This window comes from Streptomyces sp. P9-2 (assembly GCF_051903975.1).
Classification (GTDB): domain Bacteria; phylum Actinomycetota; class Actinomycetes; order Streptomycetales; family Streptomycetaceae; genus Streptomyces; species Streptomyces cellulosae.
Genome location: NZ_CP192634.1, coordinates 338,431 through 394,137, shown reverse-complemented (window position 1 = coordinate 394,137; position 55,707 = coordinate 338,431). Strand labels below are relative to the sequence as shown.

Sequence of the window (55,707 nt, the reverse complement as noted above, 5' to 3'; positions counted from 1 at the left end):
ACCGTCACGCTCACCTTCCCGGCCCGCGACGTACGCCATCTCCGCGTCCGCGTCACCGCCAACACCGGCTGGAACGCCGCCCAGCTGTCCGCGCTCGAGGTGTACGGCGAGGACGGAGGAGGGGGACCGGAGCAGCCGCCGGCCGACGGAACCAATCTGGCCCTCGGCAAACCCGCCGAGGCGACCTCCACGATTCACTCCTTCGTGGCAGCCAACGCCACCGACGGGCGCGTCGACACCTACTGGGAGTCGGCCGGTCACCCCGCCACGCTCACCGTCCACCTCGGCGCCGAGGCCGACGTCACCGCCGTCGTGGTGAAGCTGTACCCGGACGCGGCATGGGAGCGGCGCACCCAGAGCATCGAGGTCCTCGGACGTGACGGCTCGTCCAGCGCCTACACCACGCTCAAGGCCCGCGCCGACCACACCTTCGACCCGGCGGGCAACGGCAACAGCGTCACCATCCCCGTCACCGGACGTGCCGCCGACGTCCAGCTCAAGTTCGCGCACAATACGGCCGGTTACGGCGCCCAGGTCGCCGAGCTGGAGGTCCGGGGCACGGCCGCGCCCAACCCCGACCTGACCGTCACCGCCCTCGACTGGACCCCCGCCGCACCCACGGAGACGGACCCGGTCACCGTCCGCGCCACCGTGCGCAACGCCGGCACCGCCCAGTCCGCCGCCGCGACCGTGAACGTCAGCCTGGAGGGCACCGTCGTGGGCAGCGCACCCGTCGCCGGGCTCGCCCCGGGCGCCACCGCCACGGTGTCGGTGGACGCGGGCGCCCGCGCGAGGGGCAGTTACACCGTGTCCGCCGTGGTCGACCCCACGGACACCGTCCCCGAACTGGACGAGACCAACAACAGCCGTACCGCTTCCCAGAAGCTGACCGTCGCGCAGAGCCCCGGCCCCGACCTGGAGGTGACCGGCATCCGCACCAGCCCGGCCACCCCCGCCGTCGGCGCTTCGGTGTCGTTCACCGTCTCCGTGCACAACCGGGGTACCTCACCCGCCCCCGCCGGTTCGGTCACCCGGCTCACCGTCGCCGGGCGCACCCTCGACGGGGTCACGGGGGCGGTCGCCGCCGGCGCCACCGCCGAGATCGCCGTCGCCGGCACCTGGACCGCCACGGCGGGCCCCGCCGTCCTCACCGCCACCGCGGACGCCACCGGCACCGTCACCGAGACCGACGAGCACAACAACGTCCTCAGCCGGTCGATCGTCGTCGGCCGTGGCGCAGCCGTCCCGTACACCGAGTACGAGGCGGAGGACGGCGCCTACCGGGGTACCCTGCTGACCGCCGACGCCCGACGCACCTTCGGCCACACCAACTTCGCCACCGAGTCCTCCGGCCGTCAGTCCGTCAGGCTCGACTCCACCGGCCAGTACGTCGAGTTCACCTCCACCGACGCCACCAACTCGATCGTCGTGCGCAACTCCATCCCCGACGCCCCGGGCGGCGGAGGCACCGAGGCCACGCTCAGCCTCTACGCCGACGGGCAGTTCGTGCAGAAGCTGGGCCTCAGCTCCAAGCACAGCTGGCTGTACGGCAGGACCGACGATCCCGAAGGACTCACCAACACGCCCCGGACCGACGCGCGCCGCCTCTTCGACGAGTCCCACGCGCTGCTCGCCGACACCTACCCGGCCGGCACTGTGTTCCGGCTCCAGCGCGACGCCGACGACAGCGCCGCCTTCTACGTCGTCGACCTGATCGACCTGGAGCAGGTGGCCCCGCCCGCCGAGAAGCCCGCGGGATGCGTCTCGATCACCGAGTACGGCGCCGTCCCCAACGACGGCATCGACGACACCGCCGCGATCCAGCGCGCCGTCACCGCCGACCAGCGGGGCGAGATCGACTGCGTGTGGATCCCGGCCGGGCAGTGGCGGCAGGAGAGGAAGATCCTCACCGACGACCCGCTGGACCGCGGACAGTTCAACCAGGTCGGCATCCGCGACGTCACCATCCGCGGCGCCGGCATGTGGCACTCCCAGCTGTACACGCTGACGCCCCCGCACCAGGCGGGCGGCATCAACCACCCGCACGAGGGCAACTTCGGCTTCGACATCGACGACAACACGAAGATCTCCGACCTCGCCATCTTCGGCTCCGGCACCATCCGGGGCGGCGACGGGGGCGCCGAGGGCGGAGTCGGCCTCAACGGGCGCTTCGGCAGGAACACCCGCATCAGCAACGTGTGGATCGAACACGCCAACGTCGGCGTCTGGGCCGGCCGCGACTACTCCGACATCCCCGAGCTGTGGAACCCCGCCGACGGACTGGAGTTCACCGGCATGCGGATCCGCAACACCTACGCGGACGGCATCAACCTCACCAACGGCAGCCACGACTCCACCGTGACCAACTCGTCGTTCCGCAACACCGGCGACGACGCCCTCGCCGTGTGGTCCAGCAAGTACGTCAAGAACCCGGCGACCGACACCGGCCACGACAACCACTTCCGCAACAACACCGTGCAACTGCCCTGGCGCGCCAACGGCATCGCGATCTACGGAGGCCACGGCAACACGGTCGAGAACAACCTCGTGTACGACACCATGAACTACCCGGGCATCATGCTGGCCACCGACCACGACCCCACGCCGTTCTCCGGGCAGACCCTGATCGCCGGCAACGGGCTGTACCGCACCGGCGGGGCCTTCTGGAACGAGGACCAGGAGTTCGGCGCCATCACCCTGTTCGCCCAGGGACCCGACATCCCCGGCGTGGTCATCCGCGACACCGACATCCACGACTCGACGTACGACGGCATCCAGTTCAAGACCGGTGGCGGCGCCATGCCGGACGTGCGGATCTCGGACGTCACCATCAGCAAGTCGAACAACGGCTCCGGCATCCTCGCCATGAGCGGGGCACGGGGCAGCGCCACCCTGACGAACGTCACCATCACCGGATCGGCCGAAGGGGACGTGCTGATCGAACCCGGTTCCACCTTCGTGATCAACCGGTAGGCGTTCACACGCCGATTGCTCCGTCCGGCGGGCCCGCACCCCACGCGAGGGTGCGGGCCCGTCACCCGTGCGGCCCCTTGCCGGAAGGCGCCCCGCCGCGGGCGGCACCGGTTGCGGACGGCGCAGACGGGGGACTTCGCGCGGACGCGCGCGAGGAGCCGAGGCGATCCCGGCGGGACGAGGCCAGGCTGAGTCCATGGCTTCATCGATCGACTGCCCGGACCGTGCGCCCCGCGCCGTGTCCGGCGCCGCCCGGCGACCGTCCGCCGGACCCGTCCGCCTCCGTACCGGGGTGCGGCCGCGGGCCGTCGTGCTCATCGTCGTCGCCGTCCTCGCCGCCCTCACCGGGTGCGGGCCGGGCGGCACCTTCGGCGCGCGGGACGACCCCGCCGCCACCGGCACCACGGCGCGCGAGCACCCGTCCGCGACCGCCCCCGCGGCCGGCGCGCCCGGAGCGGCCGGCACCGCGCAGGGCCGCCCGGCCACCGAGGCGCCCGCGGTGATCCCCGGCCTCGGCCCCCGCACCCGGGCCTGGATCCCGGACGACGCCCGCCAGGTGGTCGTGGTCACCGGACGCGACCGGAACGCCAACCAGTCCCGGGCCGTGCTGTACCGCCACACCGGCACCGGCTGGCAGGCAGGCCCGGTGTGGCCCGCCCGCAACGCGCTGCGCGGCTGGACCGACGACCACTGGGCCGGCGACCTGCGCTCGCCCATCGGCGTCCACAGCCTCTCCGACGCCGGCGGACTGCTCCCCGACCCCGGCACCCGGCTGCCCTACGACCGGTCCGACGGCTTCGCCGTCAGCGGCACCGGGTTCGAAGGTGAGCCGCTGGAAGGGTCGTTCGACTACGTCGTCGCCATCGACTACAACCGCGTACCCGGCACCTCCCCGCTGGACCTGACCCGGCCGCTGGGCGCCGACCGGGGCGGCGGCATCTGGCTGCACGTCGACCACGACGGCCCCACCCAGGGCTGCGTGAGCCTCAAGAAGCAGCACATGCGGGCCCTCCTGCTCGCCCTCGACCCCGCGCTGCACCCGGTGGTCGTCATGGGCGACGCCGCGTCCCTGCGTGAATGACCGCCGCCCCGCCGGGTCAGGGCGCGATGCCGACCCCGGGGACGCGGCTCCACGCCTTCTCCCGCGCGGCCGTCATCGCCGGCCAGGACGTGCCGCCCGGCCGCGGAAGCACCCGCGAGGCGTACGGCGCGGGGCGGAACGCGGGGTCGTAGAAACAGCCGGTGGCGTACACCTGGTCGAACGCGGGGCAGGACGCGGCGACCGAACGCGGCGTCGGCCGCTGCCCGGTGCGCACCCAGCGGTCCAGCGCCGCCAGCGAGGTGGCGTACTCGGCGTCGCTCAGCGCGGAGTGCTCGTGCTCACCGGTGAACGTCCGCACCAGCCACCGGTCGCGGTGCGCGCCCCGCAGCGTGTCCCGGTAGGCCGCCTCGTGCTCGACGAACGCGGTCGGGTCGTCCTTGGCGTGCAACGTCAGCACGGGAATCTCCACCCGCCCGGTGAGGTCGCTGTCGTACGACAGGTCGCGCACCGCCGCCGGGTCGGCGGAGAACCGCTCCACGCCCGCGTTGAGCGCCTTGTCGTCGTGCGAACCGGAGTAACGCACCCCGCGGTTGGAGAACGGGTTACGGCCGCCCAGCCGCTCGTGCACGATGTCGCGGAAGGTGAACACCGAGAAACGCAGATGCGACTCCAGCGTCCGCTCCGGGATGCCGGTGACGTTCAGGATGTCGTCCAGGTTCCGCTGCTGGAGGGCGGTGCGCTCCCCGGGCGGCGAGGCGTACCCGGTGCACTCCTGGAGCCGGGCGCGCAGCCCGGCCGTGGTCAGCGTCGAGCCGTGGCGCAAGCCTTGCCACAGCGGGTACTGCGGCTCCTCGGGGCGGGGCAGGTTGGCGCAGTAGTACTGGTAGACCACGCGCAGGTCGACGCGGTGGTCGTAGCCGCGGGAGCCGCCCCCCAGCACCCCGTTGGTGAGCAGCGCCCCGTCGTACGGGCCGCCCTTCCCGGCGTACGTCTCGACGACCTTCGCGGCCACGTTCCCGCCCCACGACTGGCCGTGCACATACGTCCGCCGGGGTTCGCCGAACTCCTCGACGAAGAGCCGCCGTACGTTCTCGGTGTCGGCGGCGGCCATCCGGGTGCCGTAGCCGCCCCTGCGGTACGACGAGCCTGCCCAGGCGTACCCCTGGTCCACCACCACCCGCCAGCGCCCGAGGTCCTCGACGCTGCGCCCCGGGTCCGAGGCGTCGCCCAGGTCGGGGCCGCCGTGGGCGTGCACGACGAGCGCGCCGTTCCACCGCCCGGGAACCGCGATCGCGTAGTGGGCGCCGTTCGCGTCCGTGCCGGTGTAGCAGGCGGTGCCGTCCGGCAGCCCCTCGGGACAGGCGGCCGGCCGGGGCCCGGTGTCCCGGGCCTGCGCGGCCGGCGCCGGGGCGAGGACGCCGGCCAGCGTCCCGGCGAGCAGCAGGCCCGCCACGCGTCGGCGGGAGCGGGGGAGACGGAGGGCATGACGGAATCTGTTCACGGTGCGGCTCCTGTTCGGCGGCGCGTTGCTGCGCACGGGCGGCGATGCTAGGAACGCCGGCCGCCGGACACCATGGACGGAGCGTTTGCGTTCATACTGTTCTGCCGCCGGTTCGCCGCCGTTCCGCCTCAACGGGCCCGTGCCCGCCGCCGGTTCGCCTTCGCCGCTCAGGCCGCGCCGGTGCCCTCCTCCCGCTGCGGCCGTCCGTGCGGGAGGGCCTCGCCCGCCGTCAGATGCTCCAGCACCTCCACCAGTTCCTGGCACGCCTGTTCCACCGAGCGGCGGGTGTTGTGCTGCTCGGTGACGACCGCCGACAGCAGAAGGGCCGTCAGGGCCGCCGCGGCGTTGAACGCATGCAGATTGATCATGATCTGCATGTCCGGCACATGCGCGAACGGCCCCGAGTGCTCGGTCGCCGCGGCCGTCGCCAGCACGGACGAGAACAGGGCGCACAACGCGCTGCCGGGCAGTTCGAAACGCAGCGCCGACCAGATCAGCAGCGGGTAGACGATGAACAGCAGACTGCCCGTGCTCTGCGTGGCGAACGGCACCACGGCGCCCGCGACGGCCATCAGGGCCAGCGCCTCCTTCCAGCGCGTCCAGTGCGCGGGGGAGCGCACCCGGGGCAGGACCAGCAGCACCGGGGCGATCAGCAGCACTCCCATCGCGTCCCCCACCCACCAGGGCAGCCACACCGACCAGAAGCGCCCGGCCGGCAGGTCGCCGGAGACGACGAGCAGCGCTGCGGCGATCGTGGAGCTGACCAGCATCGCGGCGAAACCGCCGAGGAACACCAGGCTGAGGCAGTCGCGTAATCGGCCGAGGTCGGTGCGGAACCCGGCCCTGCGCAGCAGCCAGTAGGCGCACAGCGGCGCGGCGGTGTTGGCGAACAGCAGGCCGAGCGACGTCGGCCCCAGGGAGGTGAGATGGGCGATCACCAGCAACGTGCCGAGGGCGATGCCCGGCCAGATGCGCGGCCCGAGGATCAGCAGGGACGCGACGGCGATCCCGGTCGGCGGCCAGATGGGGGACACGACCGAGCCGTCGACCCGCAGCTCGTACAGCAGTCCGAGCCGGCCCCCGGCGTAGTAGCAGGCGGCGACGACCAGCGTCTGCAGTACGTAGACGGCCGGTGCACGAAGATCCTGGCGAGCCACCACACCTGTCATCAGACACCGAGCCAGCCCTCACGGCGAGGTGAGAGGCGCGGTGCTGTCGGCCCTATGGCTGACCGGCGGGCTCGTCGTGCCCGATCACCAGGACCGCCGCGTCGTCGTCGTGTCCCACCTCGGCCGCCCCCTTGATCACGGCGGCGGCGAGCGCGTCCACGTCCATGCGCGCGACCGCCGCGATGCCCGCGAGCCGCGACACCTGTTCGAGCCCTTCGTCCAGACGCATCGACGGGCCCTCCACGACCCCGTCGGTGACCATCACGAACACCCCGCCGGAGGCCAGCCGGTACCGCGTCACCGGGTACTCCGCACCGCACTGCACGCCCAGCGGCGGACCGCCCTCGTCGTCCGTGACGCCCGACCGTCCGTCCGCCGTGGCCCACACGCACGGCAGATGACCGGCGCGGGCGCTCTCCAGCAGCCGGGTCTCCGGATCGAGCCGCATGAAGGTGCACGTCGCGAACAGGTCCCCGCCCAGCGTCAGCAGCAGCTCGTTGGTCCGGGCCAGCAGCTCACCCGGGTCGCTGTTCACGGAGGCGAGCGCCCGCAGTCCGACCCGCACCTGCCCCATGAAGGCGGCCGCCTCGATGTTGTGCCCCTGCACGTCGCCGATCGACAGGCCGATCCGGCCGTCGGGCATGGTGAACGCGTCGTACCAGTCGCCGCCCACGTTGAGGCCCTGGTTGGCGGGCACGTACCGCACCGCGAACCGCACGCCGTCACCGGCGGGCAGGTCCCTCGGCAGCATCCCGCGCTGCAGCGCGACGGCCAGCTCCACCCGTGAGCGCTGCACCTCCGCCGCCGCGCGTGCCTGGGCCGTCAGCGTCCCGAGTCTGGTCAGCAGCTCGTCGCCGTGGTCCTTGGAGCCGGTGCGGGACATGGATCACTCACTCGGGCCGGGACACTCCGGTCCGCCCCCGGCAGGGACAAACCGTATGAAAACAACATTCACCAGGATGATAGGCAGAACGCGTTTGGCCGGGCCAGTCGGTGTGAAGGCTGGCCGCATGGAGCAGCGCGAGATCATGCAGCGGAGCGTCGGCATCCTCACGGAGGCCCTGGAGATGCGGCGCCGGCTGCGCGCCGACCCGGACGCCGACGTGACCGCCGGCAGCGCGGTCGCCGGGCTGCTCGAGGACATGCTGCCGCGCATCCAGCTCCCCGCCGACGCGAGCGCGCGCGAGGTGGCGGAGATCGTCACCGGCAAGCTCGGGCCGGCCATCGTGCAGATCACCTCCGCGCTCACCTTCGCCTTCGTCCAGCTCGCCGAGATCCATGACGAGGGCCGCACCGACGTGTCGTCCGCCGACGTCCTGCGCTCCATCGCGCTCCACTACGAACGGGGCGATTCCTGAGCCGAGATTCGGAGTGCACCTGAACCGCCGTGTGGCGGGCGGTGGTTGAGGCGCGGGTGAGCGGGAAGGGTTGTCCCGGAACCAAGACCGACAACGATGTCACCTCTTGGACGGAGGCCCCCGTGCCCAGATCGTCGCGCATGTCGCCAGGCGGCCCGCGCCGGACGTTCCTTCCCGCCCTGCTCACCCTGCTGCTCTCCGCCGCGCTCGCCCTCACCGCGCTCACCGCCCCCGCGCGGGCGGCGGGGCCCGGCGGCACCTGGACCGTGCACGAGCCCGGCGCGCCCCGGGACGGTGTCACGGCCGTCGTGCGCCTCGACCCGGCGGACGGCACCCTCACCCTCGCCGCCCGCAAGGGCGTCACCACGGTGCTCGAACCGGCGCCGCTCGGCGTCGTCACCTCCGCCGCCGACCTCACCTCGGGGCTGCGCGCGGACTCCCGGCACACCCGGCAGGTGACCGAGCGGTACTCCATGACCACCGGCAAGCAGCTCCGCCGCACCGCGCGGATGACGGAGACCCGCTTCACCTTCACCGGCCGGGACGGCGCCCGCCTCGGACTCGTGGTCCGCGTCGCCGACGACGGCGTCGCCTACCGCTACGTCCTCCCCGGCCCCGGCACGGTCACCGTCGAGCGGGAGGCGTCCGCGTTCCGCCCGCCGGCCGCCGCGCGGGCCTGGCTCACGCCGTACTCGGTCAACTACGAGCGCCTGTACGCCCCGTCCACCGCGGCGGGCGCGGCCCCGGGTCAGTACGCCTACCCGGCGCTGTTTCAGGTCGGGGACGCCTACGCCCTGCTCACCGAGTCGGACGTCGACGGCCGCTACGACGCGAGCCGGCTGGTCCACGAGGGCGACGGACGCTACTCGGTGCGCCTGGCCGATCCGGAGGTGACCTCCGAGGGGCCGCTGGCCACCCCGTGGCGCACGGCCGTCGTCGGCGACCTCGCCACCGTCACCGAGTCCACCCTCGTCGACGACCTCGCCCCGCCCTCACGCCTCGCGGACACCTCGTGGATCCGCCCCGGCAAGGTCGCCTGGTCCTGGCTGGACGGCTTCGGCGCCGCCCAGCGCGACCTCGCCGCCCAGCAGCGGTTCGTGGACCTCGCGGCGGCCCACGGCTGGCCGTACACCCTGGTCGACGACGGCTGGAAGACCACCGACTGGATGCCCGGGCTGATCGCGTACGCCCGGCAGCGGGGCGTCGACGTCCTGCTGTGGGTGCACTGGACCGACCTCGACACGGCCGCCGAGCGCGAGGAGTTCCTGCCCCGCGTGAAGGAGTGGGGCGCGGCCGGGCTGAAGATCGACTTCATGGACTCCGACTCCCAGGAGCGTTTCCGCTGGTACGACGACATCCTCCGGGACACCGCCCGGCACCGGCTGCTCGTCAACTTCCACGGCGCGACCCTCCCCAAGGGCGTGCAGCGGACCTGGCCGCACGTGATGACGCTGGAGGCGGTGTACGGCGCCGAGCAGGGCACGGTGCCCGCTGCGGGGCTGACGGCGCTGCCCTACACGCGCAACGCGGTCGGTTCGACGGACTACACGCCGATGGGCTTCCAGTTCGGCACCCGTACCGTCTCCGACGCGGCCGAACTGGCGCTATCGGTGGTGCTCGAGTCCGGCTTCCAGAACTTCGCCGGGTCGGTCGCCGCCTACCGCGAACGGCCGGAACTGGCCCGCTTCCTGGAGCAGGTGCCGACGGTGTGGGACGAGACGCGGCTGCTGTCGGGACGCCCCGGCGAGAGCGCGACGCTCGCCCGGCGCCACGGCGACCGCTGGTTCGTCGGCAGCGTCCACGCGGGTGAGGCGGCGACGGAGCGGGTGCCGCTGGACTTCCTGGGCGGCGGGCGCTGGCTGGCGGAGGTCGTCCGGGACGGAGCGGACGGCGGGCTGCTGCGCGAACGGCACGTCGTCACCCGCGAGGACACCCTCCAGGTGCCGACGGCCGAACACGGCGGATTCGCTGGGCAGCTCTGCCGGTTCACTCCCGGACGCGACACCTGCGACCGGCCGGTGACCCGGCTGCCGTTCACCACGCTCACCGCCGACCCCGCACGCGCCGAGGCGGACCCGGGCGGCTCGTTCGCCGTCACCGGCCGGTTCGCGGTGGAGGAGTCGGGGCCGGCTGCGGACGTCCGCGTGACGCTCGACGCCCCCGACGGCTGGACCGCCGACGGCGACGACCCCGCGGCCGCCGAACTGCCCACGGGGAACGTGCTGTCGGCCGACTGGACGGTCCGCGTGCCGTCGGACGTCCGTCCCGGCGGTTACGACCTGACCGTGCGCGCGGAGTACCGCACGCCGGACCGGCCGGACTCCGGGGTGCTGCGGGTGGAGCGCCCGGTGCGGGTGTTCGTGCCGGAGCCGGGTGTCACCTACGTGAGCGACCTGCCGTTCACCTCCGAGCGCAACGGGTGGGGCCCGGTCGAGCGGGACATGTCCAACGGCGAGCGCGACCCCGCCGACGGAGGCCCGCTCACGCTGGAGGGCACGGTCCACGACAAGGGCCTCGGGGCGCACGCGGCCGGCGAGGTGGTCGTCGAACTTGGCGGCGCGCACCGGCGGTTCACGGCCGAGGTCGGCGTCGACGACGAAGTGGGCGCCAAGGGCACGGTGGCCTTCGAGGTGCTCGGCGACGGCAGGTCCCTGCTGACCACCGGGGTACTCGACGGTTCCGACCCCTCTTTCCATGTCGACGTGGACGTGAGCGGCGTACGGCAGTTGACCCTGCGTGTGCTGGACGGCGGGGACGGGGTGGACTCCGACCACGCCGACTGGGCGGACGCGCGGCTCGTGCCGTAGCGGTGGGCGGGACGGTCCGCGGACGCCCGTGGACCGTCCCGCCGCCAGGGCGTGCGCGCACTCTTGACGGCGTACGCGCGAGTAGCGATGCTCCCCGAGGGGGTTCGCAGAGGTCATGACAACTCGTCATGGCGACTCCGTCGACGGAGGGACCCGCCGGTGACCACCTCTCACGCAGGACGCCACGCCGGGATCGTGACGCTGCTCCTCCTCGTCCTGGCCGCCGCGCTGACGCCGACGTCCAGCTCGGCCGCCGCCGGCAACTGGTGGGACCCGGTCGCCCGGCCCGCGCCCGACTCCCGAACAGGCGTCACCGGTGAGCCGTTCAAGGGCACCGACTCCGCCGGGCGGGTGCGCGGATTCGTCGACGCGCACAACCACATCATGTCCAACGAGGCCTTCGGCGGCCGGCTCATCTGCGGCAAGGCGTTCTCCGAGAAGGGCGTCGCCGACGCGCTCAAGGACTGCCCCGAGCACTATCCCGACGGCTCCCTCGCCGTCTTCGACTTCATCACGGGCGGCGGCGACGGCCGCCACGACCCGGACGGCTGGCCGACCTTCGCCGACTGGCCCGCCCACGACTCGCTCACCCACCAGCAGAACTACTACGCCTGGATCGAGCGCGCCTGGCGCGGCGGTCAGCGGGTGCTGGTCAACGACCTGGTCACCAACGGCGTGATCTGCTCGGTGTATTTCTTCAAGGACCGCAGCTGCGACGAGATGACCTCCATCCGCCTCCAGGCCCAACTCACCTACCGCATGCAGGATTACGTCGATTCCATGTACGGCGGGCCGGGCAAGGGGTGGTTCCGTGTCGTCACCGGCAGCGCGCAGGCGCGTGAGGTGATCGAGCAGGGCAAACTCGCCGTGGTGCTGGGCGTGGAGACGTCGGAGCCGTTCGGCTGCAAGATGATCCTGGACGTCGCCCAGTGCGACCGTGAGGACATCGACGCGGGCCTCGACGAGCTGTACGACCTGGGTGTGCGCAGCATGTTCCTGTGCCACAAGTTCGACAACGCGCTGTGCGGCGTGCGCTTCGACTCCGGGGCGCTCGGCACCGCCGTCAACGTCGGACAGTTCCTGTCCACCGGAACCTTCTGGCGGACCGAGCGCTGCACCGGCCCGCAGCACGACAACCCCATCGGTCTCGCCTCCGCCCCCGAGGCCGAGAAGCGCCTCCCCGCGGGGGTGGAGGTCCCCTCGTACGACGCGGACGCACAGTGCAACGTGCGCGGGCTGACCGAGCTGGGCGAGTACGCCGTGCGCGGCATGATGAAGCGCACCATGATGCTCGAGATCGACCACATGAGCGTCAAGGCCGCCGGCCGGGTCCTCGACCTCTTCGAGTCCGCGTCCTACCCGGGCGTCCTGTCCTCGCACAGCTGGATGGACCTCAACTGGACCGAACGCGTCTACCGGCTCGGCGGGTTCACCGCCCAGTACATGAACGGCTCCGAGCAGTTCGTCACCGAGGCAGGCCGCACGGAGGCGCTGCGGGACGCCTACGCCGTCGGCTACGGCTTCGGCACCGACATGAACGGCGTCGGCGGCTGGCCCGCCCCGCGCGGCGCGGACGCGCCCGACCCGGTCACCTACCCCTACCGCAGCGTCGACGGCGGCTCCGTCCTCGACCGGCAGACCACCGGGCAGCGCACCTGGGACCTGAACACGGACGGCGCCGCGCACTACGGGCTGGTGCCCGACTGGATCGAGGACATCCGGCGCGTCGGCGGACAGCACGTCGTCGACGACCTCTTCCGCGGCGCCGAGTCCTACCTCACCACCTGGGGCGCGACCGAGCACCACCGCCCGGCGGCGAACCTCGCCCGCGACGCGCGGGCGACGGCGTCCTCCGCCGAGTGGAGCCCGGTCACCAGCTACGCCCCCGCCCGTGCCGTCGACGGCGACCGGGGCACCCGCTGGGCCGGTGACTGGAGCGACGACCAGTGGCTGCGCCTCGACCTCGGCGCCGCCCACCGCGTCAGCCGCGTCACCCTCGACTGGGAACGCGCATACGGGAGTGCGTACCGCGTGGACGTGTCGACCGACGGCACGAACTGGCGCACGGTGTGGTCCACGACGGCGGGCGACGGCGGGCTGGACACGGCGGTGTTCCCGTCCGTCGAGGCCCGTCACGTCCGGCTGCAGTTCCTAAGGCGGGGGACGCAGTGGGGCTACTCGGTGCGGGAGGTGGAAGTGCGCTGACGTGCCGGTGCCGGGGTCCACGCTCCCGCGAGCCCGGGTCCCGTCACACGGGCCGGCTGTGCGGAAGGTGCTCCGCCAGCAGGGCCCGTACCGAGTCCAGTGCGGCCGTCCGGTCGGCCGGGACCAGGCCGATGCGGGTGCGGCGGTCCAGGACGTCCTCCTCGTCCAGCGCGCCCTCGTGGCGCACCGCCCACAGCACCTCGGCGGCCGTGACCGGACAGCCGGGCAGCACCGGCTCCGCGAGGCGCGGGTCCCGCTCGGTGAGCGCCCCGACCGCCGGCGCCTCGGTGCCGTAACGGCGCACCAGGCGGCGGGGCGCGGGGAGTCCGGCGAGGACGTGCGGCGCCGCCGCGCCGACCAGGGGCAGCGACGCGGTGCGGGACGGACCGGCGGGCAGGCCCCGGAGCCGTACGGCCTCGTCCACCGCGTCCTCGGCCATCCGCCGGTACGTGGTCAGCTTGCCGCCGACGACCGTGACCACGCCCTCCGACGAGGTCAGCACGGCGTGCCGGCGGGAGATGTCGGCGGTCCTCAGCGGGGTGTCCGCACCCTCCGGCGTGGTGTCCAGCAGGGGCCGCAACCCGGCGAACGCGCCCACCACGTCGTCCCGGCGCACCGGCACGTGCAGCACGGAGCAGAGGACGTCCAGGAGGAACCCGATGTCCGTCTCCGGGGGCTCGGTGACCTCGGGGATGTCGCCGTCCACCGGTTCGTCGGTGAGGCCCACGTAGACCCGGCCGTCGTCCTGGGGGAGGACCAGGACGAAGCGGTTGGTCTCCCCGGGCACGGGGATGTGCAGCCCGGCGGTGAGCGGGCCGAGGCTTTCCGGGCGCAGCACGAGGTGTGTGCCGCGGGAGGGGCGGATGCGGACCCCGTCGACGAGGCCGCCCGCCCACACCCCGGCGGCGTTGATCACCGCGCGGGCGCGGATCTCGCCCTCCTCGCCGGTCAGTTCGTCACGGACCCGGGCGCCCGTCGCGGTCAGCTCCAGCGCCCGGACGCGGGTGAGGACCCGCGCGCCGTGCCCGGCCGCCGTACGGGCCAGGGCCGTCACCAGCCGGGCGTCGTCGGTGAGCCGGCCGTCCCACGACAGCAGGCCGCCGCGCAATCCGTCCAGCCGCAGCGCGGGGGCGAGATGGCGGGTCTCCACCACGGAGAGGCGGCGCGGCGCCGGGAGCGTCGCCCGGGCGGTGCGCGCGGCCAGCCGCAGCGTGTCCCCGGCGTGGAACCCGGCCCGCGCCAACGCCGCCTGCCCGCGCGACACCAGCGGGGTGAGGGGCAGCACGAACGGCTGGGCGTGGACCAGATGGGGCGCCGTGCGCTCCATCAGGATGCCGCGCTCCACCGCGCTCTCGTGGGCGACGTCGAGGCGGCCGGAGGCCAGGTAGCGCAGCCCGCCGTGGACCAGCTTGCTGCTGAAGCGGGAGGTGCCGAACGCCAGGTCGTGGGCGTCGACCGCCACCACCCGCAGTCCGCGCGCCGCCGCGTCCAGGGCGGCGCCCGCGCCGGTCACGCCCAGGCCGACGACCAGCAGGTCCACGGTGTCGCCGTGCACCGAGTCGGTCAGGTCGCGGGCGCGCCGGGCGGCGGACAGGGACGAGCCGCTGAGGGGGGTCATGGCGTGAGGGTCCTCTCCAGAATGCCGCGCAGCTCGCCGAGGAACGCCTCGGCGGACAGCTCGGGGTCGTCCTCGTCGGTCATGGTCCGCAGGGACAGGGTGAAGGACTGCACGATCAACAGCACGGAACGCGCCTGCCGTTCGACGGGAGCGCGGCGCACCGAGCCGTCGGTGTGCCCCTCCCGCAGCACGCCGGCCAGCAGCTCCAGGAGGGCCTCCTGGCTCGCGCCGCGGCGGTCCAGCACGTAGGGGAGGAGCAGTTCGGGGTCGACGTCGAGGATCTTGCGGAACAGCGGGTGGGCGACGAAGTCCCGCACCGCGTCCACGAGTCCCTGCGTGAGCAGCTGCCGTGCGGTCATGTCGGGTCTGCGCGCGGGCATGGCGCCGGTGGCCACCGCGATCCACTCCCGCGTCATCAGGTCGCCGACCAGCGACCGCACGTCCGGCCAGCGCCGGTACAGCGTCATGCGGGAGACACCGGCGCGGCGGGCCACGTCGGTGAGCGTGGTGCGGCGGACCCCGACGGCGAGCACGCAGTCCCGCACCGCGTCGAGCACCGCGTCGTTGTCCGAACCTGCCGAGCCGTTGTGACGAATAGGCGTCATGTGTCACAGTGTAACGCCACGTGAGGCCGTCGGCGACGGCATCGCTCTCTTCCGACCCGTCAGGACGGACCCGTGAGGACGACAGACATGGACATGCTCTGGAGCGGCTGGGGCGACCCAGGGCGGACGGCCCCGCTGCCGGACCCGGTGACCGGACTGCTGCGCGACCTGCTCGGCGTCAAGCCGCGCGAGACGGCGACCGTCGCCCTCGAGGACCTGGACGTCCCCGCGAGCCCGCTCGCCCCCGACGCGCACCGCACCCTCGCCGCCGCGCTGGGCGACGAGGCGCACGTCCGCACCGACGCCGAGACCCGAGTCCGGCACACCCGCGGCAAGTCCACCCCCGACCTGCTCCGTATGCGCGGCGGCGACCTCGCGGCCGCGCTCCCCGCTGCCGTGCTGCTGCCCGCCACGCACGACGAGGTCCTGGCCGTGCTCCGCCTGTGCGCCGAACACAGCCTGACGGCCGTCCCGTTCGGCGGCGGCACCTCCGTCGTCGGCGGACTCGCCCCCGAGGCGCGCGGCACGTTCGTCGCCCTCGACCTGCGGCGCATGAACCGCCTGCTCGACCTCGACCCGGTCTCCCGCACCGCCACCCTCCAGCCCGGCCTGCGGGCCCCGCAGGCCGAGGCGCTCCTCGCCGGACACGGCTTCACCCTCGGCCACTTCCCGCAGTCCTACGAATGGGCCACCATCGGCGGCTTCGCCGCCACCCGCTCCAGCGGCCAGGCCTCCGCCGGGTACGGGCGCTTCGACGAGATGGTCCTCTCCCTCACCCTCGCCACCCCCGAGGGCACCCTCGACACCGGCCGCGCCCCGCGCTCCGCCGCCGGACCCGACCTGCGCCAGCTCCTCCTCGGCTCGGAGGGCGCGTTCGGCGTCATCACCTCGGTGACCGTCCGGATCCGTCCGGCGCCGCAGACCCGCGTCTACGAGGGCTGGAGCTTCCCCACCTTCGACGCGGGCGCCGCCGCCCTGCGCCGCCTCGCCCAGGACGGACCCCGGCCCACCGTGCTGCGCCTGTCCGACGAGACCGAGACCCTCGTCGGCCTCGCCAACCCCGAGGCGATCGGCTCCGGCGACCTCGAGGCGAGCGGCTGCACGGCCGTCGCCGGGTACGAGGGCACGGAGGAGGACACGGCGTACCGGCGTGAGCGGGCCGCCGCCGTCCTGCGGGAGTGCGGCGGCACCCCCCTCGGCGAGGAGCCCGGCCGGCGCTGGGCCCACGGCCGCTACTCCGCGCCCTACCTGCGGGACGCCCTCCTCGACGCCGGGGCCTTCGCGGAGACGCTGGAGACGGCCACGTTCTGGTCCGGCCTCCCCGGCCTGTACGCGGCCGTACGCGACGCGCTCACCGCCACCCTCACCGAGGCCGGCACCCCGCCCCTGGTGATGTGTCACATCTCCCACGTCTACGAGAACGGCGCCTCCCTGTACTTCACGGTCGTGTCCGCGCAGGGCGAGGACCCCGTGGCCCACTGGACCCGCGCCAAGCATGCCGCGAACGAGGCGATCCTCACCGCGGGCGGCACCATCAGCCACCACCACGGCGTCGGCACGGACCACCGCGACTGGTACCTCCGCGAGATCGGCCCTCTCGGCGCGGAGGCGCTCCGCGCGGTGAAGGGGCGGCTGGATCCTGGGGGCGTGCTGAATCCCGGCGTGCTCCTGCCGGCGGACTGAGGGGCGTCGCGCCCGTGCGCCGGACTTCGGCACCGGTCACCGGACCGGCACCGGCCACTGGTTCTGCACCGGTCGCTGGACCGGCACCGGTTGCCGGTTCTGCCCCGGTCGCCGGTTCGGTACCGGTCACCGGACGGGCACCGGCCACTGGTTCTGCACCGGTCGCTGGACCGGCACCGGTCGCCGGTTCTGCCCCGGTCACCGGTTCGGCACCGGTCACCGGACCGGTACCGGTCGCGGGTTCGGCACCTGTCACCGGATCGGTACCGGTCGCGGGTTCGGTACCGGTCGCCGAACCGGCACCGGTCGCCCGGCGCGGCATCGGCGGTCCGGTTCGGCGCCGGCCGTGCCGGACGGGCGCCGAGTGCCTGGCCCGGCGCCGGCTGCCCGGCCGCCACCGGTTGTTCGGTCCGGAGCTGGTCGCTCAGCTCGGCATTGGTTGCCCGGCCCGGTGCCGATCACCCGGACCGGCACCAGACATCCGCCGGGCCGCCCGCCCCCTGAGCGCGGCTCGGTCCGACGGTGGGCCCGCGGCGGAGAGGCGTCGGTGCCGATCCGTCGGCCGAACGGCCCTCGCCGGCCTGGGTGCAGATGCCCGGTCACCCTCCCAGGGCCGGCCGCCGCCATGGTCCGTGGCGCCCGTTCCGGGCGCGCCTCGGCCACCGGCTCGAGCGGCCCGGTCCCGGGCGCGCGGCTCCGGCGGGCCCGCGCCGGTGGCCCTCACCGGCCCCCCGCTGGGCCGTGGGGCGCCCACCGCGCCACCGTCCCGCACCGCCCTGCCAGGCACCGTGCCACGCGCCAAGCACCAAGCACCCGGCCCCGCCGGGCTCCCGCACCTCCACCCACCCCCTCGGCCGTCCCCCGGAGGCATCCCATGCGACAGTTCACCGCCGTCGTCAACCCCACCGCGGGCGCGGCCGGCTCCGCGGCCGCCCTGCTCGCCGTCGCCCGGCATCTGCGGGAGGCGGGTGCCGAGCTGGTGACCGAGTACAGCCGGAGTCTGGCGCACGCCAGGGAGCTCGCGGTCGCCGCCGGAGCGGCGGGCCGCATCGTGCTGGCCGTCGGCGGGGACGGCATGGCCGGCTGTGTCGGCGGCGCCCTCAGCGGCACCGGCGCCACCCTCGGCCTGGTCCCGGCCGGCCGGGGCAACGACTTCGCCCGGGCGCTCGGCCTGCCCCGCGACCCGGAGGCCCTCGCGGCCGTCCTGCTGCACGCCGAGCCGCGCCCCGTCGACACCATCGAGGTCACCTCGGCCACCCACGACCGCGTCGTCGTCCTCGGCAGCGTCTACGCCGGGGTCGACGCCCTCGCCAACCGGCACGCCAACCGCTCCCGCCTGCTGCGCGGTTCGGCGTCCTACTACGCGGGCGGCCTGCGGGCCGTCACCACCTGGCGCCCCGCCCGCTACACCGTCACCGTCGACGGCGAGGAACACACCCACACGGGCTACACCGTCGTCGCCGCCAACTCGGGCACGTACGGGTCCGGCCGGCTCATCGCCCCGGACGCCCGACTGGACGACGGCCTCCTCGACGTCGTCATGATCCGCCACGCGCCCCGTCTGCTGTTCTTCGCCCTGATGAACGAACTGCGTACCGGCGCCCACGTGCACCGCCCCCAGGTGCGCGTCCTGCGCGGCCGCGAGATACGCGTCGAGGCCGACCGGGCGATCCCGTACGGCACGGACGGCGAGGTCGACGCGACGCTGCCCGTCACGGCGAGAATCCTCCCGGGGGCGCTCGACGTCCTGCACTGACCCCCGGGGTCGTACGAAAGGGCGCCCCGCACCGGTGCCGTGCGCAACCCGGGAGCCACCCGCCGTTACCGGACACGCCCCAAGAATGGATCTGTTCGTTCTCTGGAATTGTTCGCGTCTTCGGCGGTAAGTTCAGGGCCATGACCGCATCCCGGCCGTCGACCACAGCCGAGGAGTTGCGCGGTGCGGGGCTCCGAGTGACCGCCGCCCGTGTCGCGCTCCTCGACACCGTCCGCCAGGGCGGCCACCTCGGCGTCGAGACCATCGCCGACGAGGTGCGCCGGCGCATAGGGCATGTCTCCCTGCAGGCGGTGTACGAGGGCCTGAACGCGCTGAGCGCCGCGGGCCTGGTGCGGCGCATCACGCCGGCCGGCAGCGCCGCCCTCTACGAGGGGCGCGTCGGGGACAACCACCACCATCTGGTGTGCCGTTCCTGCGGCGCCGTGGCCGACGTCGACTGCGCGGTCGGCGAGGCCCCCTGCCTGACCGCGTCCGACGGCCACGGCTTCGAGGTCGACGAGGCCGAAGTCGTCTACTGGGGCCTGTGCCCCGGCTGTTCCACCTCCCGCAGTGCCTGAACTGCGCGAACATTTTTCGCCCGGAAGGATCCCCATGACCGAGAACCATGACGCGATCGTCACCGATTCCAAGGCGGAGGGGGCAGGCGGCTGCCCGGTGGCGCACGATCGCGCGCCGCACCCCACCCAGGGCGGCGGCAACCGTCAGTGGTGGCCCGACCGTCTGAACCTGAAGATCCTCGCGAAGAACCCGCCGGCCGCGAACCCCCTCGGTGAGGACTTCGACTACGCGAAGGCGTTCCAGTCCCTCGACCTCCCGGCGGTGAAGCGGGACATCGCCGAAGTTCTCACCACCTCCCAGGACTGGTGGCCCGCCGACTTCGGCCACTACGGCCCGCTGATCGTCCGCATGGCCTGGCACAGCGCCGGCACCTACCGCATCAGCGACGGCCGTGGCGGCGCCGGCGCCGGCCAGCAGCGGTTCGCCCCGCTCAACAGCTGGCCGGACAACGCCAACCTGGACAAGGCCCGCCGCCTGCTGTGGCCGGTGAAGAAGAAGTACGGCCAGAGCCTGTCCTGGGCCGACCTGATGATCCTCGCGGGCAACGTCGCCCTGGAGACGATGGGCTTCGAGACCTTCGGCTTCGCCGGCGGCCGCGAGGACGTGTGGGAACCGGAGGAGGACGTCTACTGGGGTCCCGAGACCACCTGGCTGGACGACAAGCGCTACTCCGGCGACCGTGAGCTGGAGAACCCGCTCGGCGCCGTCCAGATGGGCCTCATCTACGTCAACCCCGAGGGCCCCAACGGCAACCCGGACCCGGTCGCCGCGGCCCGCGACATCCGTGAGACGTTCCGCCGCATGGCGATGAACGACGAGGAGACCGTCGCGCTGATCGCCGGCGGCCACACCTTCGGCAAGACCCACGGCGCCGGCCCCGCCGACCACGTCGGCCCCGACCCCGAGGCCGCCACCCTGGAGGAGCAGGGCCTCGGCTGGCGCAACACCTACGGCACCGGCAAGGGCGGCGACACCATCACCTCCGGCCTGGAGGTCACCTGGACCGCCACGCCCACCCAGTGGAGCAACGGGTTCTTCAAGAACCTGTTCGAGTACGAGTACGAGCTGACGGAGTCCCCGGCCGGCGCCAAGCAGTGGGTGGCCAAGGACGCCGAGGCGATCGTCCCCGACGCGCACGACCCGTCGAAGAAGCACAAGCCGACGATGCTCACCACCGACCTGTCGCTGCGCTTCGACCCGGTCTACGAGCAGATCTCCCGCCGGTTCTACGAGAACCCGGACGAGTTCGCCGACGCCTTCGCCCGCGCCTGGTACAAGCTCACCCACCGCGACATGGGCCCGAAGTCCCTCTACCTCGGCCCCGAGGTCCCGGAGGAGACGCTGCTGTGGCAGGACCCGCTGCCGGAGCGCACCCACGAGCTCGTCGACGCCGCGGACGTCGCCATTCTCAAGGAGCGCATCCTCGCCACCGGCGTGTCCGTGTCCGACCTGGTGTCGGCGGCGTGGGCCGCGGCCTCCTCCTTCCGCGCCAGCGACAAGCGCGGCGGCGCCAACGGCGGCCGTATCCGCCTCGAGCCGCAGCGCGGCTGGGAGGCCAACGACCCCGACCGGCTCGCCGGCGTCATCCGCGCCCTGGAGGGCGTCCAGGAGGCGTTCAACGCCGAGCAGACCGGCGGCAAGCAGGTCTCCTTCGCCGACCTGGTGGTGCTCGGCGGTGTCGCCGCCGTGGAGAAGGCCGCCAAGGACGCGGGCTTCGACATCGAGGTGCCCTTCACCCCGGGCCGCGTCGACGCGACGCAGGAGCAGACGGACGTCGAGTCGTTCGCCGCGCTCGAGCCGACCGCCGACGGCTTCCGCAACTACCAGGGCAAGGGCAATCGGCTCCAGGCCGAGTACCTGCTGGTCGACAAGGCCAACCTGCTCGACCTGAGCGCCCCCGAGATGACGGTGCTCGTCGGCGGCCTGCGCGCCCTCGGCGCCACCTACAAGCAGTCCACGCAGGGCGTGCTCACCGAGACGCCGGGCGTCCTCACCAACGACTTCTTCGTGAACCTGCTCGACCTGGGCACCACCTGGAAGTCGACGTCCGAGGACCAGACCGCGTTCGAGGCCCGTGACGCCGCCACCGGCGAGGTCAAGTGGACCGGCTCCCGCGCCGACCTGGTGTTCGGCTCGAACTCCGAGCTGCGCGCCCTCGCCGAGGTCTACGCGAGCGACGACGCCAAGGGCAAGTTCGTCGCGGACTTCGTCAAGGCGTGGGACAAGGTCATGAACCTCGACCGGTTCGACCTCGTCTGATCCGCACCGCCCGCCCGGTCCCACCGGCGCGCTGATCCACCTGTCCGGGCCGGTCCCCTCCACGGGGGCCGGCCCGGACGGCCGTCCGCCCGAGATGCGCGCGGCCGCCGCTGCCAGCAGGGTGGAGAGCGGCCCCACGGCCGACACGAAGGAGGCGCCGGACATGGCGAAGGACAAGAAGCCGGGCAAGGACCTGCACGAGGGCGACCACGTCGCCTGGAGCAGCCACGGCAGCGAGACGACGGGCGAGGTCGAGCAGAAGATCACCGAGCGGACCGAGGCGGCCGGACGCACCGTCGCGGCCTCCGAGGAAGAGCCGCAGTACGAGGTGCGCAGCGACAAGTCCGGGAAGACCGCGGTGCACAAGCCGTCCGCGCTCAAGAAGAAGAAGTGAGCGCCGTGGCCGCGGACGACGAGGAGACCTGGAACGCGTTCCGGGAGCTGGTCAACATGACCCCCGGCGACCTGGAGAAGTGGCTGGGGACCGACGAGTCGCGGAGCGCGGGGCAGCACAAGGACGGGGGCGAGTCGACCGGGCACGCCTCGGGACGGCGCATCGTCGAGCTGCTGCGGACCAGGCGCGCCGACCTCACCGACGACGACTACGCCCATATGCGCAAGGTCGTCGGCTACATCAACCGCCACCTCGCGCAGCGCCCGTCCGGCGACGTCACCGACACGCGCTGGCGGCACTCGCTGATGAACTGGGGCCACGACCCGCTCGCCGACGCGTGATGCCTTACGGCTGACGGCCCGTCACGGTCGTCATGTCGACACGTCGACCGGGAACGTCCGAAAACCGTCGCACGTTGTCGGTGTGAGGTTGCACAATGATCGGAAAAGGAGATCAACTCCGGCGCGGTGCTGGGTAGACGGTCTCGTGTCCGGCTCCGGAAAGGTCCTTCAGATGCTCGCCACCGTCGACCGCCCGTCCACCCTCGTCGACCTGCCGACCGTCCGCCGACGGCGCGCCCGGGCGGCCTCCGCCCCGTCCCCGGCCGCGCGGGCCGCCGCGCCCGCGTCGCCCGCGACCACGGCCGACGTGCTGCGCATCATCGCGGACCCGCGCACCCCGACGTACGTGACGGTGTTCGCCAACGGCCGCCGGCGGTACAGCTACTGGCGTCCGATCGACCCGGCCACCGGCGCCGGCGGCTGCTACGCGGCGCTGCCCACCGCCGAGTGCGACGAGCTGCAGGCGAGCGGCCGCATCACCCTCGGCGAGCCGGTCGTCGACCCCAACCGCACGACGTACCGCGTCCGTACGGCCACCCGCGTCCCCCAGGCGCCCGCCCGCCCGGCGGTCGCCCCGGAGCGCCGCCGGGTGGCCTGACGGCCGCCGCTCCGGCCCTGGACGATTCCCCTCGGACGTCCGGCATGACCGGCGGTCATGTACGGAAACCGGCCGAAAGTTCTGGCCTCCCACGCCGGTCCGGACGTGCTGTTCCGACGTCCGGCCGAGCGCGCCGGCGCAGCGCCGGCGTCGAACTGCCCATCGTCGACGGGTCTTTTCCGGCCGTAGTCGTGCTCGGCGGGCTCGACGCGGACACCACCGCCGTCACGAACGGGGGCGCGGCGGCCGTCATCACCCTCGACCCCTGGGCGCTGGGCCGGGAGGGCGCCTCACGCTCCGCCAATTCGGGTGCCCTCACCAGCACATCGCGCTCACCGCGCCTGTCGAGTCGGGCAGCGGCGGCACAGGCGTCTTCCGACGCATCCCGCAGGAGAGCGGAGACCAGCCGCTCGGCAGCGCGTACTCCGAACAGCTGCCGCCGGGCGACGCGTCGGACCAGCGGCACGGTCATGCTCGGCTGCGCCGACTGGAACGGCGCCCTCGCCCCTGGAGGCTCGACGGCGCCCACGTCCCCCGCCTGCACCGCGGGCCGACCGGAACACACCACCGCCCGGCCGCCGCGCGTCGTCCGCGCGCCGGCCGGGCGGTGACGCGCGGGCCTCGGGGCGTTCTCCGGGAGCCGTCAGGCTATGGACGCCGAAATCACGGCGGACACCGCGATGTTGCAGGACGCCGTCACCCACACCGCCGGGTGCGGTTCGACCTCCACCAGGGTGGAGCCCAGCCGTCCGGGGGTGACCAGGTCGATCACGAAGAACGCCACAGCCATCATCACCAGCCCCAGCACGCCGAACACCGCCGTGGAGACCAGGCCCTTGCCGAAGTCGTCGTAGGTCGTCCAGATCGAGGTGAACACGATGCCGCCGATGCCGAGCAGCGAGGAGCTGAGCACCACGGCCGCGTTGCGGTTGCGCTCCTGCCAGATCTGGCGTCCGAGCTTGCCGGGCAGCAGCAGGTCGACCAGGAAGATGCCGAGGACGAGAAGGACCAGGCCGAGTGCGCCGTAGGCGCCGGCCCGGCCGAGTCCGTTGACGATGTCGTTCATGGGTGCGCCGGCTCCGTAGGGTGAGGGATCGTGAGTGATCGCGGTCAAGGGCGAGCAAAATCTAGCGCACGCCCCGGACCTGGTGGCCGGGCCTCCCGTCAACCTTCACGTCCGCCGTCGTCGGCGCGGGCCGCGAACACGACCGGTCCGGGCGCGGTCATGCCCGGCCGCCGCTTCCCGGTGGCCCGGCTCCTCGTGGGCGGTGTGGGGCAAGAGGCGCCGAGTCGGTTCCAACTCCTGGATGAGCCATGGATGTTGAGCTGACCCGTTTCGCCTTGTCATGGAGCGCTGCTTCCGGGGCATCAGAGGTCCATCGGACCGACGGACCGAAGGGGACGAGCATGAGCAGGGGCAGCCGGGTTCTCACCGTCATGTACATCGCCGTCGCCCTCTGGCTCGCCTACTGCACCGTGCGCACCTGGGGCGCGGTGCCCGCCTGGACCACCCTCGCGATGGCCGCCGCCTCCCTCGCGCCCGTCCTGGGCGTGGTCCGCGAGACCGTCATCGCCGACGAACGACGCGCCGTCGCCGTGCTGCGCGAGCGGGAGGGGCGCCGGGCGGCGTGGCGGGACGCGGCCGCCGCGGCCGTGGCCCGCGCCGAGGTCGAGGCGGCGTGCTGCGAGCGCTGGTGGACGTCGTGCGCGAACGAGCACGACCCGAACTGCGCCCACCGCACCTCCTGGGGCACCACGGCCTGATTCCGTCCTGCGTGGCGGGGGTGCGACCGGATGTGAATTCCTGGTCCGTACCAGGGGGTTGACGCCTTCTTATCTCACATCTTGAATCAAGTGGTTGAACCTTCACCCCCCACCACGGTCGGCGCACCCGTGTCCCCACGGGTCGCCGTACGGAAGGGAGAGCCATGTCCTCTCCGCGCACGCGCCGCAGATGGCTGGTCGCAGCCCTGTCCGCCGCGCTCCTCGCCTCCGGCGTGGCCGGCACGGCCGCACAGGCGCAGCCCGCCCGCGACGCCGCACCGGCCTCGGACGTCTCCACCGCGGCCGTCGCCTTCTCGGACACCTTCGACGGCCCCGCGGGCGCGGCGGTCGACGGATCGAAGTGGCAGATCGAGACCGGCGACAACGTCAACAACCACGAACGGCAGTACTACACCGCGGGAAACGCCAACGCGGCGCTCGACGGCCAGGGCCACCTGGTCATCACCGCCCGCAAGGAGAACCCGGCCAACTACCAGTGCTGGTACGGCACCTGCCAGTACACCTCGGCCCGCCTCAACACCTCCGGCAAGTTCCACGCGCAGTACGGGCACGTCGAGGCAAGGATGAAGATCCCGCGCGGGCAGGGCATGTGGCCCGCGTTCTGGATGCTCGGCACCCCGGTCAACTGGCCGGACTCGGGCGAGATCGACATCATGGAGAACGTCGGCTTCGAGCCGTCCACCGTGCACGGCACGATCCACGGCCCCGGCTACTCCGGGTCCGGCGGCATCGGCGCCGGCTACACACTGCCCGGCGGTCAGGCCTTCGCGGACGCCTTCCACACGTTCGCCGTCGACTGGGCGCCCGACCGCATCACCTGGTCCGTGGACGGCAACGTCTACCAGACCCGCACCCCCGCCGACCTGGGCGGCCGCCAGTGGGTCTTCAACAAGCCGTTCTTCCTCATCCTCAACCTGGCGGTCGGCGGCTACTGGCCCGGCGACCCGGACGGCTCCACCGTCTTCCCGCAGCAACTCCTCGTCGACCACGTCACGGTGACCACCAGCGACACCTCGATCGGCGGCGCCATCCGCGGCCTCGCCGGCAAGTGCGTGGACGTCGCCGGGGCGAACACCGCCAACGGCACCCCCGTCCAGCTCTACGACTGCAACGGCACCGCCGCGCAGCGCTGGACGGTCGGCTCCGACGGCACGATCCGGGCGCTGGGCAAGTGCCTGGACGTCACCTCGGGCGGCACGGCCGACGGTACGCCCGTGCAGCTGTGGGACTGCAACGGCACGGCGGCCCAGCGCTGGGTGGTCACCGCCGCCCGTGACATCGTCAACCCCCAGGCCGACAAGTGCCTGGACGTGACCGGCAACAACTCGGCCAACGGCACCCGGCTGCAGATCTGGACCTGCGCGGGCACCGCGAACCAGAAGTGGACGGTGGGCTGATCCCGTGACCCTGCCCCGCTCGCCCTCGGGCTGGACCATGGCCGTGTTCGGCGTGCTCGCCGCCGCGCTCGGCGCCGTGGGACTGCTCTCGCCGGACGCCCAATTGTCACTGCTGGGACTGACGGCGCCGGGTGGGCGGGGGAGCGGTGACCACACGTCCGCGTTCGTGACGGCGTCGTCGATGGCGGCGCTCAACATGGGTGTGTACTACGTCCTGGCCGCGCTCGCCGACTGGCGGGCGTTCTTCCGCTGGACGGTGCCGTTCCGGCTGCTGACCTGCACGGTGTTCACGGTCGCCGTGGTCACCGGCAGGGCGCCGGAGGCGTTCCTCGGCGTCGCGGCCTGGGAGGGCCTGGGCGCCCTGGCGACGGGCACGGCCCTGTGGCGGGAACGGCGGGCGGAGGCCAATCCCGCCTGAATACGGCGCACTCGCAGGTGAGGGGGTCCCGCGCGGGACCCCCTCGTCGTCTCTCAGGCGTGTGACGCGGACGTCAGATGCCGCAGGTCGAGGCCGACCAGAAGCGGCTGCCGCGGTGGTCGACGTGCGTGTGGTCGTTGTGGCCCGGGTAGCCGGGGCCGAGGATGCCGTTGAAGCCGTGGTTGCGGGCCTGCTTGGCGAGCGTGCACAGCGAGTGCGGTCCCGCGCCGAGGTCGGCGGCGTCGCCGTACAGATGGCGGCTGTTGCTCGCGCCGCCCACGGCGCTGTTGCAGGACTGGGAGCGGAAGCCGCTGGTGACCCGGATCGGCTGGTCGCCGAGCGCGTGCCGCAGCGCCTCCAGCTTCCACATGGTGCGCAGGGCGTTGGACTTGGCCGTCGCGGCGCTCACCGCGCCGCCCGACCAGGTCGAGTTGCAGCGGTTCAGCTCGGCGTAGTCGAAGTGGATCGGCGTGCAGTCGTCGTCCTGGAGGGCGTACAGCTTGCTGAAGGTGGCAGGACCGGCCACACCGTCGGCGGCGAGGCCGTAGGCCGACTGGAAGCGCTTGAGGGCGGCGGCGGTGGCCGGGCCGAACTCGCCGTCGACGGCCAGCACGGCGCCGTAGCCGGGGTAGCCGCTCAGCCGGATCTGGAGCTGGGTGACGTCGGCGCCGGACGCGCCCTGGGACAGGGTGCGGTTCCAGGTGTAACAGCCGTCGGCGTGCGCGGTCCCGGCGGTCGCCAGGGAACCCGCCGCCAGTCCGGCCATGAGCATGACAATAGACAGCACGAGTCTCAGTGCGCGTTTCAACATGCGGCCTCCGCTTCCGGTACGAGAGATCAGGGTGTGCCACGAGCCGTGTGACGCGCGTCAACCATGGGGCAAACACACGGCCGAGCGCAAGGTGTCGCAGACCGGAGCACGGCCCGTCCGCGTGAGCCCTGTACGCGCCCCCGGCCGGCTGCGGAGAATGCGGTGCCGGTTCTCCACGCTCCGCCAAGTGCCGTACTCCCCGCCCCCGTCGGACCCTCCGCAGTGGAAAGCAGGTCGATCGCCGTGTTGCTGCGTCTCCCCACCTCCCTGTCCGAAGCCCGGCGGTGCCTGGCCGACGGCGCGGTGCCCGTCGGCGGTGCCACGCTCGTGTGGGCCCAGTGGCAGCGCGACGGCTTCCCGGACCAGGCGATGTCCCTGCGCCGGCTGCCCGAGGCCACCGTCGTGGACGCGGAGACCCTGGGCGCGGCCGTGCTGCTGCACCAGGTCGACGACCGCGTGCCGGAGGTGCTGCGCCGCGCGGCCGCCTCCATAGGCACCGGGGCCGTGCGCCGGACGGCCACCGTCGGCGGCAACATCGTCGGCAGCACCCTGCGCTGCCTGCTGCCCCCGGCGCTGGTCCTGGACGCGCGGGCGACCGTCATGGACGGCGACGGCACGTACGAGGCCGAACTGGCCGAGGTGGTGGCCAAGCGCCCCCTGATGCTGGACATCCGCTGGCGCCGCCCGCTCGCCAGCGCCTACTGGAAGGCGCCCGGCGAGGTGGGCGGACCGCCGCCGCTGGTGGTCGCCACCGCCGTGCACGCCGAGGGGGCCGGCGGGCGGCGGCTGTTCGCGGCCGTACGGGACGGCGACGAGGTCGTCGGCGCGAGCGTCCCGGCGAGGGCGGACGCGGGCCGGGTGCTCGACGCCCTTCAGGGCACGGCCCTGGGCGGCCTGCACGGGGAGGCGCGGGACGTGGTGCGGCGGGAGGTGACGGACATCCTGGGGCGTGCCTGAGCCCCGGCGCCCTCCCACCTCACTCCACGGGCCAGGTGTGCACCGGCGCGTTCAGATGCATGTAGTCGATGTACTGCTGCGTCATGCGGCGCAGCGCCTCGTGCCGTCCGCAGTGCGCGGTCGCGTCGATGTGGTGGAACATCTCCTTCTGCCACACCGCGCCGTTGCGGCCCGTCACACAGCGCTGCTCGATGACACCGAGCAGCGGCTCCCGCCACGCGTCGTCCATCCCGGAGAGCTCCAGACCCCGGTGCGCCAGCGGCAGCAGCCGCCGCAGGACCAGCTCCGCCGCCGGCACCTCGCCCATGCCGGGCCAGTACAGGCGCGCGTCGATGCCGTAGCGGGCCGCCGTGCGCAGGTTGTCCTCGGCGGCGGAGAAGGACATCCGCGACCACACCGGCCGCTCCTCCTCCACCAGGCCGCGGGTCAGCCCGTAGTAGAACGCGCCGTTGGCGAGCGTGTCGGCGACGGTCGGCCCCGCGGGCAGCACCCGGTTCTCGATGCGCACGTGCGGCTTGTCGCGGGAGACGGCGTACACCGGGCGGTTCCAGCGGTAGATGGTGCCGTTGTGCAGCGTCAGCTCGCCGAGGTCCGGGATGTCGCCGCGCAGCAGGGTCTCCGCCGGGTCCTGGTCGTCGCACAGGGGGAGCAGGGCGGGGAAGTAGCGCAGGTTCTCCTCGAAGAGGTCGAACACGCTGGTGATCCACCGCTCCCCGAACCACACCCGGGGCCGCACCCCCTGCACCTTGATCTCCTCGGGGCGGGTGTCGGTGGCCTGCTCGAACAGCGGGATCCGCGTCTCGTGCCACAGCTCCTTGCCGAACAGGAAGGGCGAGTTGGCCGCGAGCGCCACCTGCACCCCGGCGACCGCCTGCGCCGCGTTCCAGTACGCCGCGAAGTCCTCCGGGTCGACCTGGAGGTGGAACTGCGTGCTGGTGCAGGCGGCCTCCGGGGTGATGGTGTCCGCGTAGGTGCGCAGCCGGTCGATGCCGGTCACCTCGATGTGCAGGTCCTCGCCGCGCGCGGCGAAGATCTGGTCGTTGAGCAGCCGGTAGCGCGGGTTCTCCGACAGGGCGCCCTCCCCGACGTCCTCGTGGCGCAGGGTGGGGAGGACGCCCGTCATGATCAGGTGCGTGCCGATGGACCGGGCGCGCTGCTCCGCGTGGTTCAGGGCGGCGCGGATCTCGGACTCCCAGGCGTCGGGACCGCCCTCGGTGAGCTGCCGGGGCGCGATGTTGATCTCGAGGTTGAACCGGCCCAGCTCGGTGTCCCACGCCGGGTCCGCGATCGCCTCCAGCGCGTCGGTGTTGCGCATGGCCGGCTCGCCGCGGTCGTCGACCAGGTTCAGCTCGATCTCGAGGCCCACCTGGGGCCGCTCGGCCTCGAAACGCGACTCGCGCAGCATCTGCGCGAGCGCGTCGAGGCACAGCTGCATCTTGATCCGGTAGCGGCGGCGGTCCTCGCGGGTGAAGGTGAGCGCCGGGACGTCCCGTCCCATCGGTCTCCCTCCAGGCTGTTCGTCCGGAAGCTGACCACCCCAGCGTCGCACCGGTGGCCGTCCGCGACCAGGCGAGTCACTCAGCCCGCGGGACTCTCCGCGCGGAACCGGGTCAGGCTGTCCAGCGGCATGGTGCCGCCCTGCTCGGCCATGTCCCGCTCCTCCTTCGTGTCACAGGTCGCCGCAGCCCGATCCGGGTCGCCGTCCCACCCCCGTCCAGCTCCACCGCCATCACGGAGGGCTCGGCGCGCCCGGGCACGTCCGTGCCCACGACCAGCAGCCGGTTCTCGTCGACCTCCAGGTACGACCCGGTGAGGGGCGCCTTCGGTGCCGTCAGGGGTGAGCATGGTGGCCTTCCAGGCGCCTCCCGGCCGCCGGTCCGTCTCGACCGGGCCGGGCACGGCGTACGCCCAGCGTGCGGAGGCGTCGGGCGTGGCCCAGGCCTGGTGGACCGCGGCGGCTGGGGCGTCCAGGGTGCGGGTCAGGGTGCAGGAGTGGCCGTCGCTCATGGCGCGATCCTCGTCTCTCGTACGAGGCCCCTTCGGGGCGTGTGTGAGGTGGACGGGGGCGCACGCGAGTAGTCATCGGTGCCCGCGCATCGGGTTCCGGACCCGCGCGAAGAGCTGAATCGGCTCGCCCGGCGCCGGGTACCCGGCCGGTCCTCGCGCGGAACCGCCGCGCCGGAAGCACCACGGGAGGCCCGCCATGGCCGACCTCAGCCCGATCGACCTGCAGAAGGCACTCAAGGGCGCCGACTACCCCGCCGCGAAGGACGACCTCGTGTCGGTGGCACGGAGCAACGGCGCCGACGACGGCCTCGTGAAGAAGCTGTCGGAGACCGGGACCAAGCGGTTCGACGGTCCCAACGAGGTGCAGAAGGCCGTCTTCGGCAACGAATGACCCGCGCGCCGGGGCCGCCGCCCGCCTCCCGTGGGCCGGCCCCGACGTCCGTCACCGACCGAGGACGGTGCACCGATGACCGAGTACGAGCGCTCGCACACCATGCCGGCCCCGCCCGAGCAGGTCTTCGACCAGGCGGCGAACGTCGGCCAGATGGGTGACTGGCTGCCCGGGGAGCTGCATGTGCGCGCCGAGGAACTGCCCGCCGTGACGGTGCACGAGGACCGCACCGACGAGGACACCTCCGCCCTGCTGCGGGCCCGGCGGGACCAGATGCGCATCGAGTGGGGCACACGGGAGCGGGGCGGCTACGCCGGGTGGCTCCAGGTCGCCGGCATCGACAGCGGCGCCAGCGAGGTGACCGTGCACCTCTCCTTCTTCGACGACGGTCACGACCCCGGCGAGGAGCAGGTGACCGGAGCCCTCGACGACAGCCTGCGGCGGCTGGAGCGGCAGGTCCGGCTACGCGTCGACAACGCCGCCGGCTGATCCCTCACGCGCCCAGTGGGCGGGGCGGCCCAGCGACGGCGGGAGCGTCGTCGCCGCGTCGCCCCGTGCCGCGTTCAGCTGCGCCTGGGTGAGGAACAGGGCGCCGGTGAGGCCGGCGCCCGACAGGTCCGCGCCGCGCAGATCGGCGCCGATGAGGTCGGCGTCGCGCAGGTCTGCCCCCGTGAGGTCGGCGCCGACCAGCAGGGCGCCGCGCAGACTCGCCCCGCGAAGATCCGCCCCCGACAGCCGCGCGCCCGCCAGGTCGGCGCCGCGGTGGTCCTTCCGGCGGCCCGGCACCCGGGCCCGTGTCAGCTCACTCGCCCGCAGCAGCAGCGGGTTGACCTCCCCGCGCAGCGCGTTCACGTCGAGCGCCACGACCGACGCGGCGTCGCCCCGGGTCAGCTTCTCGATCCGGGCCAGCGCCCGGCGCAGCTCGCGGTGCACGGGACGGGCCGCCGGAAGCTCCAGCGCCTCGGCGGTGTAGGCGAGCAGTTCGTGCAGCTGCCGCATGACCGGGAACACCGCGAACATCGCGGACGCCGACTCCGGGTCGCGCCGCCAGTCGGTGCCGCCGAAGGTGACCTGCGAGACCTTCTGTCCGGCGCCGAAGCAGTCGAAGACGGTGCAGCCCCGGTAGCCCTCGTCGCGCAGCCGGGCGTGGATGCCGCAGCCGAAGTCGTCCCGCAGATGACCGCAGGCCCGCCCGGCGGGCTTGTCCCCGGCGAAGTCGGCGGAGCGGGCGAAGGGCAGGGCGACGCAGCAGAGGCCGAAGCAGGACGAGCAGTCGGCGCGCAGCTCCTCACGGTTCACGAGCGGCAGCTCGCGGTCCGGTCGAGGTTGCGTCCGCTCGTGTCGCTGCTGCTTGGGCCCTCCGCCGCCGTGCCCCGACGAGCGGGTTCCGTGCTGTGGCGACACCGTGAACACTCCTGGGCCGGCAACGGGCACCCCGTGCCCTGAACGCCGCCCATTCTGGCAGACGACGTGATCGTCCCCGCCCGGTCACCCCCCGGCCGGCGCCCCGGCCGCCCGCTGCTTCCGCCGGGCCCGGGACGCGCGCAGGTTCGCGGCGTTCCCGCACCGGCGGACGTCGTGCCAGACGCCGCTGTTGTTGCGCGAACGGTCGTAGAACGCGGACCGGCAGGCAGGCTCCCGGCACAGCTTCAGCCGGTGCCAGGTGCCGTCCGTCCGCGCGAGCAGAATCCGCGCCCACACGGCGGCCTCCAGCCGCTCCCCGGGGCTCCCGACCGGAACCAGTGCCACCCGGCCCCTCGTCGAGGCCCGGCCGCAGCGACACGTAGGTGGGCGCCCCGACCGGCTCCGCCTCGCCCGTCACCAGGGCGGCGAGCCGCTCCCGCAGCGCCCTCACCCGCTCCGGATCACCGGCGCGCGGCTCCCCGGGGGGACCCGGCCACCCCTGTTCCTCGGCCCACGCGGCGGTCACCTCCCGCAGCCACCGGCCACCGCTCTCCTCGTCGCCGAGCGCTCACCGCCCGACGGGTCCCACAACAGGCCGAAGGCCACGAGCCGTTCGCCGTCCGCCACCAGCCAGGAGTCCCGCTCCAGGCCGGTGTCGGGACGCTCCAGGCCGGCGTGCACGGTGTGGCAGACCGGTCTCGGGGCGGCCGATCTCCAGCTCGTCGACCCGGTTCATCAGCGCGGTGACGGCGACGGCGTCGGCCGGGGCCGCCTGCCGTACCGAGGTGGGCATGGGCGCCGAGCGCCGGGCGGCGCCCCGCCCGGCGCAACGGCTTTTCCGCGGCCCCGTACGACCACGGCGGCGCCCCCTCCGGAGGGGGCGCCGCCGTCCGTGCGTCACCGGGTCAGCGAGCCGTGCCCGCCGCGCGCTGGCCGGTGAGGACCGCCGTCAGCAGTTCCGGGTCGAACAGCGACACGTCCGCGAGCCGGGTCGGCGAGGCGAGGGCGTTGAGCATTGCCTTGGTGACCCGCACCGCCGACGCCGGACGCCGCAGCACGGGCTTCGCCCACGCCATGACCGCGGCGTCGAGCGCCTCCGCCGGCACCACCTTGTGCAGCACCGACAGACCCAGGGCCTCCTGGGCGTCGAAGACCCGCGCGGTGAGGATGAGTTCGCGCACCCGCGCCACCCCCACCTCGCTGATCAGCCGGGGGAGCAGCCCGCCCCACGCGGGCGGCACCCCCAGGGCCAGCTCGGGCAGCCGGAACGTGGCCGTGTCCACGCCCACCCTCAGGTCACAGGCGAGCAGCAGCCCCACACCAGCGCCGACCGCCCTGCCCTGCACCCGGGCGATGGTCACGGCGGGGTTGGACGTGAGGGCCTCGCACACCCGCAGCGCCTTCTTCCCGGAGACGCGGATGCCGTCACCGGTGGGATCGGCGTCCAGGTGCTGCGGGAACTCGCGCCGGTCGCCGCCCAGGCAGAAGGCGTCCCCCGCCGCCGACAGCACCAGGACCCGCACCCCCGGGTCCTGGTCGTCCAGGACCGTGAGGAGGTCGTCCAGCATGGCGTCGCCGACCGCGTTCCCCTCCTCGGGAAGGTGCAGCTCGACCGTGAGCAGGGGCCCCTGCCGGTAGGTGCGGACGGTCTTGAGCACCCGTTCGGCGGGGAGTTCGGCGAGGGGCGATGCGGTCATACGGTCACCTTCAGGGACGTGATGCGGCGGAAGACGAGACGGGAGTTGTCGTAGGAGGGCGGCCCGGCCGGACGGAGCGTGGGGAAGCGCTCCAGGATCTGCGCCATCGCCTCCCGTGCCTCGAACCGGGCGAGGGGAGCGCCGAGGCAGTAGTGCGGGCCGCTGCCGAACGTGATGTGGCCGCCGTCGCGCTGGATGTCGAAGACGTGCGGGTCCGGGTTGCGCCGGGGGTCGTGGGCCGCCGCCCCGTACAGGATGTGCACGGTGGTGTCCTTGGCGAGCGGGGTGCCCGCCAGGACCGTGTCGTCGGCGGCCACATGGGAGTTGAGCCACACCGGAGGGTCGTAGCGCAGCGTTTCCTCGATCAGGTCGTCGATGTGCTCGGGGTGCGCCCGCAGCCACTCCGCGCGGGCGGGCTCCTCCGTGGCGAAGCGCACCGCGTTGGTCAGCAGCACCGCGCTCGTCTCCAGCGAGGCGATGGTGATGAACATGGTCAGGTGGTAGATCACCCGCGCCGCTGCCTCCGGGTCGTCCGCGAAGTGGGCGTCCCAGTGGTGGATCCAGCCGGTGAGGACATCGTTGCCAGGGTGCGCCCGGCGCTCGCGGATCAGCTCGCCGAAGAAGGCCCGCATCTCCAGCGTGGCCTGCCCCGCCTGCGCCAACTGCTCCTTGCTGGGGAAGAGTTCCTGCGCGTACGCCTGCCGGTGGGCGAAGTCCAGGATGTGCGCGTGGTGCTCCTTCGGGATGCCCAGCCACTCGCCGACCGTGCGGACCGGGAGGAGTTCGGCGACCGTCTGCACGAAGTCGGCCTCCCCGTCCTCCCGCAGACGCTTCTCCAGGTCGTCCAGCAGTCCGGTGACGACCCGCGCGATCGCCGGACGCAGGCCCTCCAGGGTCGAGCGGTCGAAGGGGTTGCCGAGCGCGCGCCGCTGGCAGGTGTGCGAGGGGGCGTTGATACGGGACAGGGTGCCCGTGAGCTCCTGGGTGGCGAGCTCCTGCCAGCGGCGCGGGTCGGGCTGCCGCTCCTGCCAGGCGAAGTCCGGCACCAGCCAGTTCCTGGACCGCAGGACCTGGCTGCATGCCTCGAACGAGGTGACGAAGTAGGCGCCCCAGGGGGCGCGCACGACGTCCCCCATGGAGCGCAGTCCCTCCCAGACGGGCAGGGGGTCGGCCTGCCCCTCCGGCGAACGAAGGTGACGGAGAAGGGAAACGACGGCTCGGCGGTCACTGATGGCGGGGCCGCTTATGTCGCCAACGGCGGTCACGTGGTGCTCCTTCGGCTGGACGCTACCGTTACCGCCGGAACCTACCCTTCCGACTATGTATGTCATGTGTGGTTGAGTGTTGCACCTGTCACATGCCGGGCCCTTGCCAACTGGCGTTCCGTCACGTCTCGTTGCGCTGCCACCGGTGGCGGTGTCAGACACGGAAGACGTCCAGGAAGCTGCTCCAGAACCCCTTCTTGCGTGTCGTGCCCTGACGGGACGGCTGGGACGACGGAACGGACACCGGCCGCTCCGCCTCGGGCATCGCGGCGACCCGCTCGCGCATGGCGGTGGCCGTGCGGGTGGCAGGCGTGGGGCTGAACGTCACGGGCAGCGACACCAGCGCGCGGTGGAACGGCCCGGGCCGCCACTCCAGTTCCTTGTCCGGCGCGGCGAGCTCCAGATCGGGCAGCGCGTTGAGCAGCCGCTCGATCGCGGTGGTCGCGATCACCTGCGCCGGGTCCTTCGCGGGGCAGGCGTGCGGTCCCGCGCCCCACGCCAGATGGGCGCCCTTGCTGTGCACGCGGCGGGCATCCTCCAGCGCCGGGTCGGCATTGGCGCCCGCGAAGGAGATGACCACCGGGGTGTTCGCCTCGGCCACATGGCCGCCCAGGTCCACGTCCCGCACCGGGTAGTGGGCGGCGTAATTGGCGATCGGCGTCTGGTTCCACAACACGTGGTCCATCGCCTCCTCGATCAGCATGCCGCTCTCCCGGGCGCCCGTCCCGGACAGCAGCAACATCAGCGAACTGCCGATGAGGTTGCGTTCCGGCTCGATGCCGGCGCCCATCAGCAGCACCAGCTGGTCCTTGAGTTCCTCGTCGGTCAGCCCGGCGGGGTGCTGGATCAGCCACGAGGTGACGTCGTCGTCGGGCCGGCGGCGCTTGAGCGCGATCAACTCCATGAGGGACGCGGTCAGTTCCTCGTTGGCACGCACCGCGTCCTTGCCGTCGAAGATCGCCGACACGGCCGCGGTGACGGTGTCGCCGATGTCCGCCGGGCAGCCGAACAGCTTGTTGAACAGCAGCAGCGGAAGGAGCTTGGCGTAGTCGCCCAGCAGATCGGCCCGGCCCAGCTCGCTGAACCGGTCGATCAGGTAGTCGGCGATCGGCTCCACGTCACGCCGGATCCGCGTGGTGTTGAGTTGCGCCAGGCTGTCCACCACGGCCTTGCGCAGCCGCAGGTGCACCGCGCCGTCGGTGAACAGACAGCTCGGCCGGTACGCCATCATCGGCAGCACCGGGCTGTCCAGGGCTATGCGCCCCTCGTTGAGGTCCTTCCATCGGCGCGCGTCACGGGCGAACAGCTCCGTGTTCTGCAGCACCCGCAGCGCCATCTCGTGCCCGACGACCAGCGTGGCGTCCACACCGGGCGCCAGCTCGACCGGGCCGGCCGGTGCATGCTCCCGCAGCCGGTCGTAGACCTGGTGCGGATCGGTGGCGAAACCGGCGTCGTGCATGGGGCATCTGCCCGTACCGGACGCGGACGGAGAGTGAGCTTCCATGAAGTCTTCCTTAGTGAAACAACCGTGAACCGGTGACCGGGGGCCGGAAGGCCGAGGCTTTCCGACCCCCGGACCGGGCGGACGCGAGGAGGTCAAGACGTGCGGTCGAGCAGGTGCCGCACCAGCGCGATCAGCGCCTTCGCGGACGACTGCTGGTCCCGGGCGTCGCAGTGGACGACCGGGGTGTCCGGCAGCAGGTCGAGCGCCTCTCGCACTTCCGCCTCCTCGTACACGGGGGCGGAGTCGAAGCGGTTGACGGCGATGGCGTACTCCAGGCCGTAGCCCTCGATGAGGTCGATGACCGGGAAGGTCTCCTCCAGCCGCGCCGGGTCGACCAGCAGCAGCGCCCCCAGAGCCCCTCGCGCCATGTCCTCCCACAACTGCATGAACCGCTGCTGTCCCGGCGTGCCGAAGAGGTACAGCACCAGCTCGTCGCTGAGGGTGAGACGGCCGAAGTCCAGGGCGACCGTGGTGGTGGTCTTCCCGGTGACTCCCCTGAGGTCGTCGACGTGCGCCGACGCCTGGGTCATCTTCTCCTCGGTGCGCAGCGGCGTTATCTCCGACAGCGAGCCGATGAAGGTCGTCTTGCCCACGGCGAAGTGCCCGACGACGAGGATCTTTGCGGCGTTGGTCACCGCGCTGGAGACGTAGATGGACTGCTGGGCCGTCTCAGCCGATGAGGGATTGGAGTCCATTCAGAACCTTCTCGAGGGTCGCTCTGTCAACGTTCTGGGCCCGGGGCGGCTCGGCCCGGCGGAGCAGATGCCCCTGTTCCGATAAATCGGTGAGCAGCAGCCGGGCCACCCCGACCGGTAGGCCGAGGTGGCCGGCCACCTCGGCGACCGACAGGTAGCCGCCCGAGCACAGCTCCCAGATCGCCCTCACCTCGGGGCCGGCCCCGAGCGGCAGCGTCCGGTCGGGGGCCAACGTGACGAGGGTGTGCAGCGCCAGTTCGTCCGAGGACGGCAGGCTCCGGCCGCCGGTGATGACGTAGGAGCGGACGAAGTCACTGGTGACAGGTGATTCCTCGCCGGGCCCCGTCATCAGTCGACACCGTTGTCGGAGCGGGGAGCCACGCTCATGGCCTTGTTCAGCGCCGTCACCGTCTTCTGCATACGGAACGACACGGCCTCCATGTCGACGTCCACCGCCGCCGAGACCGCCAGGTAGGAGCCCTGCCCGGCCGCGATGAGGAAGATCCAGCCGCCGTCGTACTCCAGCAGCGTCTGCTTCCAGATGCCGTGCCCGGCGCCGACGAAACCGGCGACCGCCCGGCTCAGCGACTGCATGGAGCTCATCGCGGCCGCGTTGGTCTCGGCGTCGTCGCGCGAGATGTCGTCCGAACGCTGGAGCAGCAGGCCGTCGCCCGAGACGAGGACGGCGTGGCGGGCGCCGCGCACCTCGAGCACGTCGTTCAGCACCCACGACAGGTCGGTCTTCACTGGTGGTCAGGTCCTTCCGTGGTGTTCGTGGTCCGTCCGAGCTGGGTGCCGCGTGCGAACGCCCCCAGGCGCGACGCGGTGACCTCGCCGGACGACTCGGAGCTCTCCTCGTCGAGGGCGGCCGGTTCCGGCGGGGGCGGCACCACCGCGATGGGGCCCTGACGACGCCGCCGCTTGGGCAGCCCGCCGGACGTCGTGCCCACCACGCGCGTCGGGCCCACGGGCACCGGCGCCAGGCGCTGCGGAGCGTCCACTTGTCCCTCCTCGGCGGGCTCCCGCTCCGGCTCGGCGGGCGTGATCACGTCGGCCGAGAGGAGGCTCTCCGGAACCCGGATCACCGCGCGCACACCGCCGTACGGGGAGACCGAGCCGACGGAGACGTGGAAGCCGTAGCGGTTCGCGAGCATGCCGCACACCGCGAAGCCGAACCGGGGCGGGTCGCCGAGACCGGTGATGTCGACCGGGCCGTCCGCGGACAGCAGAGCCCCCGCACGGTCCTTGGTCTCCTGGTCCATGCCGAGGCCGGCGTCGTCCACGATGAAGACCACACCCGTGGGCACGGCCTGGATGTTGACCTCCACCGGGGTGCCCGGCGCGCTGTAGGTCGTGGCGTTGTCCAGCAGCTCCGCCAGCACCACGGCCACCGGCTCGACCGCCTTGCCTGCCACGGCCACGCTGGCCTGGGCGTGGATGCTGACCCGGTCGAAGTCCTTGATACGGCCCTGGGCGCTGCGGGCGACGTCGTAGACGGTCGCCGCCCCGTCGCGACGGCCCAGCCAGCCGCCGCACAGCACCGAGATGCCCTTGGCCCGGCGGCTGAACTGGCTGCCGGTGTGGTCCACCGACATCAGGTCGGCCAGCACCTCGCTGTCGTTGCCGTACTTCTTCAGCAGTTGGTCGAGGAGCAGTTGCTGCTCCTCGGCGAGCGACTGGAGCGTGCCCATGGCCGACTTGAGCACGGCCTTGGTCGCCGACTCGGCGTCCGCCCGCACATCGGCCAGCTCGCCCCGGTGCCGGGTGTCCAGCGTGCCGATGTGGGCTTCCAGTTGCCCGATGCGTCCCTGGGCCTGGCCCAGGCCCGCCTCCAGATCCTTCCTCGTTCTTCGGAGCGCCAGATTGGTTCTCCGGGCCCGCAGCACTGCGAGGACCGCAGCGGCGAGCACCACCAGCAGGATCCACAGCAGCGGATCCTTGATCAATGACGTCATGAGACTCTCTTCAAGTCGCATCGCCTCGGGAGTACGAGATTGCCGGCGCACGGGGACAACCGCTCCGTGCCGACGAACAGCACGGACCCACGGCGGGACAAAGCCTCAACTCCTCAGCGACGGGGCCTTAGAGACTGTCCCCCGTACGCGTTCATGACGCGTCGCCAGCCTGCTGAAAGTTCGTTGATCGTATCAGTCCCCGGATGCCAACACGCCCCTTGTCGGTGGCACTTGACGACCCTCACGAGACGTTCACAGTGAAGCCCGCCGTGTCGCCGTTGCGACATGTCCCACCTGTGCCACGGCGAAACGGTGACACGGCCCGCACCGGCGACCGAACCTGTGCAGCACCGACGGCACCGCGGGCCGCGTGTACAGCACAACGACGCGACGCGTCGCACGACGCGTACGACGAAGGGCACAGGAGTGAGACGACGAATGCGTATCGCGGCGGCCGTCGCGGCAGGGCTGACCCTGTCCGCCGGCGCCGTGACACCGGTCGTGGCGGGACCGTCCGGGGCCACCGCCCCGGCACGGGCCGCCGCACCGGCGGCCGACAGCGGCGCCACCGTGCGCCTGATCACCGGCGACCTGGTCACCGTCCGCACGGACGTGAACGGCCGCCGCACCGCCTCGGTGACACCGGGGGAGGGCCGGCGCCACCTCCTCTTCCGCACGATCGAGGAGGACGGACACCTCACCGTCCTGCCGTCCGACGCGGAAGGACTCGTCACCGCCGGACGCCTGGACCGCGGCCTGTTCGACGTGACCGCGCTCGTCGCCCAGGGCTACGACGAGCGCCGCGCCGACACCCTGCCGCTGATCGTCGCCGACGGCGCGGGCGTGCCGGACACCTCGCTGCGCCGCCTCACCGGAATGGCCGCCGAGGGCACGGAGGTCCGCCGCCTGGAGACCCTCGACGCGGACGCCGTCCGCGTCCCCACGGACGACCTCTCCGCGTTCTGGAAGCGCCTCGCCCCCGCCGCCGGCGACGCAGCCCGCGCCGCCTCCGTGCCCCGGGTCTGGCTGGACGGCCGGGTGCGGGCCGCACTCGACCGCAGCACCGCGCAGATCGGCGCCCCCGAGGTCTGGCAGGGCGGCCACCGGGGCGACGACGTCAAGGTCGCCGTGCTGGACACCGGTGCCGACGGCACCCACCCCGACCTCGCCGGACGCATCAGCGAGGCACAGGACTTCTCCGGCAGCTCCGGCACCGGCGACGTCTTCGGCCACGGCACCCACGTCGCCTCGATCGTCGGCGGTTCCGGCGCGGCTTCCGACGGCGCCCGCAAGGGTGTGGCGCCCGGCGCGGACCTGCTGGTCGGCAAGGTGCTCGGCGACGACGGCTTCGGTACGGCGTCGCAGGTCATCGACGGCATGGAGTGGGCCGTCGCACGCGGCGCCGACGTGGTCAACATGTCGCTGGGCTCGGACTCCCCGAGCGACGGCACCGACCCGATGAGCCTCGCCCTGAACGAACTCTCCGCGTCCTCCGGCGCGTTGTTCGTCGTCGCCGCGGGCAACGCCGGACCGGGCCAGGGCACGATCGGTTCCCCCGCCGCCGCGGACGCGGCCCTCACGGTCGGCGCGGTGGACCGCGACGACTCCCTCGCGGACTTCTCCAGCCGAGGCCCCCGGGTGGGCGACGACGCCGTCAAGCCCGACGTGACCGCGCCCGGCGTCGGCATCGTCGCGGCCCGCGCCGCCGGCACGGCGATGGGGCAGATCGTCGACGCCTCGCACGTGGCCGCCTCCGGCACGTCGATGGCCGCCCCGCACGTGGCGGGCGCCGCCGCGCTGCTGGCCCAGCAGCACCCCGACTGGACCGCGAGCCGCCTCAAGGACGCCCTGACCAGCACCGCCCGCACGGTCGAGGGGCAGCTGACCACCGAGCAGGGCGGCGGCCGCATCGACGTGGCCGCGGCGAGCCGCACCCCGGTCCTCGCCACCGCCGGAATCGCCCTCGGCAGGTACTCCACCGACGACACCGGCACCCGCACGCACACCGTGCGCTACACCAACGTCTCCGGCCGGGACGTCACCCTCGACGTGCGGGCCGCGCTGGTCACCAGCGGCGGCCGCGAGCTCGCCGACGGGGTGGTGACGCCCGCCGCGCGCACCGTCACCGTGCGGGCCGGCGGCACCGCCGACCTGCCGCTCACCGTCGACGCGGCCCGCGCCGGACGGGGCGCCTACCACGGCCACCTGACGGCCACCGCCGCCGACGGCTCGGTCACGGTGCACACCACGCTCAGCCTGTCCGTCCGCGGCCCCGTGCACCGGCTCAAGGTCGTCTCCTACGACAACGACGGCAACCGCGTCGAGAACCTGCCCATGATCTGGGGCGCCGAGGGCTTCGTCGGCTACACCGACCGGGACAACGCCGTCGCCGAGGTCGAGGAGGGCACCTACCAGCTCACCTCCGGCGGCGTCGAGCGGACGGACGACGGGGCAGAGGTGCTCCGCCAGGTCGTCCTGCCCGACATCAAGGTCACCAAGGACACCACCGTCGTGGTCGACCCGCGCAAGACGGTGAAGGTCGAGATCCGCACCCCCAAGCCCGCCGAACAGCGCGGCGTCCTCAGCTACCAGACGTACCGGAAGATCGACGGGCACGCCTGGATCGACGGCACGATGTACTTCGACATCGCCCGGGAGCTGTACGTCAGCCCCACGGCCCAGGTCACCGACGGTGACTTCGAGTTCGCGTCCCGCTGGCAGTTGGTGGCCCCGCTGCTCGAAGCCGGCGTGACCGGCGGCCCGGACCTCGACGCCTTCTACATGCCCGAGTCCCCCCTGTTCGACCGGCGGGGCGAGCGGCTCCAGGCCGTGGACGCCGGCGCCGCGGAGGCACCCGACTTCCGCAAGGCCCGCGGCCGGCTCGCCGTCGTCACCGACGAACAGGGCATCGCCGGACCGCAGTTGGCCGAACGTGCCGCCCAGGCCGGAGTCCGCGCCGTGCTGGTCGTCAACTTCTCCCCCACCGGCTGGACCCGCTGGACGCCCCATGGCGACCGCTGGAAGGTGCCGGTCGTGCGCATCGGCTCCGGCGAGGGCGCCGACCTGCTGAAGCGCGTCGCACGGCGCGCCACCACCGTCACCTTCGCCGGCACCGCCCGCAGCCCCTACCTGTACGACGTCATGCAGACCAGCGAGGGACGCATCCCCGACCGCGTGGTCCACACGGTGTCGGAGCGCAACAGCGCCGTGATCCGCTCGGAGTACGCGGACAACGGCGGGGTGGACTGGGCCGCCGAGCAGCGGTTCGCCCGCCGCCCGTACCAGGAGTTCATCTGGCTCCAGTACACCCGCCACGTCCCCACCGCGTTCACCCGCACCGAGTACGTCACCTCCGGCACCACCGAGTGGGACCACGTCGTGAACTACCGGACGGTCGGTGACGTCGACTCGCCGCTGAACACCGGGCTCCAGGACACGCCCCGCACCTACCGCGCCGGAGAGCAGGTCAGCGAGCGGTGGCAGGGCGCCGTGGTCCGGCCCGGCATCCCGCGCGAGGGCGTGCCCGCCAGCGTCCGCGACGGCGACGTACTGCGGCTGCGGATCCCCGAGTTCACCGACTCGGCCCCCGGCCACTGGTCCCGGTTCACCCCCGGCGGCGACGGTGGCATCGGCGTACGGGCGCCGGCGTCGGAGACGGCCGAGGCGCAGCTCCACCGCGACGGCCGCAAGGTGGCCGACCTCGCCGACGCCTGGCGCGACGTCGAGGTGCCCGGCGGCGACGCCGAGTACCGGCTGCGCCTGCGCACCACCCGCGACTCCGCGGAGTGGGCGTACGCCACGGCGACCGACACGACCTGGACGTTCCCGTCCGGCACGGTCACCGGCCAGGCGCGGCTGCCGCTGCTCCAGGTCGACACCGAGGTACCGGCCGACCTGCGCAACACCGTCGGACCCGGCCGCACCCACACCCTCCGGCTGACGGTCCGCCACCAGGACGGGCTCGCCGCGCCGCGCGGGGTGCGCACCACGGTCGAGGTCTCCTACGACGACGGCCGGCACTTCACCGAGGCGCCGGTGCGCGCAGGGAAGGGCAACACCTTCACGGCCACCGTCACCCGGCCCGCCGGGGTCCGCGGCGACGCCGCCGTGACCCTGCGCGTCACCGCGCGGGACGCGTCGGGCGCCTCGGTCCGGCAGACCGTGACCCGGGCCTACGGGCAGCGCGGCTGAGCAGTGACGGCGGGGGAACGGGGCACGGCCGCCCGTTCCCCCGCCGACTGTTGTACGGTATTCAACCGTTCAGGCGTTTGAATATCGTCGTGCGGGGGAGGGTGCCGTGACACTGGAGGCCGCCGGGGTCACCGGCACCGAGGAGACCGTCTACCGCCTGCTGGTGACGATGGGCCGGGCCACCGCCCGCGAGGTCGCCGACCGGGCCGGCCTCGAACCCGAGCACACCCGGCACGTGCTGGACGCGCTCGCCGCGAAGAACCTGGTCAGCCAGAGCGACGGACTGCCCCGCCAGTACCGGCCCACCCCGCCCGACGTGGCGCTGCTGCCCCGTCTCAAGCGCCGCGCCGACGCCCTCGACCTCGCCCGCGCCGAGGCCACCGCGCTGCTGGAGTCCTACCGCGAGACCATGCGCCGTCAGGACCTCGGCCAGCTCATCGAGGTCATCACCGGCGCGGAGGCGTTGCGCCAGCACCTGCGCCAGATCCAGGACGGCGCCCGCGACGAGATGCTGTGGTTCTGCAAGGCCCAGTACGTGGCCATGCCGTCCGGCAGCAACCGAGCCGAGTTCGACGCGCTGGCCCGGGGCGTGCGCTACCGGGTGCTGTACGAGAAGGCGTTCTTCGACGACGAGGGCGCCGTCGATAACGTTGTCGAGGGCGTCAGGGCGGGCGAGCTGGCCCGCGCCGTGCCGCACCTCCCGCTGCGCCTCGCGGTCGCGGACCGCGCCATCGCGATCTGCCCGCTGGTCCCGGGCGGCCCCGACGGCAGCCCCGAGGAACCCACCTCCGCGCTGGTGCGCGACAGCAACCTGCTGGCCGCGCTGGTCGCCCTCTTCGAGCGGTACTGGGAGGACGCGGTCCCGCTGGACGTCGACGACACGGGCGCGGTCTCCGGCACGGACGCGGCGGGTGCCCCCGACCCGCTCGGCGCCACGGACCGCCGCCTCCTCGCCCTCCTGGTCGCCGGCGTCGCGGACAAGGCGGTGGCCACCCAGATGGGCCTCAGCCGCCGCACGGTGCAGCGCCGCATCCAGCGCCTGATGGAACTCGCGGGTGCGACCACCCGCATGCAGCTCGCCTGGCAGGCGGCGCGGCGGGGGTGGCTGTAAGGGGGGTTGCCGTGGCCGTCGGACCGGGTGAGGCTGGCGGCAGGAGGGCGGGTCGGGCCCCGGGTGGGTGATCAGGGCCGAACGGCCCTGGTCCGGCGGCCCCGGACGGGCCAGGATCCTGGTGGAACCCCCCGCGCGCAGCAAGGAGCATTTCGATGGCGGACGGCGAGCAGTCCGGCCCCGAGGACCGGCCGATCCGGGTCTTCCTCCTGGACGACCACGAGGTGGTCCGGCGCGGGGTGCACGACCTGCTGAACGACGAGCCGGACATCACGGTGGTCGGCGAGGCCGCCACCGTCGAGCAGGCCCTGGTGCGCGTCCCCGCCCTGCGCCCGCGTGTCGCGGTCCTCGACGTGCGGCTGCCCGACGGCGACGGCGTGACCGTGTGCCGGGAACTGCGCTCCCGGATGCCGGACCTGGCGTGTCTGATGCTCACCTCGTTCGACGACGAGGAGGCCCTGCTGGACTCGATCATGGCCGGCGCGTCCGGCTACGTCCTCAAGCAGATCCGCGGCTCCGACCTCGTCGAGGCCGTCCGCACGGTCGCGCGAGGCCAGTCGCTGCTCGACCCGAGCGCCACCACCAAGCTGATGGAGCGGCTGCGCGGCGGCCCCCGCAAGGAGCAGGAGGAGCAGGACGTCCTGCCCGGCCTCACCGAGCGGGAGCGGGAGATCCTCGAACTGATCGGGGAGGGCCTCACCAACCGCCAGATCGGCCGGCGCCTCTATCTCGCCGAGAAGACGGTGAAGAACCACATCTCCCGCCTGCTCGCCAAGCTCGGCGTGGAGCGCCGCGTCCAGGCCGCCGTGATCGCCACCGAGGCCCGGGACCGCCTGCGGCACGACGGCAACGGTCGCTGACGGGCGCGGCACCCGCGCCCGGCAGCGCGTGAAGCGTCAGTCGCGGGCGATCTGCGGCGCGATGTCCTCCGTGAACCGCTCCGTGGAGGCCGCCGCCCGGCGCACCGCGGCCGCCGGGTCGGTGCCGCAGAACGACGCGTCCAGCGTGGCGCCGAGCGTGGTGTTCACCGTGCCGTTGTTGGAGGTGTTCGCCGACGACGTCATGCTGCGCCGGCCGTCGCTCGTGGTGAAGGCGTACGTGTAGTAGCCCTGCACGGTGCCGGTGTGCCCGTACACCGTGGTGCCGCAGGAGAGCGTCCGCCCGCGCAGCCCCAGACCGTACGACTGCTTGCCGTCGGCGGTGACCGGGACCATGGTGGTCATCTCCCGCAGCTGCTCCTCGGGCAGCAGCTTCCCCGAGAGCAGCGCGGAGAAGAACCGGTTGAGGTCCTTGGCGTTGGAGATGACCGCGCCCGCGGACTGCGCCCAGGAGACGGTCTGCTCGGTGGAGTCCACCAGCGGCAGCGTGGTGTCGTCCTGCCGCAGGTAACCGCGCGCGTACGTGCCGGAGATGGTGGTCCGCGGGTGGACGTACGAGGTGTTCTTCAGCCGCAGGGGCACGAAGATGCGCCGCTGGTAGTGCGTGGCGACCGGCGTGCCCGTCACATGCTCGATGATGGCGCCCAGCGCGACGAAGTTGGTGTTGGAGTAGCTGTACGCGGCGCCCGGCGCGTTGTTCAGCGGCTTCGCCGTCGACAGGTCGATCAGCTCCTGGTAGCTGAAGACCTTGTTCCGCACCGCCTCGAAGCCCGGGACCGTGTTGTGGAACATGTCGTTGGTGTAGTCGTACAACCCGCTGCGGTGGCTGAGGAGATGACGGACCGTGATGCGCTCGTCGGGCAGCGGCTCGGGCAGGTAGCGGTTGGCCGGCGCGTCGAGGTCGACCTTGCCCTCGGCGACGAGCTGCAGCAGCACCACCGTGGTGAACGTCTTGCTGACGCTCCCCACGCGGAACCGCCGCCCGGTGTCCATCGGCGTGTGCGCGGCGGTGTCGGCCTCACCGGTGGCGACGTGGTAGCTCCGCGGCCCCTCGTCGATCCGGGTCAGCGCGCCGGGCGCGCCCTGGGACAGCGCCGTCCGGTGCACCTCGGCCACGGCGGCGACGTCGGGCGCCGGCAGCGAGGGCGTGGTGGAGTCGGCGAGGGCGGGGGACGCCGCCAGGGTGACGACCAGGGTGGAACCGACGAGCGCGACGCTCACGTCTTTGATCCGCATCCGCTTCTTTCCTGAGTGTGGGGGAGGAACAGGGTGCCTGCGGCGACAACTACCTTGCCTGGCAAGGTGATTGACGGTGTCTCACAAGACCGCGGCGACAACGTTCGCATCGTAGTGCAGCCGCGCCCCGCCACCCCGCCCTTCAACCCGGCGTGGCGGAAACGGCCTTGCCCTCACCCCGCCGGCCGGACCGGGTAGTGGTGCGCCTCCGCCGCCCCGCGCGGCGACGCCTCCGGCCACACGCAGTCCAGCACCGACGCCGACGGGCCGAACAGCGCCGACGGCACCGCGTCCCGCGCGAACCACTCCCAGCGCACGATCTTGTCCGGTTCCGTCACCTCGGGTGTGCCCTGCGCCCCCTCGGCGACCGCGGCGGCCGTCACCCGGGTGAGCCCGCGCAGACCGTCCACCAGCACGGCCAGCACCCGTACGGCCGTGGCCGGCACCGACAGCCCGGTCTCCTCCGCCAGCTCGCGCGCCGCCGCCGTCTCGAAGTCCTCGCCCGGGTCCACCTTGCCGCCGGGCAGCTCCCAGCGGCCGTCGTGGCCGAGTCCCAGCAGGACGCGGCCACCGGAGTCGAGGACGGCGACGCCGACCCCCGTCAGGCTGTGCGGTGTGGGGCGGGCGCGCTCGGGGCGCTCCGGGGTGAGGTCTCCGGTGCTGTTCACCGGTCCCTTCTACACGGTCACGGGCCCGCCCCGGTATGAGGTGACGCACGTCACCGGCTCCTGGCTTGGAGGGGCGGGTGGCGCGGTGGCGACAGTAATGGGACGCATCGTTCCGCAGGGGGTGCCCGCGAGGGACCGCAGGTCGCCGCGAAGTCGTGATCGGACCTTTGCGTGACGACCCTTGACGCACGCGAAGGCTGAAAATATCTTTCAGGATCAAGTGATCGACAGAAAGTAAATTTCGACCCCGGGAGAGTGACGTCCGTGCCCGCCGCAGACGCCGTGGAGAGCGGCCGGTTGCGTGAGCAGCTGGCCACCATGACCACGGAGGCGTACCGCCCGGAGCTGGCGGACATCGACCGCCTGCCCACCCTCGACATCGCCCGCTTCATGAACGCGGAGGACGCCACCGTCACCACGGCCGTCGCCGCCCGGCTGCCGGAGATCGCCGCCGCGATCGACGGCGTCACCGCCCGCATGGCCCGCGGCGGCCGGCTGGTCTACGCCGGCGCCGGCACCGCGGGGCGGCTCGGCATCCTCGACGCCTCCGAGTGCCCGCCCACCTTCAACACCGACCCCGCCCAGGTCGTCGGCCTCATCGCGGGCGGCCCCACGGCCGTGGTCAACGCCGTGGAGGGCGCCGAGGACCGTGAGGACGCCGCCCGCGCCGACCTCGACGCCCTCGCCCTCACCGCGGACGACGTGGTCGTCGGCATCTCCGCCTCGGGCCGCACCCCGTACGCCGTCGCGGCCGTACGCCACGCCCGCGCCCTCGGCGCGCTCACCGTCGGCCTGTCCTGCAACGAGGACAGCGCGCTGGCCGCGGCCGCCGACCACGGCATCGAAGTGGTGGTCGGCCCCGAGACCCTGACGGGCTCCACCCGGCTCAAGGCGGGCACGGCGCAGAAGCTGGTGCTCAACATGATCTCGACCATCACGATGATCAAGCTGGGCAAGACCTACGGGAACCTGATGGTCGACGTCCGCGCCTCCAACGAGAAGCTCAAGGCGCGCGCCCACCGGATCGTCTCCCTCGCCACCGGCGCGCGCGACGAGTCCGTCGAGACCGCCCTCGCCGACAACGACGGCGAGGTCAAGAACTCCATCCTCACCCTCCTGGCGTCCGTGGACGCCCCCACCGCAGCCCGCCTGCTGCAGGACGCCCACGGGCACCTGCGGAAGGCACTGGAAGCCGCAGCCGCCTGACGCGGCCTGCCCCACCTCACAGCAAGGCATGACCGCACCATGAGCGAAGAGAACAAGCATCGCGCCACTGCTGCCGCCATCCTCCCCCTGGTCGGAGGCGCGGCGAACGTGACGTCGGTGGCCCACTGCATGACCCGGCTCCGGCTGGGCCTGCGCGACCGGTCCCTCGTCCAGGAGGAGGCACTCAAGGCACTGCCCGCGGTCATGGGGGTCGTCGAGGACGACACCTACCAGATCGTGCTGGGTCCGGGCACCGTCGCCCGTGTCACCCCGGAGTTCGAGGCCCTGGTGGCCGAGGAGCGGGCGGACGCCCCGGAGGAGCCCGCCGCTCCCGCGGGCGGGTCCGACCCGGTGACCGCCGAGGAGCTGGCGGCGCAGGGGGCGGCGCTCCGCGCGGAGCGGAAGGCGAAGAACGCCACCCCCTTCAAGCTGTTCCTGCGGCGCATCGCGAACATCTTCGTGCCGCTCATCCCCGCGCTCATCGGCTGCGGCATCATCGCCGGCCTCAACGGCCTGCTCGTCAACCTCGGCTGGCTGCCCGGGATCACCCCGGCGCTGGCCGCCATCGCCTCCGGCTTCATGGCGCTGATCGCCGTCTTCGTCGGCTACAACACGGCCAAGGAGTTCGGCGGCACCCCGATCCTCGGCGGCGCCGTCGCCTCGATCATCGTCTACGCAAAGGTCGCCGACGTCGAGGCGTTCGGCCAGCACCTCTCGCCCGGCCAGGGCGGTGTCCTCGGCGCGCTGGCCGCGGCCTGCCTCGGCGTGTACGTCGAGAAGCGGTGCCGCCGCTGGGTCCCGGAGTCCGTCGACGTGCTGGTCACGCCCACCGTCACCGTGCTGGTCTCCGGCCTGGCGACGCTGTTCGGACTGATGTTCCTCGCCGGTGAGGTGTCGTCCTGGATCGGCGAGGCCGCCGACTGGCTGCTCGCCCACGGCGGCGCGGGCGCCGGCTTCCTCCTCGGCGGTCTGTTCCTCCCGCTGGTCATGCTGGGCCTGCACCAGGCGCTCATCCCCATCCACACCACGCTGATCGAGGGCGCCGGCTTCACCGTGCTCCTGCCGATCCTCGCCATGGCGGGCGCGGGCCAGGTCGGCGCGGCCCTCGCGATCTACCTGCGGCTGCCCCGCAACACCTCGATCCGCACGACCATCAAGTCCGCCCTGTGGCCGGGCTTCCTGGGTGTCGGCGAGCCGCTGATCTACGGCGTCTCCCTGCCCCTGGGCCGCCCGTTCGTCACGGCCTGCGCGGGCGGCGCCTTCGGCGGCGCGTTCGTCGGCTTGTTCAACCAGCTCGGCACGGACGTCGGCTCCACCGCGATCGGCCCCTCCGGCTGGGCGCTCTTCCCCCTCCTCGACGGCAACCACGGCCTGGCGCAGACGATCGCCGTCTACGCGGCCGGCCTGATCGTCGGCTATGTGGCGGGCTTCGTGGCGACGTACTGGTTCGGCTTCACCAAGACGATGCTCGCGGAGCTGAACGCGGCGCCCGACGAGACGGCGCCGGCGTCCCCCGCCCCGGTGGCGGCCGAGGAGCGCGTCGCGGAGAAGGTCTGACCTCCGGCCGGGAGACCGGCCGCACGGACGGCGCCGGGCCGGCCCCTTCACGGGGGCCGGCCCGGCGCCGTTTCCTGTGTGCGCGTGGGCCGCTCACCGTCCGGCGAGGAAGGTCTCGGACTCGACCCGGGTCAGCTTCTCGGGGTTGCGGACGTAGTAGAGCCGCGTGACCCGGCCGTCCTCCACCCGTGCGGCCAGCACGCCGTCGATCTCGCCGTCCAGGCGCAGGACGAGCCCCGGGTTGCCGTTGACCGTGATGGCCTCGCCGGTGAGCGTGCCGCCCGCCTTGCCCAGGCTGCCGGCCATGTAGCGGAGCACCTTGCCCGCGCCGGTGACCGGCCGCAGCGCCGCCAGCTTGAGTCCGCCGCCGTCGCTGACGAAGACGACGTCCGGCGCCAGCACGTCGAGCAGCCCCTGCAGGTCGCCGGTCTCCAGGGCGGACCGGAACGAGTCCAGCGCCGCCCGGGTCTCCTCGGCGGACACCGGTGTGCGGGGGCGGCGGGCGTCGACGGCCCTCCGCGCCCGGTACGCCGTCTGACGTGCCGCGGCGGGCGTCTTGCCGAGGGCGGCGGCGATGGCGTCGTAGTCGAAGTCGAACACCTCGTGCAGGACGAACACGGCGCGCTCGGTGGGGGAGAGGGTCTCCAGGACGTACAGGAGCGCCAGGGACAGGCTCTCGGCGAGCTCGGCGTCCTCCGCCACGTCGGGCGCGGTGAGCAGGGGTTCGGGCAGCCAGGGGCCGACGTAGGTCTCCTTGCGGCGCTTCAGCGTGCGGAGCCGGTTGAGGGCCTGGCGGGTGGTGATCCGCACCAGGTAGGCGCGCCCGTCCCGCACCTGTGCCAGGTCGACGTCGGTCCACCGCAGCCAGGTCTCCTGCAGGACGTCCTCGGCGTCCGCGGCGGAGCCGAGCATCTCGTAGGCGACGGTGAACAGCAGGTTCCGGTGGGTGAGGAAGGCCTCGGTCGCGGGGTCGGTGGCGTGGTCGTTCATGTCGTGTGTGTCGCTCTCTCGTGGCCGGCCCCGCGACGGAGGCACTTGGTGGTCAGGCGGGGACGTTCCGGCGGGGGCCGAGGCCGTCGTCCCGGACCGGCCGGGAACTGGCCTTGCGCGCCCCGGACACCAGCTGACGGAGGGTGGACCGGCAGGCGATCTCCTTGACGCCGGCGGCGGGCCGGCCGCTGAGGTGGAGCGCGTTCACCCGGTCGTCCAGGTACGAGAACTGGGTGACGCCCTCCTCCCGGCCGAGGCTCAGGCACTGCCCGGCGAACAGCAACCGGACGGGCGACGGGGACTTCCCCGCGATGCGGCGCAGGATGGTGCCGGCGGCGCCCGTGCCCAGCTGCACGGCGGCCTGGCAGCTCATCCGGACCGGCCGGCCCGTGATCACGCCGGCGTCCCCGGCGGCGACGATGCGGTCGTCGTCCACGCTGGTCAGCGTCGGGTCCGTGACGAGACGGCCGTGGGCGTCGGTCGTCAGCCCGCTGTACGCGGCCAGGCCCGGGACACGGAAGCCCGCGGTCCACACGGTCACCGCACCGGCCACGTCGCGGCCGTCCTCGAGCCGTACGGCGTCCCGGGTCACCTCCGTCACCCGCGTCCCGGGCCCCTCGAGGACCCGCACGCCCAGCGCGGCGAGCCGGCGGGCGACCGGGCGGCGGCCCCGCGCGTGCAGGGAGGGGCCGAGGACGCCTCCGCAGACCAAGGTGACGAGCCGTCCCGTCTCCGCCAGTTCGGCGGCGGTCTCCACACCGGTCAGGCCCGCCCCGACCACGGTCACCGGGGCCGTCGAGGGCGTGTCGGCCAGCGCCTCCCGCAGCCGCCGCGCGCCGTCGAGGTCCGCCACCATGTGCGCGAACTCCGCGGCCCCGGGCACGTCGGGGGCGGAGGCGCCGCTGCCCACCGCGTAGACCAGGTAGTCGTAGGCGAGGGTGTCACCGCCGGCCAGGGTCACCCGGCGCTCCACGGGCTCGATCAGGGTGGCGGTGCCGACCACCAGACGGACGTTCCGGCCCAGCAGCTCCCCGAAGCTCTCCACCGCGTCGTCGGACCCGGTCACCAGCTGGTGCAGGCGGATGCGTTCGACGAAGTCGGGCCGCGGGTTGACCAGTGTCACCGACAGGCCCGCGCGGCGCGCCAGCCGGTTGGCGGCCTTGACGCCGCCGTAACCGCCGCCCAGGACGACGACCTGGATGTTCTCGCTCATGATGTCTCCGTAGGTGAATCGGGCCGGGGAGCCGGACCGTGGGATCGCGTTTCGGCATGGAGACACCGGCGGGAGGTCCGGCGTAACACGCGCGGTGGGTGGGGTTCGGGCGAATGCCGTCATGGGCGGGGTCCGGCGTTCCAGGAGCGGAGTTTGTCGGGGTTGACGACGACCCACACCCGTACGGCCTCGGCACCGGAGACCTCCAGGCTCAGGACGGCGACCACGCGCCCGTCGTGGCGGACGACGAGCCCCGTGGGCCCGTTGCCGGAGTGGGGTGTGAGTGCGCGGGCGGCGGTCGAGCAGGCGCAGGAGTCCGCGGGCGACCCGGTCGCGTCCGTGCACGGGTGCGACGAGCGTCCGGATCTTTCCGCCGCCGTCGAACCAGGCGGTGGCGTCGGGCGCCAGCAGGGGGAGGAGCAGATCCTGGTCCGCCGCGAGGCAGGCACGGCGTACGGCGTGCACCACGGCGTCGTGCCGGCGGAGGGTCGCGGGCTCCGTGGCGGGGGGCCGGGTGACGACGGGGAGGTCCGGGACGGAGTCGGTGAGTCGCTCAAAGCCCGGCACCGCGAGCCGGTCCTCGCAGATCCCTTCGACTCTGCCGACGAGCCAGGCCGCGGGCACGGGGACGCGCTCCCGCTCGGGATCGGACATGGCGTACCACCGCCGGTAGCACTCGTCGACGGCGCTTTCGGCGTCGTCGGCGCTGCCGAGCATGCGGTGGGCGAGAGCCACCAGGGCCCGCCGCTCGTCGAGCAGGTCCGCGAGCGGGGAGCCGTCGTCGACGCGGTTCACACGCGTGAGACCGGACAGCCGGTCCGTCTGTGACAGCCGTTCTTTTTCAACCCTTTTGTCACACACGGGCAGGCGGCCCGGTCATCGAAGCGAAAGGCGACGACGTGTCGCCGGCCCGGCGGCACCGCCTTCCGACGAAAGGCTTCAGCCATGTTCCACCGTTCCCGCTCTCCCAAGCCCACCGTGGTCCTCGTCCACGGCGCCTTCGCCGACTCGACCAGCTGGAACGACGTGGCGCGCGAACTGCGGCGCCAGGGGCACCCCGTGGTGGCCGCCGCGAACCCGCTGCGCGGACTGAGCAGCGACGCGGCGTACGTCCGTGAAGTCCTCGCCGGCATCGAGGGACCGGTCGTCCTCGTCGGCCACTCCTACGGCGGGTCGGTCGTCACCGCCGCGGCGGTGGGCGCGGACAACGTGCGGGCGCTGGTGTACGTCGCCGCGTTCATCCCGGACAAGGGCGAGAGCGCGCTCGACCTGGCGGCGCGCTTCCCGGGCAGCAGCCTCGGCGAGGCGCTGCGGCCGGTGCCGGTCACGCTGCCGGACGGTTCGCCGGGCATGGAGTTCACCATCGACCAGGCGAGGTTCCCGCACCAGTTCGCGGCGGACGTGCCGGAGGGCGTGGCCCGGCTGATGGCTGTCACCCAGCGCCCGGTCACCGGCGCGGCACTGGAGGAGCCGGCGCCCGAGCCGGCGTGGCGGACGCTGCCGTCCTGGGCGGTCGTCGCCACGGAGGACCTCAACATCCCCGCCGCCGCGCAGAGTCACATGGCGAAGCGTGCGGGCGCCCAGGTGACGGAACTGGAGGCGTCCCACGCGGCGAGCGTGTCGCATCCGCGGGAGGTCGCGGGCGTCGTGATGGCGGCGGCCGCGTCCGTGAAGCAGTAGCGGATCGCCACACGCACGGTGCCGCCGCCCCACTTCGGGCCGGCGGCACCGGCGTATGCGGCGCCGAGTCGTGCCGGATCGATGCGCTCGGTCGAAATATTTCGGCACCGACCGAACGTCTCCCCGAAACCGTTTCGTTCGCTCCACGAAACCTGCACGCGCGCCTTCTACCTTTGGGAGCGCTCCCATCACGTTTCACTCACAGGATTGGAGTCATCCCCCCATGCGCAACTCGCGTTTATCCGCCGGTACTTCCCGGCCGACCGGGCGCCGGCTCTTCCAGGCGTTCCTGATGCTGTTCGCCGTGGTGGCCGGCGCGCTGACGTTCTCGGGCACCGCCCAGGCGCACGGTTCCGTCGTCGGACCCGCCTCCCGCGCGTACCACTGCTGGGAGGAGTGGGGTGGCGACCACATGAACCCCGCCATGGCGCAGGAGGACCCCATGTGTTGGCAGGCCTACCAGGCCAACCCCAACACCATGTGGAACTGGATGAGCATGCTCCAGGACGGCCTCGGCGGCCAGTTCGAGGCGCGGATCCCGAACGGCAAGCTCTGCAGCAACAACCACCCGAACTTCGAGAGCCTCAACAACCCGGGTCCGTGGACGACGACGCCCGTCGGTGACAACTTCACCGTCCACCTGTACGACCAGGCGTCGCACGGCGCGGACTACTTCAAGGTGTACGTGAGCAAGCAGGGCTTCGACCCGAAGACCGAGGCCCTCGGCTGGGACGACCTGGACTTCATCACCCAGACAGGCCGCTTCGCCCCGGCGAACGACATCACCTTCCCGGTGCAGACCTCCGGCTACTCCGGACACCACATCGTCTTCACCATCTGGCAGGCCTCCCACTTGGACCAGGCCTACCTGATGTGCAGCGACGTGGACTTCGGCTGAGCGACACGGCACAGCGAGGCCCGGACGGTGTCCCTGCCGTCCGGGCCTTCGCCCTGATGGGGCCGACCGTCGTTCTCGGATCACCGGTCCCGTACGCGCCCGGAAGGGGCGCGGGGAACCGCGCGAACGACCGGTCGACGGCCCGTCACTTCTCCTGCGCCGCCAGCCAGTCCTCGTACCGTGTCGTCGCCAGTTCCGCGTCCGGGCCCGGGAGGAGGGTGGACTCGGTCACGGGGGCGCCCGAGTACCCGGCTTCGGGGTCGGTCACGATCTCGCGCGGGTCGCCCGCGGCGGACAGGGCCGTGCCGATGGGGTCGGCCAGGAAGAGCGCCTCGGGGCCGCCCACCTCGACCATGCCGTCGAGCGGGGAGGCGACCGCCGCGCGGCACACCGCCGCGGCCACGTCGTCCGAGGCCATCGGCTGGAACTTCGCCGGAGGCACCCGCACCGTCCCGTCGACCGTCGACAGGTCCGCGAGTCCCTTCATGAACTCGAAGAACTGCGTGGCGTGCACGATGGAGTACGGCATGCCGGAGTCCCTGATCAGGTCCTCCTGCGCCTGCTTGGCGCGGAAGTAGCCGCTCTCCAGGAGCCGGTCCGTCCCGACCACGGACAGGGCGACATGGTGGGCCACCCCCGCGTCCGACTCCGCCTTGAGGAGGTTGGTGGTCGACGTACGGAAGAACTCCATGACGTCGTCGTCCGCGAACGACGGCGAGTTCGACACGTCGACGACGACCGACGCGCCGTCCAGGGCCTCGGCCAGTCCCTCACCCGTCAGGGTGTTGACGCCGGTGTTGGGCGCGGCCGGCACCGCCTCGTGGCCCTCGGCCCGGAGCTGGGTGACGACCTTCGAGCCGATGAGCCCGGTGCCGCCGATCACTACGACCTTCATGAGTCGATTC

At 72.9% G+C, this 55,707-nt stretch carries 50 protein-coding genes (1 of these 50 only partly in view); 26 read left to right on the top strand and 24 right to left on the bottom strand.

Features of this window, described 5'->3' with window-relative positions:
- Positions 1-2,973, top strand: the 3' portion of a protein-coding gene (locus tag ACQY0Z_RS34405) for a CARDB domain-containing protein (RefSeq protein ID WP_439813507.1). Its footprint begins 414 nt before the window's first position; only the last 2,973 of its 3,387 coding nucleotides appear in the window; its start codon lies off the left edge, out of view; it ends in the stop codon at positions 2,971-2,973.
- 196 nt (positions 2,974-3,169) lie between these two features.
- A complete protein-coding gene (locus ACQY0Z_RS34400; RefSeq protein ID WP_254587099.1) occupies positions 3,170-4,054 on the top strand; it encodes a hypothetical protein in 885 nt (294 codons plus the stop codon).
- 16 nt (positions 4,055-4,070) lie between these two features.
- On the opposite strand, the gene ACQY0Z_RS34395 is transcribed toward ACQY0Z_RS34400, so the two are convergent.
- The 3 genes from ACQY0Z_RS34395 to ACQY0Z_RS34385 all read right to left on the bottom strand — a co-directional run bounded on the left by ACQY0Z_RS34395 (position 4,071) and on the right by ACQY0Z_RS34385 (position 7,568).
- Positions 4,071-5,516, bottom strand: a complete 1,446-nt coding sequence (locus ACQY0Z_RS34395) for a hypothetical protein (protein ID WP_254587098.1) — start codon at positions 5,514-5,516, stop codon at positions 4,071-4,073.
- 167 nt (positions 5,517-5,683) lie between these two features.
- A complete protein-coding gene (locus ACQY0Z_RS34390) occupies positions 5,684-6,676 on the bottom strand; it encodes an MASE1 domain-containing protein (protein WP_189899890.1) in 993 nt (330 codons plus the stop codon).
- A 61-nt stretch (positions 6,677-6,737) separates the two neighbouring features.
- Positions 6,738-7,568, bottom strand: a complete 831-nt coding sequence (locus ACQY0Z_RS34385; protein ID WP_189899892.1) for a PP2C family protein-serine/threonine phosphatase — start codon at positions 7,566-7,568, stop codon at positions 6,738-6,740.
- A 127-nt stretch (positions 7,569-7,695) separates the two neighbouring features.
- On the opposite strand from ACQY0Z_RS34385, the gene ACQY0Z_RS34380 reads away from it, so the two are divergent.
- The 3 genes from ACQY0Z_RS34380 (at position 7,696) to ACQY0Z_RS34370 (ending at position 13,055) form a co-directional block, all read left to right on the top strand.
- Positions 7,696-8,043, top strand: coding sequence for a hypothetical protein (locus ACQY0Z_RS34380; protein WP_019525662.1), 348 nt, complete (start codon positions 7,696-7,698; stop codon positions 8,041-8,043).
- 140 nt (positions 8,044-8,183) lie between these two features.
- Positions 8,184-10,850 (top strand): glycoside hydrolase family 97 catalytic domain-containing protein, encoded by a 2,667-nt coding sequence (locus ACQY0Z_RS34375; protein WP_439813554.1) that lies wholly within the window; start codon positions 8,184-8,186, stop codon positions 10,848-10,850.
- 159 nt (positions 10,851-11,009) lie between these two features.
- Positions 11,010-13,055 (top strand): discoidin domain-containing protein, encoded by a 2,046-nt coding sequence (locus ACQY0Z_RS34370; protein ID WP_439813506.1) that lies wholly within the window; start codon positions 11,010-11,012, stop codon positions 13,053-13,055.
- A gap of 43 nt (positions 13,056-13,098) precedes the next feature.
- On the opposite strand, the gene ACQY0Z_RS34365 is transcribed toward ACQY0Z_RS34370, so the two are convergent.
- On the bottom strand, positions 13,099-14,673 hold the full coding sequence (locus ACQY0Z_RS34365; RefSeq protein WP_189900113.1) for an FAD-dependent oxidoreductase: 1,575 nt from the start codon (positions 14,671-14,673) through the stop codon (positions 13,099-13,101).
- On the bottom strand, positions 14,670-15,278 hold the full coding sequence (locus ACQY0Z_RS34360; RefSeq protein ID WP_189899894.1) for a TetR/AcrR family transcriptional regulator: 609 nt from the start codon (positions 15,276-15,278) through the stop codon (positions 14,670-14,672). The genes ACQY0Z_RS34365 and ACQY0Z_RS34360 overlap by 4 nt, the downstream gene beginning before the upstream one ends.
- Positions 15,279-15,365: 87 nt before the next feature.
- On the opposite strand from ACQY0Z_RS34360, the gene ACQY0Z_RS34355 reads away from it, so the two are divergent.
- The 7 genes from ACQY0Z_RS34355 to ACQY0Z_RS34325 all read left to right on the top strand — a co-directional run bounded on the left by ACQY0Z_RS34355 (position 15,366) and on the right by ACQY0Z_RS34325 (position 22,888).
- Entirely contained in the window at positions 15,366-16,961 is a 1,596-nt protein-coding gene (locus tag ACQY0Z_RS34355; protein ID WP_439813553.1) for an FAD-binding oxidoreductase, read from the top strand.
- Between the two features lie 874 nt (positions 16,962-17,835).
- Positions 17,836-18,717 (top strand): YegS/Rv2252/BmrU family lipid kinase, encoded by an 882-nt coding sequence (locus tag ACQY0Z_RS34350; protein ID WP_189899898.1) that lies wholly within the window; start codon positions 17,836-17,838, stop codon positions 18,715-18,717.
- A 140-nt stretch (positions 18,718-18,857) separates the two neighbouring features.
- Positions 18,858-19,295: a Fur family transcriptional regulator gene (locus ACQY0Z_RS34345; protein WP_189899900.1), complete on the top strand. Its 438-nt coding sequence runs from the start codon at positions 18,858-18,860 to the stop codon at positions 19,293-19,295.
- 34 nt (positions 19,296-19,329) lie between these two features.
- The gene (katG, locus tag ACQY0Z_RS34340) at positions 19,330-21,555 is read left to right on the top strand and encodes a catalase/peroxidase HPI (RefSeq protein WP_439813505.1); all 2,226 of its coding nucleotides are present in this window, start codon (positions 19,330-19,332) and stop codon (positions 21,553-21,555) included.
- Positions 21,556-21,718: 163 nt separating this feature from the next.
- Entirely contained in the window at positions 21,719-21,949 is a 231-nt protein-coding gene (locus ACQY0Z_RS34335; protein WP_026243949.1) for a DUF2945 domain-containing protein, read from the top strand.
- Positions 21,946-22,290 (top strand): DUF3140 domain-containing protein, encoded by a 345-nt coding sequence (locus ACQY0Z_RS34330; RefSeq protein WP_189899903.1) that lies wholly within the window; start codon positions 21,946-21,948, stop codon positions 22,288-22,290. The genes ACQY0Z_RS34335 and ACQY0Z_RS34330 overlap by 4 nt, the downstream gene beginning before the upstream one ends.
- Positions 22,291-22,462: 172 nt before the next feature.
- Positions 22,463-22,888, top strand: a complete 426-nt coding sequence (locus ACQY0Z_RS34325; RefSeq protein WP_439813504.1) for a hypothetical protein — start codon at positions 22,463-22,465, stop codon at positions 22,886-22,888.
- A 643-nt stretch (positions 22,889-23,531) separates the two neighbouring features.
- Here the strand turns inward: ACQY0Z_RS34325 and ACQY0Z_RS34320 are convergent.
- Positions 23,532-23,954, bottom strand: a complete 423-nt coding sequence (locus ACQY0Z_RS34320) for a DUF350 domain-containing protein (RefSeq protein ID WP_189899907.1) — start codon at positions 23,952-23,954, stop codon at positions 23,532-23,534.
- 341 nt (positions 23,955-24,295) lie between these two features.
- Here ACQY0Z_RS34320 and ACQY0Z_RS34315 point away from each other — a divergent pair, with 341 nt between their 5' ends.
- From ACQY0Z_RS34315 to ACQY0Z_RS34305, 3 genes are all read left to right on the top strand, one after another.
- Positions 24,296-24,652 (top strand): hypothetical protein, encoded by a 357-nt coding sequence (locus ACQY0Z_RS34315; RefSeq protein ID WP_189899909.1) that lies wholly within the window; start codon positions 24,296-24,298, stop codon positions 24,650-24,652.
- A 164-nt stretch (positions 24,653-24,816) separates the two neighbouring features.
- Positions 24,817-26,070, top strand: coding sequence for a lectin (locus ACQY0Z_RS34310; protein ID WP_347224493.1), 1,254 nt, complete (start codon positions 24,817-24,819; stop codon positions 26,068-26,070).
- 37 nt (positions 26,071-26,107) lie between these two features.
- Entirely contained in the window at positions 26,108-26,488 is a 381-nt protein-coding gene (locus ACQY0Z_RS34305; RefSeq protein ID WP_439813552.1) for a hypothetical protein, read from the top strand.
- A gap of 73 nt (positions 26,489-26,561) precedes the next feature.
- Here ACQY0Z_RS34305 and ACQY0Z_RS34300 read toward each other — a convergent pair whose 3' ends face one another.
- A complete protein-coding gene (locus ACQY0Z_RS34300) occupies positions 26,562-27,299 on the bottom strand; it encodes a D-Ala-D-Ala carboxypeptidase family metallohydrolase (RefSeq protein ID WP_254585927.1) in 738 nt (245 codons plus the stop codon).
- Between the two features lie 243 nt (positions 27,300-27,542).
- On the opposite strand from ACQY0Z_RS34300, the gene ACQY0Z_RS34295 reads away from it, so the two are divergent.
- Positions 27,543-28,256: an FAD binding domain-containing protein gene (locus ACQY0Z_RS34295; protein ID WP_381728809.1), complete on the top strand. Its 714-nt coding sequence runs from the start codon at positions 27,543-27,545 to the stop codon at positions 28,254-28,256.
- A gap of 19 nt (positions 28,257-28,275) precedes the next feature.
- Here ACQY0Z_RS34295 and ACQY0Z_RS34290 read toward each other — a convergent pair whose 3' ends face one another.
- Together ACQY0Z_RS34290 and ACQY0Z_RS34285 are read right to left on the bottom strand one after the other, a co-directional pair.
- A complete protein-coding gene (locus ACQY0Z_RS34290; RefSeq protein ID WP_189899916.1) occupies positions 28,276-29,754 on the bottom strand; it encodes a glutamate-cysteine ligase family protein in 1,479 nt (492 codons plus the stop codon).
- Positions 29,755-29,834: 80 nt separating this feature from the next.
- The gene (locus tag ACQY0Z_RS34285) at positions 29,835-30,263 is read right to left on the bottom strand and encodes an SRPBCC domain-containing protein (protein WP_439813503.1); all 429 of its coding nucleotides are present in this window, start codon (positions 30,261-30,263) and stop codon (positions 29,835-29,837) included.
- A 196-nt stretch (positions 30,264-30,459) separates the two neighbouring features.
- Here ACQY0Z_RS34285 and ACQY0Z_RS34280 point away from each other — a divergent pair, with 196 nt between their 5' ends.
- The gene (locus tag ACQY0Z_RS34280; protein ID WP_019525682.1) at positions 30,460-30,654 is read left to right on the top strand and encodes a DUF2795 domain-containing protein; all 195 of its coding nucleotides are present in this window, start codon (positions 30,460-30,462) and stop codon (positions 30,652-30,654) included.
- A 75-nt stretch (positions 30,655-30,729) separates the two neighbouring features.
- A complete protein-coding gene (locus ACQY0Z_RS34275; protein ID WP_189899918.1) occupies positions 30,730-31,143 on the top strand; it encodes an SRPBCC family protein in 414 nt (137 codons plus the stop codon).
- Here the strand turns inward: ACQY0Z_RS34275 and ACQY0Z_RS34270 are convergent.
- The 10 genes from ACQY0Z_RS34270 to ACQY0Z_RS34225 all read right to left on the bottom strand — a co-directional run bounded on the left by ACQY0Z_RS34270 (position 31,117) and on the right by ACQY0Z_RS34225 (position 39,174).
- Positions 31,117-32,058 carry a pentapeptide repeat-containing protein gene (locus ACQY0Z_RS34270; protein ID WP_381728813.1) on the bottom strand — a complete coding sequence of 314 codons (942 nt, stop codon included), beginning with the start codon at positions 32,056-32,058 and terminating at the stop codon, positions 31,117-31,119. The genes ACQY0Z_RS34275 and ACQY0Z_RS34270 overlap by 27 nt on opposite strands.
- 84 nt (positions 32,059-32,142) lie before the next feature.
- A complete protein-coding gene (locus tag ACQY0Z_RS34265) occupies positions 32,143-32,403 on the bottom strand; it encodes a CGNR zinc finger domain-containing protein (RefSeq protein ID WP_254585924.1) in 261 nt (86 codons plus the stop codon).
- 177 nt (positions 32,404-32,580) lie between these two features.
- Positions 32,581-32,739, bottom strand: a complete 159-nt coding sequence (locus ACQY0Z_RS34260; protein WP_189899920.1) for a hypothetical protein — start codon at positions 32,737-32,739, stop codon at positions 32,581-32,583.
- Positions 32,740-32,963: 224 nt separating this feature from the next.
- Positions 32,964-33,755 (bottom strand): enoyl-CoA hydratase/isomerase family protein, encoded by a 792-nt coding sequence (locus ACQY0Z_RS34255; RefSeq protein WP_189899922.1) that lies wholly within the window; start codon positions 33,753-33,755, stop codon positions 32,964-32,966.
- Entirely contained in the window at positions 33,752-35,020 is a 1,269-nt protein-coding gene (locus ACQY0Z_RS34250) for a cytochrome P450 (RefSeq protein WP_189899924.1), read from the bottom strand. The genes ACQY0Z_RS34255 and ACQY0Z_RS34250 overlap by 4 nt, the downstream gene beginning before the upstream one ends.
- A gap of 154 nt (positions 35,021-35,174) precedes the next feature.
- A complete protein-coding gene (locus tag ACQY0Z_RS34245; RefSeq protein ID WP_189900116.1) occupies positions 35,175-36,479 on the bottom strand; it encodes a cytochrome P450 in 1,305 nt (434 codons plus the stop codon).
- A 137-nt stretch (positions 36,480-36,616) separates the two neighbouring features.
- On the bottom strand, positions 36,617-37,219 hold the full coding sequence (locus ACQY0Z_RS34240; protein WP_189899926.1) for a GTP-binding protein: 603 nt from the start codon (positions 37,217-37,219) through the stop codon (positions 36,617-36,619).
- On the bottom strand, positions 37,194-37,568 hold the full coding sequence (locus ACQY0Z_RS34235) for a DUF742 domain-containing protein (RefSeq protein WP_189899928.1): 375 nt from the start codon (positions 37,566-37,568) through the stop codon (positions 37,194-37,196). Before ACQY0Z_RS34235 ends, ACQY0Z_RS34240 begins: the two co-directional genes overlap by 26 nt.
- Positions 37,568-37,966: a roadblock/LC7 domain-containing protein gene (locus ACQY0Z_RS34230; RefSeq protein WP_189899930.1), complete on the bottom strand. Its 399-nt coding sequence runs from the start codon at positions 37,964-37,966 to the stop codon at positions 37,568-37,570. The genes ACQY0Z_RS34235 and ACQY0Z_RS34230 overlap by 1 nt, the downstream gene beginning before the upstream one ends.
- Positions 37,963-39,174, bottom strand: coding sequence for an ATP-binding protein (locus ACQY0Z_RS34225; protein WP_189899932.1), 1,212 nt, complete (start codon positions 39,172-39,174; stop codon positions 37,963-37,965). Before ACQY0Z_RS34225 ends, ACQY0Z_RS34230 begins: the two co-directional genes overlap by 4 nt.
- A gap of 438 nt (positions 39,175-39,612) precedes the next feature.
- Between ACQY0Z_RS34225 and ACQY0Z_RS34220 the strand changes: the two genes are divergently transcribed.
- From ACQY0Z_RS34220 to ACQY0Z_RS34210, 3 genes are all read left to right on the top strand, one after another.
- Positions 39,613-43,365: a S8 family serine peptidase gene (locus ACQY0Z_RS34220; protein WP_189899934.1), complete on the top strand. Its 3,753-nt coding sequence runs from the start codon at positions 39,613-39,615 to the stop codon at positions 43,363-43,365.
- A 106-nt stretch (positions 43,366-43,471) separates the two neighbouring features.
- Positions 43,472-44,476 (top strand): helix-turn-helix domain-containing protein, encoded by a 1,005-nt coding sequence (locus tag ACQY0Z_RS34215; protein ID WP_189899936.1) that lies wholly within the window; start codon positions 43,472-43,474, stop codon positions 44,474-44,476.
- 155 nt (positions 44,477-44,631) lie between these two features.
- Entirely contained in the window at positions 44,632-45,336 is a 705-nt protein-coding gene (locus ACQY0Z_RS34210) for a response regulator (RefSeq protein WP_439813502.1), read from the top strand.
- A 36-nt stretch (positions 45,337-45,372) separates the two neighbouring features.
- On the opposite strand, the gene ACQY0Z_RS34205 is transcribed toward ACQY0Z_RS34210, so the two are convergent.
- Positions 45,373-46,590 (bottom strand): serine hydrolase domain-containing protein, encoded by a 1,218-nt coding sequence (locus tag ACQY0Z_RS34205; RefSeq protein ID WP_189899940.1) that lies wholly within the window; start codon positions 46,588-46,590, stop codon positions 45,373-45,375.
- Between the two features lie 173 nt (positions 46,591-46,763).
- The gene (locus ACQY0Z_RS34200; RefSeq protein WP_439813501.1) at positions 46,764-47,258 is read right to left on the bottom strand and encodes a nucleotide triphosphate diphosphatase NUDT15; all 495 of its coding nucleotides are present in this window, start codon (positions 47,256-47,258) and stop codon (positions 46,764-46,766) included.
- Between the two features lie 255 nt (positions 47,259-47,513).
- Here ACQY0Z_RS34200 and murQ point away from each other — a divergent pair, with 255 nt between their 5' ends.
- The gene (gene murQ / locus ACQY0Z_RS34195) at positions 47,514-48,464 is read left to right on the top strand and encodes an N-acetylmuramic acid 6-phosphate etherase (protein ID WP_337662764.1); all 951 of its coding nucleotides are present in this window, start codon (positions 47,514-47,516) and stop codon (positions 48,462-48,464) included.
- Positions 48,465-48,503: 39 nt separating this feature from the next.
- Positions 48,504-50,021, top strand: a complete 1,518-nt coding sequence (locus ACQY0Z_RS34190) for a PTS transporter subunit EIIC (protein ID WP_189899944.1) — start codon at positions 48,504-48,506, stop codon at positions 50,019-50,021.
- 93 nt (positions 50,022-50,114) lie between these two features.
- Here the strand turns inward: ACQY0Z_RS34190 and ACQY0Z_RS34185 are convergent, their stop codons facing one another.
- Positions 50,115-51,011, bottom strand: coding sequence for an RNA polymerase sigma-70 factor (locus ACQY0Z_RS34185; protein ID WP_254585920.1), 897 nt, complete (start codon positions 51,009-51,011; stop codon positions 50,115-50,117).
- 52 nt (positions 51,012-51,063) lie between these two features.
- Complete coding sequence (locus ACQY0Z_RS34180; RefSeq protein WP_189899948.1) at positions 51,064-52,224, bottom strand: NAD(P)/FAD-dependent oxidoreductase; 1,161 nt, start codon at positions 52,222-52,224, stop codon at positions 51,064-51,066.
- A 279-nt stretch (positions 52,225-52,503) separates the two neighbouring features.
- On the opposite strand from ACQY0Z_RS34180, the gene ACQY0Z_RS34175 reads away from it, so the two are divergent.
- The 3 genes from ACQY0Z_RS34175 to ACQY0Z_RS34165 all read left to right on the top strand — a co-directional run bounded on the left by ACQY0Z_RS34175 (position 52,504) and on the right by ACQY0Z_RS34165 (position 54,802).
- Positions 52,504-53,052, top strand: coding sequence for a hypothetical protein (locus tag ACQY0Z_RS34175; protein ID WP_439813500.1), 549 nt, complete (start codon positions 52,504-52,506; stop codon positions 53,050-53,052).
- A 117-nt stretch (positions 53,053-53,169) separates the two neighbouring features.
- Positions 53,170-53,904, top strand: a complete 735-nt coding sequence (locus ACQY0Z_RS34170) for an alpha/beta fold hydrolase (RefSeq protein ID WP_347224502.1) — start codon at positions 53,170-53,172, stop codon at positions 53,902-53,904.
- Between the two features lie 292 nt (positions 53,905-54,196).
- Positions 54,197-54,802, top strand: coding sequence for a lytic polysaccharide monooxygenase (locus ACQY0Z_RS34165; RefSeq protein ID WP_189900119.1), 606 nt, complete (start codon positions 54,197-54,199; stop codon positions 54,800-54,802).
- Positions 54,803-54,947: 145 nt separating this feature from the next.
- Here the strand turns inward: ACQY0Z_RS34165 and ACQY0Z_RS34160 are convergent, their stop codons facing one another.
- Positions 54,948-55,697 carry an SDR family oxidoreductase gene (locus ACQY0Z_RS34160; protein ID WP_189899953.1) on the bottom strand — a complete coding sequence of 250 codons (750 nt, stop codon included), beginning with the start codon at positions 55,695-55,697 and terminating at the stop codon, positions 54,948-54,950.
- Between the last annotated feature and the right edge of the window lie 10 nt (positions 55,698-55,707).

What these genes read in the sequence shown, in the direction of transcription:
- ACQY0Z_RS34400 (WP_254587099.1), top strand. Translation starts at nt 3,170, where the DNA reads ATGGCTTCATCGATCGACTGCCCGGACCGTGCGCCCCGCGCCGTGTCC.
- ACQY0Z_RS34385 (WP_189899892.1), bottom strand. Translation starts at nt 7,568, where the DNA reads ATGTCCCGCACCGGCTCCAAGGACCACGGCGACGAGCTGCTGACCAGA.
- ACQY0Z_RS34380 (WP_019525662.1), top strand. Translation starts at nt 7,696, where the DNA reads ATGGAGCAGCGCGAGATCATGCAGCGGAGCGTCGGCATCCTCACGGAG.
- ACQY0Z_RS34375 (WP_439813554.1), top strand. Translation starts at nt 8,184, where the DNA reads ATGTCGCCAGGCGGCCCGCGCCGGACGTTCCTTCCCGCCCTGCTCACC.
- ACQY0Z_RS34365 (WP_189900113.1), bottom strand. Translation starts at nt 14,673, where the DNA reads ATGACCCCCCTCAGCGGCTCGTCCCTGTCCGCCGCCCGGCGCGCCCGC.
- ACQY0Z_RS34360 (WP_189899894.1), bottom strand. Translation starts at nt 15,278, where the DNA reads ATGACGCCTATTCGTCACAACGGCTCGGCAGGTTCGGACAACGACGCG.
- ACQY0Z_RS34355 (WP_439813553.1), top strand. Translation starts at nt 15,366, where the DNA reads ATGGACATGCTCTGGAGCGGCTGGGGCGACCCAGGGCGGACGGCCCCG.
- ACQY0Z_RS34350 (WP_189899898.1), top strand. Translation starts at nt 17,836, where the DNA reads ATGCGACAGTTCACCGCCGTCGTCAACCCCACCGCGGGCGCGGCCGGC.
- ACQY0Z_RS34345 (WP_189899900.1), top strand. Translation starts at nt 18,858, where the DNA reads ATGACCGCATCCCGGCCGTCGACCACAGCCGAGGAGTTGCGCGGTGCG.
- katG (WP_439813505.1), top strand. Translation starts at nt 19,330, where the DNA reads ATGACCGAGAACCATGACGCGATCGTCACCGATTCCAAGGCGGAGGGG.
- ACQY0Z_RS34335 (WP_026243949.1), top strand. Translation starts at nt 21,719, where the DNA reads ATGGCGAAGGACAAGAAGCCGGGCAAGGACCTGCACGAGGGCGACCAC.
- ACQY0Z_RS34325 (WP_439813504.1), top strand. Translation starts at nt 22,463, where the DNA reads ATGCTCGCCACCGTCGACCGCCCGTCCACCCTCGTCGACCTGCCGACC.
- ACQY0Z_RS34320 (WP_189899907.1), bottom strand. Translation starts at nt 23,954, where the DNA reads ATGAACGACATCGTCAACGGACTCGGCCGGGCCGGCGCCTACGGCGCA.
- ACQY0Z_RS34315 (WP_189899909.1), top strand. Translation starts at nt 24,296, where the DNA reads ATGAGCAGGGGCAGCCGGGTTCTCACCGTCATGTACATCGCCGTCGCC.
- ACQY0Z_RS34310 (WP_347224493.1), top strand. Translation starts at nt 24,817, where the DNA reads ATGTCCTCTCCGCGCACGCGCCGCAGATGGCTGGTCGCAGCCCTGTCC.
- ACQY0Z_RS34305 (WP_439813552.1), top strand. Translation starts at nt 26,108, where the DNA reads ATGGCCGTGTTCGGCGTGCTCGCCGCCGCGCTCGGCGCCGTGGGACTG.
- ACQY0Z_RS34300 (WP_254585927.1), bottom strand. Translation starts at nt 27,299, where the DNA reads ATGTTGAAACGCGCACTGAGACTCGTGCTGTCTATTGTCATGCTCATG.
- ACQY0Z_RS34290 (WP_189899916.1), bottom strand. Translation starts at nt 29,754, where the DNA reads ATGGGACGGGACGTCCCGGCGCTCACCTTCACCCGCGAGGACCGCCGC.
- ACQY0Z_RS34285 (WP_439813503.1), bottom strand. Translation starts at nt 30,263, where the DNA reads ATGAGCGACGGCCACTCCTGCACCCTGACCCGCACCCTGGACGCCCCA.
- ACQY0Z_RS34280 (WP_019525682.1), top strand. Translation starts at nt 30,460, where the DNA reads ATGGCCGACCTCAGCCCGATCGACCTGCAGAAGGCACTCAAGGGCGCC.
- ACQY0Z_RS34275 (WP_189899918.1), top strand. Translation starts at nt 30,730, where the DNA reads ATGACCGAGTACGAGCGCTCGCACACCATGCCGGCCCCGCCCGAGCAG.
- ACQY0Z_RS34255 (WP_189899922.1), bottom strand. Translation starts at nt 33,755, where the DNA reads ATGACCGCATCGCCCCTCGCCGAACTCCCCGCCGAACGGGTGCTCAAG.
- ACQY0Z_RS34245 (WP_189900116.1), bottom strand. Translation starts at nt 36,479, where the DNA reads ATGCACGACGCCGGTTTCGCCACCGATCCGCACCAGGTCTACGACCGG.
- ACQY0Z_RS34240 (WP_189899926.1), bottom strand. Translation starts at nt 37,219, where the DNA reads ATGGACTCCAATCCCTCATCGGCTGAGACGGCCCAGCAGTCCATCTAC.
- ACQY0Z_RS34235 (WP_189899928.1), bottom strand. Translation starts at nt 37,568, where the DNA reads ATGACGGGGCCCGGCGAGGAATCACCTGTCACCAGTGACTTCGTCCGC.
- ACQY0Z_RS34225 (WP_189899932.1), bottom strand. Translation starts at nt 39,174, where the DNA reads ATGACGTCATTGATCAAGGATCCGCTGCTGTGGATCCTGCTGGTGGTG.
- ACQY0Z_RS34220 (WP_189899934.1), top strand. Translation starts at nt 39,613, where the DNA reads ATGCGTATCGCGGCGGCCGTCGCGGCAGGGCTGACCCTGTCCGCCGGC.
- ACQY0Z_RS34210 (WP_439813502.1), top strand. Translation starts at nt 44,632, where the DNA reads ATGGCGGACGGCGAGCAGTCCGGCCCCGAGGACCGGCCGATCCGGGTC.
- ACQY0Z_RS34205 (WP_189899940.1), bottom strand. Translation starts at nt 46,590, where the DNA reads ATGCGGATCAAAGACGTGAGCGTCGCGCTCGTCGGTTCCACCCTGGTC.
- ACQY0Z_RS34190 (WP_189899944.1), top strand. Translation starts at nt 48,504, where the DNA reads ATGAGCGAAGAGAACAAGCATCGCGCCACTGCTGCCGCCATCCTCCCC.
- ACQY0Z_RS34185 (WP_254585920.1), bottom strand. Translation starts at nt 51,011, where the DNA reads ATGAACGACCACGCCACCGACCCCGCGACCGAGGCCTTCCTCACCCAC.
- ACQY0Z_RS34180 (WP_189899948.1), bottom strand. Translation starts at nt 52,224, where the DNA reads ATGAGCGAGAACATCCAGGTCGTCGTCCTGGGCGGCGGTTACGGCGGC.
- ACQY0Z_RS34170 (WP_347224502.1), top strand. Translation starts at nt 53,170, where the DNA reads ATGTTCCACCGTTCCCGCTCTCCCAAGCCCACCGTGGTCCTCGTCCAC.
- ACQY0Z_RS34165 (WP_189900119.1), top strand. Translation starts at nt 54,197, where the DNA reads ATGCTGTTCGCCGTGGTGGCCGGCGCGCTGACGTTCTCGGGCACCGCC.
- ACQY0Z_RS34160 (WP_189899953.1), bottom strand. Translation starts at nt 55,697, where the DNA reads ATGAAGGTCGTAGTGATCGGCGGCACCGGGCTCATCGGCTCGAAGGTC.